52 protein-coding genes, 2 tRNA genes and 1 pseudogene (2 of these 55 cut by a window edge) are annotated in these 57,671 nt (G+C 57.2%); 18 read left to right on the top strand and 37 right to left on the bottom strand.

Features of this window, described 5'->3' with window-relative positions:
* Positions 1-1,243: the 3' portion of a methyl-accepting chemotaxis protein gene (locus tag C1N84_RS14515; RefSeq protein WP_394541650.1), read on the top strand. It extends 314 nt beyond the left edge of the window; 1,243 of the gene's 1,557 nt are visible here — the last part of the coding sequence; its start codon lies off the left edge, out of view; it ends in the stop codon at positions 1,241-1,243.
* A 99-nt stretch (positions 1,244-1,342) separates the two neighbouring features.
* On the opposite strand, the gene C1N84_RS14520 is transcribed toward C1N84_RS14515, so the two are convergent.
* Positions 1,343-2,632 (bottom strand): HAAAP family serine/threonine permease, encoded by a 1,290-nt coding sequence (locus C1N84_RS14520; protein WP_021507261.1) that lies wholly within the window; start codon positions 2,630-2,632, stop codon positions 1,343-1,345.
* Here C1N84_RS14520 and C1N84_RS14525 point away from each other — a divergent pair.
* Entirely contained in the window at positions 2,620-2,865 is a 246-nt protein-coding gene (locus C1N84_RS14525) for a hypothetical protein (protein WP_150361749.1), read from the top strand. The genes C1N84_RS14520 and C1N84_RS14525 overlap by 13 nt on opposite strands.
* Before the next feature lie 166 nt (positions 2,866-3,031).
* Here the strand turns inward: C1N84_RS14525 and C1N84_RS14530 are convergent, their stop codons facing one another.
* From C1N84_RS14530 to C1N84_RS14540, 3 genes are read right to left on the bottom strand one after another with little or no spacing between them, the layout of a single operon-like run.
* Positions 3,032-4,027, bottom strand: a complete 996-nt coding sequence (locus C1N84_RS14530) for a glycosyltransferase family 2 protein (RefSeq protein WP_021507262.1) — start codon at positions 4,025-4,027, stop codon at positions 3,032-3,034.
* Complete coding sequence (locus C1N84_RS14535) at positions 4,024-5,331, bottom strand: oligosaccharide flippase family protein (protein ID WP_264441598.1); 1,308 nt, start codon at positions 5,329-5,331, stop codon at positions 4,024-4,026. The genes C1N84_RS14530 and C1N84_RS14535 overlap by 4 nt, the downstream gene beginning before the upstream one ends.
* A gap of 16 nt (positions 5,332-5,347) precedes the next feature.
* Positions 5,348-6,325: a glycosyltransferase family 2 protein gene (locus C1N84_RS14540; RefSeq protein WP_264441599.1), complete on the bottom strand. Its 978-nt coding sequence runs from the start codon at positions 6,323-6,325 to the stop codon at positions 5,348-5,350.
* A 1,203-nt stretch (positions 6,326-7,528) separates the two neighbouring features.
* Here C1N84_RS14540 and C1N84_RS14545 point away from each other — a divergent pair.
* A complete protein-coding gene (locus C1N84_RS14545; protein ID WP_264441600.1) occupies positions 7,529-9,424 on the top strand; it encodes a flagellin N-terminal helical domain-containing protein in 1,896 nt (631 codons plus the stop codon).
* A gap of 12 nt (positions 9,425-9,436) precedes the next feature.
* On the opposite strand, the gene C1N84_RS14550 is transcribed toward C1N84_RS14545, so the two are convergent.
* Positions 9,437-10,351, bottom strand: coding sequence for a LysR family transcriptional regulator (locus C1N84_RS14550; protein WP_264441601.1), 915 nt, complete (start codon positions 10,349-10,351; stop codon positions 9,437-9,439).
* A 104-nt stretch (positions 10,352-10,455) separates the two neighbouring features.
* On the opposite strand from C1N84_RS14550, the gene C1N84_RS14555 reads away from it, so the two are divergent.
* Entirely contained in the window at positions 10,456-11,874 is a 1,419-nt protein-coding gene (locus C1N84_RS14555; protein ID WP_264441602.1) for an aldehyde dehydrogenase family protein, read from the top strand.
* Positions 11,875-12,488: 614 nt separating this feature from the next.
* On the opposite strand, the gene C1N84_RS14560 is transcribed toward C1N84_RS14555, so the two are convergent.
* The 11 genes from C1N84_RS14560 to proB form a co-directional block, all read right to left on the bottom strand.
* Positions 12,489-16,028 (bottom strand): SIR2 family NAD-dependent protein deacylase, encoded by a 3,540-nt coding sequence (locus tag C1N84_RS14560; RefSeq protein ID WP_264441603.1) that lies wholly within the window; start codon positions 16,026-16,028, stop codon positions 12,489-12,491.
* Between the two features lie 456 nt (positions 16,029-16,484).
* Positions 16,485-16,560: transfer RNA gene (locus C1N84_RS14565), tRNA-Thr, on the bottom strand.
* A 197-nt stretch (positions 16,561-16,757) separates the two neighbouring features.
* Positions 16,758-18,503, bottom strand: a complete 1,746-nt coding sequence (locus C1N84_RS14570) for an amylovoran biosynthesis protein AmsF (RefSeq protein ID WP_394541651.1) — start codon at positions 18,501-18,503, stop codon at positions 16,758-16,760.
* 50 nt (positions 18,504-18,553) lie between these two features.
* On the bottom strand, positions 18,554-18,757 hold the full coding sequence (locus C1N84_RS14575) for a hypothetical protein (RefSeq protein WP_264443801.1): 204 nt from the start codon (positions 18,755-18,757) through the stop codon (positions 18,554-18,556).
* On the bottom strand, positions 18,705-18,998 hold the full coding sequence (locus C1N84_RS14580) for a hypothetical protein (RefSeq protein WP_058769339.1): 294 nt from the start codon (positions 18,996-18,998) through the stop codon (positions 18,705-18,707). The genes C1N84_RS14575 and C1N84_RS14580 overlap by 53 nt, the downstream gene beginning before the upstream one ends.
* Positions 18,995-19,339 (bottom strand): DUF7940 domain-containing protein, encoded by a 345-nt coding sequence (locus C1N84_RS14585; protein WP_031279668.1) that lies wholly within the window; start codon positions 19,337-19,339, stop codon positions 18,995-18,997. Before C1N84_RS14585 ends, C1N84_RS14580 begins: the two co-directional genes overlap by 4 nt.
* Before the next feature lie 2 nt (positions 19,340-19,341).
* On the bottom strand, positions 19,342-19,809 hold the full coding sequence (locus C1N84_RS14590) for a lysozyme family protein (RefSeq protein ID WP_021507272.1): 468 nt from the start codon (positions 19,807-19,809) through the stop codon (positions 19,342-19,344).
* Positions 19,810-19,987: 178 nt separating this feature from the next.
* Positions 19,988-20,266: a transcriptional antitermination N peptide gene (locus C1N84_RS14595; RefSeq protein ID WP_021507273.1), complete on the bottom strand. Its 279-nt coding sequence runs from the start codon at positions 20,264-20,266 to the stop codon at positions 19,988-19,990.
* A 413-nt stretch (positions 20,267-20,679) separates the two neighbouring features.
* Positions 20,680-21,411 (bottom strand): S24 family peptidase, encoded by a 732-nt coding sequence (locus C1N84_RS14600; RefSeq protein WP_150361740.1) that lies wholly within the window; start codon positions 21,409-21,411, stop codon positions 20,680-20,682.
* Between the two features lie 353 nt (positions 21,412-21,764).
* Positions 21,765-23,018 (bottom strand): glutamate-5-semialdehyde dehydrogenase, encoded by a 1,254-nt coding sequence (proA, locus tag C1N84_RS14605; protein ID WP_264443751.1) that lies wholly within the window; start codon positions 23,016-23,018, stop codon positions 21,765-21,767.
* A gap of 10 nt (positions 23,019-23,028) precedes the next feature.
* Positions 23,029-24,132 (bottom strand): glutamate 5-kinase, encoded by a 1,104-nt coding sequence (proB, locus tag C1N84_RS14610; protein ID WP_159377483.1) that lies wholly within the window; start codon positions 24,130-24,132, stop codon positions 23,029-23,031.
* A 246-nt stretch (positions 24,133-24,378) separates the two neighbouring features.
* Between proB and ompC the strand changes: the two genes are divergently transcribed.
* Positions 24,379-25,461, top strand: a complete 1,083-nt coding sequence (gene ompC / locus C1N84_RS14615) for a porin OmpC (protein ID WP_021507277.1) — start codon at positions 24,379-24,381, stop codon at positions 25,459-25,461.
* A gap of 80 nt (positions 25,462-25,541) precedes the next feature.
* Here the strand turns inward: ompC and crl are convergent, their stop codons facing one another.
* The 3 genes from crl to gpt all read right to left on the bottom strand — a co-directional run bounded on the left by crl (position 25,542) and on the right by gpt (position 27,879).
* On the bottom strand, positions 25,542-25,943 hold the full coding sequence (crl, locus tag C1N84_RS14620) for a sigma factor-binding protein Crl (protein ID WP_021313042.1): 402 nt from the start codon (positions 25,941-25,943) through the stop codon (positions 25,542-25,544).
* 109 nt (positions 25,944-26,052) lie between these two features.
* Positions 26,053-27,300: an esterase FrsA gene (gene frsA / locus C1N84_RS14625; RefSeq protein ID WP_264441605.1), complete on the bottom strand. Its 1,248-nt coding sequence runs from the start codon at positions 27,298-27,300 to the stop codon at positions 26,053-26,055.
* Between the two features lie 120 nt (positions 27,301-27,420).
* On the bottom strand, positions 27,421-27,879 hold the full coding sequence (gpt, locus tag C1N84_RS14630) for a xanthine phosphoribosyltransferase (RefSeq protein WP_021507279.1): 459 nt from the start codon (positions 27,877-27,879) through the stop codon (positions 27,421-27,423).
* 254 nt (positions 27,880-28,133) lie between these two features.
* On the opposite strand from gpt, the gene pepD reads away from it, so the two are divergent.
* Complete coding sequence (gene pepD / locus C1N84_RS14635; RefSeq protein WP_150058529.1) at positions 28,134-29,594, top strand: beta-Ala-His dipeptidase; 1,461 nt, start codon at positions 28,134-28,136, stop codon at positions 29,592-29,594.
* Positions 29,595-29,701: 107 nt separating this feature from the next.
* Here pepD and dinB read toward each other — a convergent pair whose 3' ends face one another.
* Positions 29,702-30,757 carry a DNA polymerase IV gene (dinB, locus tag C1N84_RS14640; protein ID WP_021507281.1) on the bottom strand — a complete coding sequence of 352 codons (1,056 nt, stop codon included), beginning with the start codon at positions 30,755-30,757 and terminating at the stop codon, positions 29,702-29,704.
* Between the two features lie 244 nt (positions 30,758-31,001).
* On the opposite strand from dinB, the gene dpaA reads away from it, so the two are divergent.
* Positions 31,002-31,745: a peptidoglycan meso-diaminopimelic acid protein amidase gene (gene dpaA / locus C1N84_RS14645; RefSeq protein WP_021507282.1), complete on the top strand. Its 744-nt coding sequence runs from the start codon at positions 31,002-31,004 to the stop codon at positions 31,743-31,745.
* On the opposite strand, the gene C1N84_RS14650 is transcribed toward dpaA, so the two are convergent.
* Both C1N84_RS14650 and lpcA read right to left on the bottom strand, forming a co-directional pair.
* A complete protein-coding gene (locus tag C1N84_RS14650) occupies positions 31,716-32,483 on the bottom strand; it encodes a class II glutamine amidotransferase (RefSeq protein WP_021507283.1) in 768 nt (255 codons plus the stop codon). The genes dpaA and C1N84_RS14650 overlap by 30 nt on opposite strands.
* Before the next feature lie 48 nt (positions 32,484-32,531).
* Positions 32,532-33,110, bottom strand: coding sequence for a D-sedoheptulose 7-phosphate isomerase (lpcA, locus tag C1N84_RS14655; RefSeq protein WP_021507284.1), 579 nt, complete (start codon positions 33,108-33,110; stop codon positions 32,532-32,534).
* A gap of 229 nt (positions 33,111-33,339) precedes the next feature.
* Between lpcA and fadE the strand changes: the two genes are divergently transcribed.
* From fadE to C1N84_RS14680, 5 genes are all read left to right on the top strand, one after another.
* Complete coding sequence (gene fadE / locus C1N84_RS14660; protein ID WP_394541652.1) at positions 33,340-35,790, top strand: acyl-CoA dehydrogenase FadE; 2,451 nt, start codon at positions 33,340-33,342, stop codon at positions 35,788-35,790.
* A gap of 184 nt (positions 35,791-35,974) precedes the next feature.
* Positions 35,975-37,135 (top strand): pyridoxal phosphate-dependent aminotransferase, encoded by a 1,161-nt coding sequence (locus tag C1N84_RS14665; protein WP_394541653.1) that lies wholly within the window; start codon positions 35,975-35,977, stop codon positions 37,133-37,135.
* Positions 37,123-37,893: an amidohydrolase gene (locus C1N84_RS14670; protein WP_264441606.1), complete on the top strand. Its 771-nt coding sequence runs from the start codon at positions 37,123-37,125 to the stop codon at positions 37,891-37,893. The genes C1N84_RS14665 and C1N84_RS14670 overlap by 13 nt, the downstream gene beginning before the upstream one ends.
* 121 nt (positions 37,894-38,014) lie before the next feature.
* Positions 38,015-38,326: a type II toxin-antitoxin system HigB family toxin gene (locus tag C1N84_RS14675; protein ID WP_215480918.1), complete on the top strand. Its 312-nt coding sequence runs from the start codon at positions 38,015-38,017 to the stop codon at positions 38,324-38,326.
* Positions 38,323-38,739, top strand: coding sequence for a helix-turn-helix domain-containing protein (locus tag C1N84_RS14680; RefSeq protein WP_021313564.1), 417 nt, complete (start codon positions 38,323-38,325; stop codon positions 38,737-38,739). Before C1N84_RS14675 ends, C1N84_RS14680 begins: the two co-directional genes overlap by 4 nt.
* 41 nt (positions 38,740-38,780) lie before the next feature.
* Here C1N84_RS14680 and katG read toward each other — a convergent pair whose 3' ends face one another.
* From katG to hpxU, 10 genes are all read right to left on the bottom strand, one after another.
* Positions 38,781-40,979 carry a catalase/peroxidase HPI gene (katG, locus tag C1N84_RS14685; RefSeq protein WP_264441607.1) on the bottom strand — a complete coding sequence of 733 codons (2,199 nt, stop codon included), beginning with the start codon at positions 40,977-40,979 and terminating at the stop codon, positions 38,781-38,783.
* Between the two features lie 294 nt (positions 40,980-41,273).
* A complete protein-coding gene (uraH, locus tag C1N84_RS14690) occupies positions 41,274-41,609 on the bottom strand; it encodes a hydroxyisourate hydrolase (protein ID WP_021507290.1) in 336 nt (111 codons plus the stop codon).
* A complete protein-coding gene (gene uraD / locus C1N84_RS14695) occupies positions 41,606-42,100 on the bottom strand; it encodes a 2-oxo-4-hydroxy-4-carboxy-5-ureidoimidazoline decarboxylase (protein ID WP_264441608.1) in 495 nt (164 codons plus the stop codon). The genes uraH and uraD overlap by 4 nt, the downstream gene beginning before the upstream one ends.
* A gap of 12 nt (positions 42,101-42,112) precedes the next feature.
* The gene (gene hpxK, locus C1N84_RS14700; protein WP_132466329.1) at positions 42,113-43,372 is read right to left on the bottom strand and encodes an allantoate amidohydrolase; all 1,260 of its coding nucleotides are present in this window, start codon (positions 43,370-43,372) and stop codon (positions 42,113-42,115) included.
* Positions 43,369-44,604, bottom strand: coding sequence for a pyridoxal-phosphate-dependent aminotransferase family protein (locus C1N84_RS14705; RefSeq protein WP_264441609.1), 1,236 nt, complete (start codon positions 44,602-44,604; stop codon positions 43,369-43,371). The genes hpxK and C1N84_RS14705 overlap by 4 nt, the downstream gene beginning before the upstream one ends.
* A 21-nt stretch (positions 44,605-44,625) precedes the next feature.
* Positions 44,626-45,357 carry an amino acid ABC transporter ATP-binding protein gene (locus C1N84_RS14710; protein ID WP_021507294.1) on the bottom strand — a complete coding sequence of 244 codons (732 nt, stop codon included), beginning with the start codon at positions 45,355-45,357 and terminating at the stop codon, positions 44,626-44,628.
* Entirely contained in the window at positions 45,338-45,994 is a 657-nt protein-coding gene (locus C1N84_RS14715; protein ID WP_021507295.1) for an amino acid ABC transporter permease, read from the bottom strand. Before C1N84_RS14715 ends, C1N84_RS14710 begins: the two co-directional genes overlap by 20 nt.
* Positions 45,991-46,659, bottom strand: a complete 669-nt coding sequence (locus C1N84_RS14720; RefSeq protein WP_021507296.1) for an amino acid ABC transporter permease — start codon at positions 46,657-46,659, stop codon at positions 45,991-45,993. Before C1N84_RS14720 ends, C1N84_RS14715 begins: the two co-directional genes overlap by 4 nt.
* Positions 46,660-46,671: 12 nt before the next feature.
* Positions 46,672-47,457 carry a transporter substrate-binding domain-containing protein gene (locus C1N84_RS14725; RefSeq protein WP_031279673.1) on the bottom strand — a complete coding sequence of 262 codons (786 nt, stop codon included), beginning with the start codon at positions 47,455-47,457 and terminating at the stop codon, positions 46,672-46,674.
* A gap of 194 nt (positions 47,458-47,651) precedes the next feature.
* The gene (gene hpxU, locus C1N84_RS14730; RefSeq protein WP_021507298.1) at positions 47,652-48,491 is read right to left on the bottom strand and encodes a MurR/RpiR family transcriptional regulator HpxU; all 840 of its coding nucleotides are present in this window, start codon (positions 48,489-48,491) and stop codon (positions 47,652-47,654) included.
* Between the two features lie 192 nt (positions 48,492-48,683).
* Here hpxU and C1N84_RS14735 point away from each other — a divergent pair, with 192 nt between their 5' ends.
* Genes C1N84_RS14735 through hpxZ form a run of 4 tightly spaced genes read left to right on the top strand, consistent with a single transcriptional unit; the run spans position 48,684 to position 52,247 of the window.
* Positions 48,684-50,270 (top strand): gamma-glutamyltransferase family protein, encoded by a 1,587-nt coding sequence (locus tag C1N84_RS14735; RefSeq protein ID WP_264441610.1) that lies wholly within the window; start codon positions 48,684-48,686, stop codon positions 50,268-50,270.
* Positions 50,271-50,281: 11 nt separating this feature from the next.
* Positions 50,282-50,467, top strand: a complete 186-nt coding sequence (gene hpxX / locus C1N84_RS14740; protein ID WP_010616983.1) for an oxalurate catabolism protein HpxX — start codon at positions 50,282-50,284, stop codon at positions 50,465-50,467.
* On the top strand, positions 50,464-51,861 hold the full coding sequence (locus tag C1N84_RS14745) for an AtzE family amidohydrolase (protein WP_264441611.1): 1,398 nt from the start codon (positions 50,464-50,466) through the stop codon (positions 51,859-51,861). Before hpxX ends, C1N84_RS14745 begins: the two co-directional genes overlap by 4 nt.
* Positions 51,862-51,863: 2 nt before the next feature.
* Positions 51,864-52,247: an oxalurate catabolism protein HpxZ gene (gene hpxZ / locus C1N84_RS14750; RefSeq protein ID WP_260641381.1), complete on the top strand. Its 384-nt coding sequence runs from the start codon at positions 51,864-51,866 to the stop codon at positions 52,245-52,247.
* A gap of 74 nt (positions 52,248-52,321) precedes the next feature.
* Here hpxZ and puuE read toward each other — a convergent pair whose 3' ends face one another.
* The 3 genes from puuE to C1N84_RS14765 are packed head-to-tail and all read right to left on the bottom strand — an operon-like array spanning position 52,322 to position 54,761.
* On the bottom strand, positions 52,322-53,275 hold the full coding sequence (gene puuE / locus C1N84_RS14755; RefSeq protein ID WP_021507302.1) for an allantoinase PuuE: 954 nt from the start codon (positions 53,273-53,275) through the stop codon (positions 52,322-52,324).
* 35 nt (positions 53,276-53,310) lie between these two features.
* A complete protein-coding gene (gene hpxA, locus C1N84_RS14760; RefSeq protein WP_021507303.1) occupies positions 53,311-54,042 on the bottom strand; it encodes an allantoin racemase in 732 nt (243 codons plus the stop codon).
* Positions 54,039-54,761, bottom strand: coding sequence for a GntR family transcriptional regulator (locus C1N84_RS14765; RefSeq protein WP_058758029.1), 723 nt, complete (start codon positions 54,759-54,761; stop codon positions 54,039-54,041). Before C1N84_RS14765 ends, hpxA begins: the two co-directional genes overlap by 4 nt.
* A gap of 145 nt (positions 54,762-54,906) precedes the next feature.
* Here C1N84_RS14765 and C1N84_RS14770 point away from each other — a divergent pair, with 145 nt between their 5' ends.
* Complete coding sequence (locus C1N84_RS14770) at positions 54,907-56,400, top strand: NCS1 family nucleobase:cation symporter-1 (RefSeq protein ID WP_021507305.1); 1,494 nt, start codon at positions 54,907-54,909, stop codon at positions 56,398-56,400.
* 100 nt (positions 56,401-56,500) lie between these two features.
* Here the strand turns inward: C1N84_RS14770 and C1N84_RS14775 are convergent.
* Positions 56,501-56,577 (bottom strand) — tRNA-Asp (locus C1N84_RS14775).
* A 134-nt stretch (positions 56,578-56,711) separates the two neighbouring features.
* On the bottom strand, positions 56,712-57,443 hold the full coding sequence (dnaQ, locus tag C1N84_RS14780; RefSeq protein WP_058776026.1) for a DNA polymerase III subunit epsilon: 732 nt from the start codon (positions 57,441-57,443) through the stop codon (positions 56,712-56,714).
* Here dnaQ and rnhA point away from each other — a divergent pair.
* Positions 57,397-57,671, top strand: a pseudogene (gene rnhA, locus C1N84_RS14785) (ribonuclease HI); it runs 293 nt beyond the window's last position. The gene dnaQ and the pseudogene rnhA sit on opposite strands and share 47 nt — an antisense overlap.

Genomic DNA, 57,671 nt, shown 5'->3' on the forward strand with positions numbered 1-57,671 from the left:
AGCGATTCAGATTACCGCCGTGGGCAAGAAGAAAATTGCCAGCCTGCTGGCTGCCAGTCAGCAGTTTGAACAGCAGAAAAATGAGGTGCTGGATCTGGTGCGGGCCGGTAAAGCCGATGACGCCAGCTACTACGTACTGAAAAAAATTACCGCCGTGCAGAATGCCTACCTCGACCTGGCGGTGGCGTTTGCTGATTCCCAGTCCTCGCAGCTCCAGCAGGAAGGCGCCGGCATTATTGATGATGGCACCACGGCGATTGAAGTCACGCTGGTGTTCTCCGCGCTCGCCATTCTCGCTGCCGTGGTGATGGGCTGGCTGCTGACCCGTTCGATTGTGCATCCGCTGAATGAAGCGGTGACCATCGCCAGCAAAGTCGCTGCCGGCGATCTCAGCTCGCGCATTGAAATACGCAGCAAAGATGAAACCGGCGCGCTGATGCAGGCTCTGCAGGCGATGAACGATAACCTGCTGACCATTGTTTCCGACGTACGCGCCGGATCCGACACCATCGCTGTGGCGTCCAACCAGATCTCCAGCGGCAACATCGATCTCTCTTCGCGCACTGAACAGCAGGCCAGCTCGCTGGAAGAGACGGCGTCCGCGATGGAGCAGATGACCGCTACCGTGAAGCACAACGCCGACAATGCGCGCGAAGCCAACTCGCTGGTGGCGAAAACCTCCGGCGTCGCCAAAGAAGGCGGTGAAGTGATGGAGCAGGTGATTGTGAAGATGGAGGCGATTGCCCTCTCCTCGAAGAAGATTGTCGACATCATCAGCGTGATCGACTCTATCGCCTTCCAGACCAACATCCTGTCGCTCAACGCGGCGGTCGAAGCGGCGCGCGCCGGTGAACAGGGTCGCGGATTTGCCGTCGTCGCTACCGAAGTGCGTAACCTGGCGCAGCGTTCTGCCTCCGCGGCGAAAGAGATCAAAGTGCTGATTGAAGACTCGGTGGCGAAGGTGGATGAAGGCAGCCGTCTGGTAACGCACGCCGGTTCAACCATTGGTGACGTGGTCAGCAGCGTAAGCAGCGTGGCGGAGATCATGAGCGAAATCACCATCGCCAGCAGCGAACAGAGCAGCGGCATCAGTGAAATCAATCAGGCCATTACGCAGATGGAAGCGGTGACGCAGCAGAACGCCGCGCTGGTACAGGAAGCGTCCGCTGCGTCTCAGGCGCTGCAGGAGCAGGCCGATCGTCTGGCGCAGTCGATGAGCGTGTTTAAAACCGCTGCGGTTTAAAACAGACAGCCCCGTTCTGCATGCGTCAGACGGGGCCGTTCAGTGTCGCTGGCGTTGTCATGGCGGTGCGCATCGGGTCCGGCGCACCGCGTCCTGCTGTTAATTCATCAGCGAATAAGCGATGGATGAAATCGCCAGAATCCCCACCAGCACCACAAACAGGTTACTGATTTTGCCGCTGTACTGGCGCATCGCCGGGACTTTATGAATAGCGTACATCGGCATCAGGAACAGAATCATCGCAATCACCGGCCCGCCCAGCGTCTCAATCATGCCGAGAATGCTCGGGTTCAGAGTGGCAACCAGCCAGGTAGTCAGCAGCATAAACAGCGTGGTCAGGCGATTCATTTTCTGCGGCGTGATGGTTTTGCCGCGGCTGCGCAGCGACTTCGCCACCATGCCGTTGAAGCCTTCACGCGCGCCCAGATAGTGGCCGAGGAACGATTTGGTGATGGCCACGATGGCGACAATCGGCCCCATCCAGGCAATCATCGGCACGTTAAAGTGGTTCGCCAGATAGGAGAGAATGGTGATGTTCTGCGCCTTTGCTGCCTGTAAATCGGCGGGCGACAGGCTCAGCACGCAGCTGAACACAAAGAACATTACGGTCACTACCATCATCAGATGGGCGCTGGCGAGAATGCGTGAACACTTCTTCTCCGCGCCGGCACCGTACTCGGCGCGTTTCGCCACGGCAAAAGACGAGATAATCGGCGAATGATTAAAGGAGAACACCATCACCGGAATCGCCAGCCACAGCGTCATCCAGATACTGCTGTCGCTGCCGCTTTGCGCAAACGATAAGGTCTCCAGCGCCGCGCCGTGCCAGTGCGGCACAAGATACGCAGCCAGCAACATCAGCACTGCCACAAACGGAAACACCAGCACGCTCATCGCTTTGACAATCATCTGCTCGCCGAAGCGCACCACCGTCATCATGCCAGCGATCAAAATCAGCGACAGCAGCGCACGCGGCGGCGATACCAGCCCGAGCTGGTGCACAATAAAGCTGTCCACGGTATTGGTGATCGCTACGCTGTACATCAGCAGGATCGGGTAGATGGCAAAGAAGTAGAGCAGCGTGATGATCTTACCGGCGCCGACACCGAAATGCTCTTCCACTACGTCCGTGATATCCGCACCGGGATTTTTGCCGGAGAGCACAAAGCGCGTCAGCGCACGGTGCGCAAAGAAGGTCATCGGGAAGGCGAGAATCGCCATGATGAGTAACGGAATCAGCCCGCCCGCGCCGGCGTTAATCGGCAGAAACAGCACCCCTGCGCCAATCGCGGTGCCGTACAGGCCCAGCATCCACACCGTATCACTCTTGCGCCAGCCGGTTGCTGCCGCCTCCACCGTACCGAGGGTACCGGTTTGTGAGTTATCCATCTGTCTCTCCAAAATTGTCTCAAATGCAGCCGGAACGACGGCTAAAAATTCGCGGCGGCCTGCAGCGTGCGGTCGCTTCACAAAACGCGCCTATGCTACCCGTTTTTGCCCGGCGTGGATTGCCGCAACGCAAGACATGCATCACAAAGGCGGTAAAAATGCGCGAGATGGCGATAAAAACAACAATAACGCACGAAACACGCACGCAATCGATTGCCTGGGGCGCTATTTGACCTGAGAAGCGTCTGGAGTGCAAGACACAGCGCGAAGTGGACGTGAACGGGAGAATGAAGTGCGGGGATGTTGCCAGCAGCAGAGCGCTGAGGAGGAAACTCCCCCGGCAGCTAGCCTCGGGCAACGCAGCACGTCGCCAGAGGATAACGCCGGGAGAATTGAAAATCAGAACGCCCGCATTCTGTAGAGGGCATAAAGGAAATAGTACGCTGTGATAGTATTCAAATTCATAATCATGTACTTCAGTTTTTCATTTTTATTCAGCAGCGTAAAAATACCTTTAGAATATTTTCCGCGCTTGATTTGATTAATTTCCTGCGCAATATCAGCAGGTGAAAACGAGGCGTGATACATAGCGGTGACAATCTGCATATCCAGTGCCAGCACGCGTTTCGAGATTGCTTTTAAAAAATGGTCGAGATTACCCGACGCGTACTTTTCCACAATCGAATCGTACAAATCGGTAAGCGACTGTTTACGCACTTTCAGTTCGCTGTACTGCACTTTACGTTTCGACAGCGATCCCGCCACATCCTCATAATGATAAGCCGCGCCTGGGGTAATGAGAAAATTACTGACGCAGCTGAAAAACTTCAGGTTAAACAGCAGGTCCTCACTCATCGAGACGCCTTCCATGAAGCGCAGATGAAGATCGTCAATAATCTGGCGGCGATAACATTTATTATGCAGATAGCCAATGTTGTCACTCATCTCCAGCTCGCCCAGCACGTAAGGAATATCCTGCTGGCTGAAGAATCCCGCCTGCGAGACTTTGCCGATACGGTTGTCGTTGAGATTGCCAACCATTAAGTCCACCGATTCGGCCGGCCAGGCATTGAGATTGAGTTTGAAACTCATCAGGAAGTTATCGTCAACCCAGTCATCCGCATCGAGAAACAGGACATATTCCCCGCTGGCCTGCTGCAGCCCGCTATTGCGTGCCGCACTGACGCCTGCGTTAATTTGATTAAGCACCGTAACCTGCGGATAGTGAGCAAACTCCTGCAAAATCCGGGCACTGTTATCGCGACTGCCATCGTTGACAACAATTATTTCATAGCTACTGAAGGTTTGATTTAATACGCTTTGCAGCGTACGCCGGATAGTGTTTTGCGCGTTATAAACGGGAATGATAATACTAAATAGCGTTTTTTCATTCATGATAAACTCTCTTTACTGTCTGAGGTTTTGATAGTGCTAAAGAGCTGCCATAGTTTCCTGGGGTTGAAAAAGATCAGATGAATACGCATGACCGGCTGTGCCGGGAAAAAGTAATTCAGCAGGGAGAAGGATAAAAACTCGGTTAATACCACGCTCATGGCGGCACCGGTTAAACCGAAATGTGGCACCAGCAGCAGCGACGACAGCACGCAAATCACTAATACCGCGAAGGTTTTTTTCACCAGATAGCGATAGCCGTTATATTTAATGATGAAACGATCCATGACGCTGCTCAGCACCGCGCACATCGCACCGAGGCTGAGTAATAACGTCGGCGCGACCGCATCAAGATATTGCTCACCGTAGAAGTCACGAATAAACCAGCCCGACAGCAGCCAGATCGCCACAATTACCGCAGCGGAAACGCCAATCACCAGCAGATGCAGTTTCTGCGCTTTGACGATCGCCTGCTGGTCATTCCGCTCGGCAAAAAATGCCGGATAAAACGACGCCAGCAGCGCGCTGGGTAAAAATACCCAGGCGGTCGACAACGTCAGCGCCACGGAAAAAATGCCCGCCTCTTTCACGCCGAGAAAATAAGAGACGCTGATTTGATTCACGCGGGTATACAGCGCAACGGCAATCGCAGAGAAGATCAGCGACATGCCGGAAACCAGCATGTAGCGCGAATACTTTTTCACGTGGCGCAGCGCCGGAAGCGGTGCACGCCGCTCATACAGCAGAAACAGCGTTAACTTGATGGTGAAAGGAATAAAGGTGGCGAGCACAATCGGAATCGCCAGCCAGGCCGGTTCCAGCTGGTAATAGGAGATCAGAAAGCGCACCGTCAGGCTGATCGCCAGACCGATGACGTTGGCAATCACATTGAGACGCGCGTTGAGCCTCGCTTCGTTGTAAATATTGACCAGGTCAATGGATGAGAACAGGCAGGCAATGGCTGCCGCGCAGATAAAGACCAGCGCGTCGGCGCTCCACTCCTCTTCCATAATCGCCATGCCGACAATCGACAGCACGCAATACAGCACCAGTACCAGCAGGAAGGTCGCCATCATCAGGCGCAGGCCGGAATGATGATTCTGCGCGATGCGTTTCAGCAAAATCACATCGCTGCCCATCAGTGCGATGGTCTGAATAAACTGAAATACCAGCATGGCGATGGAGATAATGCCAAAGGTGGTGGGCCCGACGTATTTCGCCACGTAGGAGGTGACAAAGATCAGGCCGAATACCGCAATCAGCTTTTCGGCAATCATCCACATGGAGTTTTTTAATTTGTTTTTCACAACGCCTCCGGTGCGATTATTTCTCTGCCAGCCGGCGCAGCCGTGAAACCAGGCGCGGGCTAATGAAAAACAGCGCAAAGTACAGGCTCCACGGATTAAGTAGCGGTCCGGCGGTGCACCAGCTGCGGAAACTGCGGCGATAGAGCGTGATGTATTCATCAATGAAGGCGCGGCTCAGGCTGTCGCTGTGCAGCCCTTTGTGGATGTAAGACGCCGTGACTTTTAAATAGAGGTGGTAATAGCAGCGATAATGCTGGCTCGATAAAAACGCCTTCATGCCGCTGAACGAGCGGGCAAAAGAGAAATGTTTTTCCCGCAGCGCCGAACGCGTGGCGGAGTGCGTGGATTTGACGTAGTGATAAACCACCCGCTGCGTCATCACTACCTGGCGATCCTGCTGCAGATGCAGGTAGTTCATGACAAACAGCAGGTCTTCGAAATTGGCGATCTCTTCGTTGAACCGCAGCCGGTGCTGACGAATGACATCGCCGCGAAACACCTTGTCGCAGATACCGTGGCGCGGATGGTAATAGAGCAGTTCGTTAATCGCCGCCGATACCGACAGCACGTACGCCTGTTCACGGTTGGCGGGAAAATCCAGCGGTGCGCCGTCCGGGTTGAAATGTTGTGACTCGCCCACCACCATCGCCGTTTCATCACTCATCAGCCGCACATACGTCGAGAAGGCCTGGGGCGGCAGGAAGTCATCGGCGTCTAAAAAACACAGCAGCCGGCCGCGCGAGGCGCGAATGCCCCGGTTGCGCGCCGCCGAGACGCCCGCGTTGGCCTGGCTGATAAGGTGGAACTGCGGATAACCGGCGTAGCGCTGCAGGATCGCCAGCGAGTCATCGCTGGAGCCGTCATTAATAAAAATGGCCTCAAAGCGAACCTCATCCTGCTGCAGCAGGCTGTCGATGCATCTTTCCAGATAAGCTGCGGCGTTATACACCGGCACAATGACGCTAATCAGCACGTCGTTAACGGGAGTTTGCATATGACCTCAAAACATAATTTATTGGGGGTTGAACCCGCCGTGACAAAATAAAAATCGATACTGAACCGTTAATGCTTAACGTTTAACGGCCTATGCTTTCATCTGGCTTAACATTAATACACCGCTGTTTTCAGAGTTTCCTCAGCAAAATATGACCGCCGGAATAAGACTATTTTTCGCTGGGGCCAGATAAGAATTTCGCTATATATTCAGGTCAGGTTTATCTGGCGATTTAAAGGGTAAAAACCGCAGGCTACCGCCCCTGGCTTACAGCGACCAGCGTGCTGGAGTTCTCTTTGGTGCATTTTCAGGCGTAAAGAAGGGGCGCTGCACTCCGCAGAGTTCAGTTATTTATCAGCCAGTTAGCCCCAACACTTCCTGCACAGCAACGTATTTATTGCGTTGCTGTCGGGTAAAACATTTATCAGATAGAGGTTTATTCGTTATCCTGATCGGCGCTACCTCTCCAGCTATTTTTTGCCGCATCAGGAGAACGGGAACTGCCGACCGCGGTTGAAAAGGTGCATCTTTCGACGGGCCTTCGCAACGAGCGTCACGACATTAACGATATTTGCTGTATGCCCTGCACTTTTATTACGCCGCGATGTGTGTTGCGCGGCGCGGGGTGCAAGTGGCGTTAATTCAGTCCGGCTATCGCAGCCGGACTGCAAATGGCACAAGGCCAAAAATTGCGATCTGATTCAAAACTTTTACCGCATTCTTACCAGGCGCAGTTATAAGGTCAATGCCTTCCAGACCAAAACGGAATTTACTCACCCGCCCCGCCACAATATTTCGCGCTGACTGATTAGCATGGATAAAGCGCAACCGCGGCGATTGATAAGGGCGGCGCGCGCTGCTGACCAGGAATAAGAGCAGGGAAACCGGCGGATAAGTCCAGTAGCGTCCCAAGCGGTTGTTATTGCAATGGGTTACGCCCTCGCCGTCCCGCTTAAGCAGTAATATCCTTTATTCATTGTGCTGACCTGCTATTTTTAGTAGTCGTCAAGCGCTGCCTCTATAAATTAGCGTCGTGCGAAAAAATACAGATCCTTACCGCACCACAAACTCAACTTAGCGCGATTTCATGCTGCTTATTTTAACAATCAGCGCTTCGCTGACATGACTTAGGCCAAATATTTTTTTAAAGAAAGCCGGTAAATGCCGATAACGCTATCAGTGTATTTATCAGTGAGCCCGGAAATGATCAGCCTGCAAACCAATCTGTCTGCCCTCAACGCCAGCAAGCAATCTGCCAGAAGTGGCGCGGCGCTGGGCGATGCGATCCGCCATTTATCGTCGGGTATGCGCATCACCAGCGCGCGTGACGATGCGGCAGGTCAGGCGATTGGTAACCGTTTTAGCAGCCAGCAGAACGGCCTGACGGTGGCGCAGCGTAATACCGGTGACGGCCTGTCACTGGTCAAAACCGCGGAAAGCGCGCTGGATGAGATCAATAACCGCCTGCAGCGGATTCGCCAGCTGGCGGTTCAGGGATTAAACAGCACCAATTCGCAGAGCGACTCAGACGCCATTCAGGCGGAGATTAACCTCAATCTGAAAGAGATTGACCGGCTCAACACCAGCAGCAGCTTTAACGGCATCAGGCTGCTGGATGGCAGCGCCGGTAAGCTGGGATTCCAGGTTGGCGCTAATGACAACGAGAAAATCAGTCTCGACCTGTCGGCACCCGGCTTCAGCGTGGAGGCGCTGGGACTTAAGGATTTGGTAATCAGCGGCATCAGCGGCAAAGTGACCAATGTCACCACCCTCACCGGCCTCGCCACCAATATGGCGTTCAGCAACCCGGCGATTACCGTGAATTATGTGCCCTCCAGCGGCTCACCGCAGCTGGTGCGCAGCAGTGGTGATAACCGCCAGTACGTGCAGAGCAGCGACGCCGACGGCAAGCCGGTCTATTATCTGGCCGCCGTCAGTGCGCGCTGGGACACCGCCACGGCTGCCGGTAACGTCTCGATTAGCCGCAGCAATCCGGCGCCGCTGTACAGCAACGTCAGCAGCATTGCGTCGCGCACCATCCCGGCGGTTAATTATCAGGACAGCAGTGGCAGCGCGCTGAGCACCACGCCAGCAGCCACGTTAACGCAGGATAATGGCCAGTATTATATTGAGCAGAACAACAGCTGGTATCCGGCCACGCTAAGCTTTGGCAGCAGCGGCGCAGTAACGGCACGCATGACCGGCGGTGCCGCCAAAACCGACAGCGATTTCGCGACCCTGCCGACCACGGTGACCGACACGCCGGCGATCGACACCAGCACCGCCAGCCTTAGCTTCAGCGATGCCAGCGGCAATGCAGTGAGTAATGGCCGTCTGCTGCGCAGCGGCGGGCAGTATGTAATGGAAGTGGATAACGGCGGCGGCAACTACCAGTATTACAACGCCGCCGTCAGCGCGACCTCGGATGGCACCAGTAACGCCCTGAGCATCGTCGCGACCAGCGCCAGCAGCATTAACAGCTTCAGTGCGGTAAACAGCGTGACCGGCACCTCTTACATCACGCTCGATCCGGCCAATGTGGATGTGCGCTATACCGATGTCGATGGCAACAGCAGTAATGATGTGCTGAAACTCGACGCCGACGGCAATTACTACATGGATGTGCCGAACGGCAATCTGGATAAAACCGCCACCTTCGTCCGCAGTGACAGCAGCGGCAACCTGATGCTGAAAACCCTGCAGGGCGTGGGTGACGTGCAGATTTACTTCCAGGCGGCTTTGTCGTCAGTGACCGATGCCTCCACCAACTTTACGACGCTGCGCGTGGCCGAGACCGGTTCAGAGATCCGCCTGAAACATCCGGACGATCCGCTTGCCACGCTGGATCGCGCCATCGGGCAAATCGACAGTCAGCGCACCCGCCTGGGCGCCGTTGCTAACCGGCTACTCTCGGCGCAAACGCTGCAGGGCAACGCGACCGCCGCCATTGCGGCATCGCGCTCCCGTATTGAGGATGCGGATTACGCTACGGAAGTCTCCAGCCTGTCGCGTCAGCAAATTCTGCAGCAGGCCAGCAGCGCCCTGCTGGCGCAGGCTAATCAGCTGCCGCAGCAGGTGCTGAAGTTACTGAACGCCTGATCAAGGACGTCATCAGGCTTCAGATGAGGCAGAAGCATCACGCTGCTCACGCACAAATTCGCTGAGCGCCCGCAGCGCCGGCGGCACCAGACGGTGTCCCGGATAGTAGAGGCAGAGCGCACCGAGGGGCACCTGCCAGCCGGGCAGCAGATGCACCAGTCGGCCCACCTGCACATCCGCCGCAACCTGTTGTTCCGTCATGCAGGCAATGCCCAGACCCGCCAGCGCCGCCAGGTGGATGGCGCTCATGTCGCTGGCCGCCATACGCGGCTCGCCCTGCAGCCGATAACGCTGCTGCTGCTGGCTCAGCTCCCAGCGGTAAACGCTGCCGTCCGCCATGCGCATACACAGGGTTTGATGCTGATCGAGCGCCTCTGGCGTCTGCGGTGTGCCCGCGTGTGCGAGGTAGGCTGGCGCGGCCACCACAATCATGCGCATTTCCGGCGTCAGCCTGACGGCAATCATATCGCCCGGCACATCTTCTGCCAGCCGAATGCCAGCATCGAAGCCGTCGGCCACGATATCCACCCGCTCTTTCTGGCTGTAAATATCGACGCGAATGCGCGGATAGCGCTGCAGGAACGGCAGCAATATCGATGCGTACCACAGCGCACTGCTCTCCGGCGGCACGTTGAGACGCAGCATGCCGGCCGGATCGCCCGGATCGCTGCCGGCTTCCTCAGCCGCGCTGCGGATCATCGCCAGCGCTGGCACAATTTTCTCGCTGAAACGCCGTCCGGCATCGGTCAGCGCGACGCTGCGCGTGGTGCGGTTGAAGAGCCGCACGCCCAGCCGTTTCTCCAGCGCGGCAACCGCATTGGTCACCGCCGAAGGCGACATCTCCAGCTCGCTGGCCGCCGCTTTAAAGGTGCCGCGCCGCGCGACCGCCAGCACAATTTCCAGTTCAGTCAGACCTGTCCGGTTCATCAATTATTCCGTTTCGCGCAATACCCTTTGCAGGCGGAGGCGGATTATCGCCGCCGGTGGTGCGTGCTACTTTGCCGCCACGCAACATGCAAAGGAGCATAGCCATGCACATGATTGAACACATCTATATCAACGGCCAGTTTGTCACTCCTGACGGCGATGAATGGCTGGATATTATCAAACCTGCCGACGGCAGCGTAATCGGTAAAGCGCGTCTGGCCAATGCGCAGGATGCTGAACGCGCAATTGCGGCAGCCGCGGCGGCGTTTCCCGCCTTCTCCGCGACCACGGTGGCACAGCGCATCACCCTGCTGGAACAGATGTACCATGCGGTTAACCGTGCCGAAAGCGAGCTGCGCGCGGCGATCCTTGAGGAGTACGGCGCGCCCACCGCACGCTCCGAGTGGATGAGCCGCTATCCGGCTGACGTAATTCTGCAGGTAATTGAAGAGCTGAAACGCTATCCGTTTGTACAACAGGCAGGCCGTGCGCAGGTGCAGATGCTGCCGCTCGGCGTTGCCGGCCTGATCACGCCATGGAACAGCAACGCGGGCTTTATCTGCCACAAACTGGCAACCGCGATGGCCGCAGGCTGTACCGCCGTGATCAAACCCAGCGAGTTCAGCCTGTTGCAGACCCAGGTGATCACCAGGGCGCTGCACACCGCCGGTTTGCCTGCGGGGGTGTTTAATATCGTCACCGGACGCGGTGCCAGCGTCGGTGAAGCCCTGAGCCGCAGTCCGCAGGTGGCGAAAATCTCCTTCACCGGCTCGACCGCCACCGGCAAAGCGATTTTGCGCAGCGCCGCTGACACCTTTAAACGCGTCACGCTGGAGCTGGGCGGTAAATCACCGACGCTGATTTTGCCGGATGCCGATGCCGCGCAGGCGGCCGGGCTGGCGGTTCAGGCTGGCTTTATCAACAGCGGCCAGGCCTGTATTGCCGGCACGCGCATTCTGGTGCCGGAGCAGCGCAAGGCCGAGTTCGAACAGGCGCTGACGGCGGCGGTCGCTGCGGAGGTCTCCGGCGATCCGGCTGACGCGCGCACCACCATCGGACCGATGGTCAACGAGAAACAGTGGCAGCGCGTGCAGCACTATATCGCGCTCGGCGAGCAACAGGGTGCGCGCCTGCTGACCGGCGGCAGCGGCCGCCCGGACGGACTGCACCACGGCTGGTATATCCGCCCGACGCTGTTCAGCGATGTCACCAATGAAATGCCGCTGGCGCGCGAAGAGATTTTTGGCCCGGTGCTGAGCATCCTGACCTACCGCGATGAAGCCGAAGCCATCGCCATGGCCAACGACAGCGATTACGGCCTGTCGGCACTGGTGATCGGTGCGGATGAACAGCATGCACGCCAGGTGGGAGAGCAGCTGATCGCCGGCCGCGTGATGATCAACACGCTGGCACACGAACCGCGCGCGCCGTTCGGCGGTTTCCGCCACTCCGGCATCGGCCGGGAAATGGGTCAGGCGGGTATCAGCGCGTTTCTGGAACCAAGGGCGCTGATTGCTGAGTAAGGATGAGGTGAGCGCTGCAGTGAATAGCACTGCGGCGCAGGGTGTGTCATCGTGTTTTTTAGTGTATGCACATCATTATGTGAAAGTGAATTAAGATAATTTTTAAGATTCGATAATGAAGAAAAAACATATAAAAACACAGATTGAAATCATAAAAACCAATCACACTCTTATGAAGAGTTTATTGTCAATCCATTAAACTATAGGTCCCAAGCCCACTTCGCTCATCCCTAAAAATTAAAAATACAAACATTCAATCCAACAATAAATTATTATACATGCAAATGATTAATATTCCGCCCTTTATAGACTGCAATGTTAATAAACTATTACACCCAACAAAACATCATATCCAAAATATAATCACTCATTACCATTGTTAAAAGACAAGCAACTGCATTTTTTAAAGAAAAAATTTACATTCTAAAATTCATTTGGAAACTCATCGCCAAAATATAATAACTTGTAAAAAACCAAGATCAGAAGATTAAACTCTTTAAAAAATTAGCAAACCATGAATTACACCCCCTTCCAAACCAATAAATCCAAATAGTCTTAAGGCTGAACAATTTTATTCAGCCACAAATATAAAAAATTATATTGCCCTCAATTAATTATTTTGCCATATGTGCATATCTGACTTCAGGCAACGCGTCCTCCATTGATTCATCTATTATACGTTTCAACTCTACATGCTGAGAATCGCTGCGATGCAAAATATCGCTCGCAAGTTTTACACATGCGGCGCGAACAAATGAGACACTAACTGATTCTCTACTGTGAGGGATAACATTACTATACGATGCGTTGTCAAAAATAAGGGGTAATGAATCAATTAACGATGCAATGCTGTCAGTATCCAAAAAATCTTTAAGGTACATTTGATTTGCTGTCCATATCAAAGCTTGAAGTCCAGTCATCCGACCTGACTCGATAATCATTATTAAACGAGTGATCAGTTTATCGATTATGGGTAACTGTGTTTGCTCTCGCCAAGCCAGCAAAGCATATGAAGCGTGTGCTATGGAATTTGGGTCGCTCGATTGTAATTCCTTACGTATTATTTTTTCAAGAATTGATGGAGTAACAGAGCCCTCACAAATAAAGCGAGGAAGGGCAACAAGCACAACAGGGAGATGGTATTCTCTACCGAAATCATATAGTTTATGAAAATTACATTCAGTAAGCGCTGATTTGGGAAGAGATGGCACCACAGATTTGGACAAAGCATTACCAACCATACGTGTAATTTGTTCATCACTTTGTTGTGAGAACCCCAAAATATCATTTTCTTTTACTTGCGGTCGCCACAGCATCATCTTATTGAAAAGATCAGTTGCCTGAACCGAATTAGGTAATTCTTTAGAGCCTTCACTCAGAGCAACATAAATAATATTAGCAAGACGAGATAATTCAATAAGATTTTCTCTATCCACATCGAATAGATATTCCCTGAGATGAGTTTTGACTGCAATTGGATCCGGGGATGGAATCTTTAAGAGTACGTAAGGATACAAACCTGTTATCGGTAGCATTTGGATATCAAGCTTATCGCCCCAAACTTTTTTCTGGATTTTAATCAGTTCATCTTGTGTTAAAAAACCACTAGAAATTAATGGAAGCAAGCGCTCTAGCGCAGGACCACTTATAGGAGAGTTAAACTCAATCTGATCAATAATCGCATCTATCCGACGATCAATTTCCGGATTTTGCAATCTCTTACCAGGTGAATGAATAATCGGGTTTATCCATTCACGCGAATTATTGATATCGATTTCAGACGCAAGTGGAACACCTAATGCATCAGAAAGAACACTGTAATGCTCGCTTTCAGGAATACTTTTAAGAGAAAAATCAAATAGATGCCTCAGCGCATCATTAAGCCACATATGCCGAAATTCAGGATTATTACAGAGTGAACAAGCCAGACGAAAATGATTTATTGCCTGCTCAGGGGTAGCACGCACGGAAATACGAGCCAAAACCTCAATAAACACACGTAACCGGGTTAAAACATGACCACGATCACAGCCCGTATCTCTAATTAATTTTTCACTCCAGAAATCAATGGCTGGTGCACATCGGTTCAGTAAGGTATCTGCATCATGTTGTGGCAAGCATGCCATTCCAATCCTCGAAAACACGGTATTTATCACCTCACAATCATCGCTATTAGCAGTGCGTACAGCAAGTGTAAGCCGCTGAAGATGACTTAAATCCTCCATTTCTGTCAATCTACCCGCTATATCCGTTAATAATCCTGTGAACTTCCAGCGCAATGGAATCCCTGCGGCTGCACAAAGCCCCTCAAGCAATGGCAGTGGATGCAATTCATAACTGATCGCCACTCGATTTGTGTTATCCTTGTAAATTCCGGCCTCAAACGAAGGTTCTATAGCCCTTTGTTTCTTCTGTTCCTCCACTGACTTATTAATACGCTTACGAATATATTCAATATGTTCCCAAGGAGAACATTTCTTTTGCTCATAATCTCCATAATCATTTTTAGCAGACCAAGGATCTGTGCCACGGAGTAACCACTTTGCCCATGCTAACTGAGAGAGTATAAACATCGAGTTTTGGTTATGCCGATACTGCCCTAAAAGGTCACGATGTGCATCTGCAATGTACTTTTCCCCTTGCTCGAATTTACCTAGTTCGGCAAGTAATGCGGCTTTTCTCAGTTTCCAGATTGCGCTAATGCCCTCGATCTCATCAGTCTGTTTTTCTAATGCTGAATAATCAAATGCATCACGTGAAATGAGAGCTTGGTAATAGATCAGCTCATTACGACTCTCAGGCCAGAATTTAATACCGTTCTCAAGGATCATAAGGGTGGCTTTAATAAATTTTTCACTTTCTTCAGAAGCCATCCATCTGGTGCTTTTAAGTAGAAAAAGCGCAATCTCAAGTTGCTGCTTTTTACCGAGCGAGCAAGGAAATGTAGGATCACAAACCTTCAGTAACTCCTCAGCCATCCAAGGGGGTGGTATTTCAAATGTTTTTTCAAGGCGCCAAACTATTTCATATAAGAGTGATTCCCGAGAGCTTGCTGACATCAGAGGTAAATGCTCCTGACGTGGCAAAGGGTGACTAATCTGCGCTTCAAGTTCCCTACGTATAAGCAGTGGGCAAATTAACCAACCGGGATAAGTCTCCCGATCTTGACTCAGCAATGTGAGTTGCTCTTCCATCATTCTCGCGCCATATGCTAGATCCTTTATTTTACGACGCTCATCTTCATTCATGCTTACTGGACGTAATGAGGTTGGCTGCCATTCCCAAGTAGGAGCAGGTTTACTCTCCTCAAGAAATTGGAGAAAAATTTTTGTTACTTCAAGATGTTTGGTATCGTGATCGTCAAATTCTGAAACGAGATCACTAAGATCGATTGGCGAAACGTTGATCGATTCAAGATATTTTCGCTTTGGGCCTTTCAGATTTAGTGCCCCAACAAGGTATATACGCCGGGAATTTGTGGTTAGGTTATCTCTTACCCACCCTGCCCACTGTAAAAAATTAGGGTCTTCACCAGAGAAACCCAGTAAGCAAAGCTCATTTTCGATAAAAACCTGTCGAGCGAAATTAACGAAAGCTGCGTATGATTGGGGATATCGTCTATAATCTTCTTGAGTAAAAATTAGTTCATTAGTAATATCGATTGTACCGTGAAGTTTTACTATGCGTGGAGATCTGCTGCTGGAGAGGTCCCCTTGTTTATTCACAATGCTATATACGCGGCTGTGAAGCTCAATCGAGGCGCGTTCAAGAAGTGTATCCCAATTAGTCGTTAACACTTCAGACCAAGGCAAATTTAGGAGGTTGTGATGGAGTTGGCTTGGGGACCAAGCGACATCGTTTACCTCCTTCTTAATCAAATCATGGAGTGACTGCTTACCAAAAAAAGCGCAGTATTCTTCCGCCAGACGAAGCGGATCACTGCTCCACGATTTTAATTCAGTGCTCAATGTTTGTGAAAAATCACTCCATAATGGTAGTTTCTTTCGTGTGTCACCCGTCGTAGCCGCACTCCTGCTAAAGCCTGCGCCAACCATTACCGCTGCGCCATGATAGGTATTGTCTTGCTGCCATAATGAAGATGCCAGTTTTTTTAATGCCGGATAGTCTGGTAAAGAGGTTATATTTTTATCCACTTTTTTCAGCTCACATTTATTTAAAAGATGAAATAGTCAATCTTAACCTATTATTCATACAATAAAATTAAAAATCAGAATAAATTCTTTATCCTAAATCAATAATCATTGTATATTCATAAAAATTTACTTGCTTATTTTTATTATTACTTCTTACGTATGCGTTCAAGATCCATTTTAGAAGAATAGTACAGTACTGCCGGTACTAATTGTTAAAATCGCGACAGGTTTAACTGAAATCTCTAGATCATTTTAGATAGCCTGGGAGAAGCGACCGTATGCTGCGAACCTCATTTAGAAGAATACAGGAAATGGTGCAGCGACACGCTCATTTATCAGCGAGTCATCTGACAAAGCATGCAAGGAAACTGGATTCTATTTGGGAGGCTATGGCACTAATATGGCACAAGAAGGAAATGTGGTGTACCTGAAAGCATAGTAAGCCATTGATTTAACTGGTGCCGGAAACAGGAGTCGAACCTGCGACCTTCGCATTACGAATGCGCTGCTCTACCAACTGAGCTATACCGGCATTGAGGCGGGAACTACGGGGAGTAAACATAGAAAAATCGGGGGGATGAGTCAAGATGGTGCCGGTTAAGTGCTGCGTTTTTCAGCATCAGCCGCGCTGGCCTTACGATTTTGACGCGGAAAAGCCGCGGCGAACAGCGCCCTCTCGCGCCAGGCACAAAAAAGGCGAGGCTGCAGCCTCGCCAAAAGGTGCTGGCCTCAATCGTAATAAGGAAGCTTACGATCGACACCGTTGATATTGACCAGCACAAAGCCCGTCGGCGTGGTTTTATTGGTCGGCGTACCTGCTGCCGTCGCGACGGTAAGCACGCCTTTCTCGTTAGCCCCAATACCCGCGACGCCATTGTGCAGGCCAAAGCGCGCCGCCGGTTTGAGGGTGCCCATTTTGGTGGTATCCGTCACCACCGAGAAGTCAGGCTGGAACAGCGAGCAGGAGCCGGCTTCAAAACGCGTCGGCCCGGTGGTCTTCAGGTTAATCAGCGTGTCGCCGCTGTTGGCGCGCAGCTTCACCCACACCACGGCATACGTGGTGCCGACGCGGCTGTAGCGAATATCCAGCACCGCCGGCTGCCCCATATGGCAGGCGTCAGCCCATACCGTTTCCAGCCGCTGCAGGTTAATCCACGTTTTCCCGGTGCCCGCCAGATTGACCGGCGAGGCGGCCGTTCCGGTTGGCTGGGTGGCGTCGGCTTTACCAATCAGCTCCATCACCCACTGCTGATTCGCCGTCGGGAAGAACAGCTGGCCGAGGCGATACCAGTTATCAGTGTCGGTATTGTTGGTGACTTTGTGGCCGCTGTAGTAGCCCGCGCGGAATGAGCCGGTGATCAGCGTGCCGTGATGCTCTTCACGGCGATAGCCGTAGTCAAAGGTCGACAGCCAGCGCGTGCCGGCCATATCGTTCGAGATCTTCGCTCCGGACTGCAGGCCAATCTGGCGCATGATGACGCGCGCATTATTGAGATTGAACGGCGTGCCGCAATCCTCAATGTTCAGCGTATCAATGCTCCAGGCACCGTCCGACAGATAGCCCGGATTACGCGTGTGCTCAATCCACACGTTACGCATGATGCCCTGCGTCACGCGCGGCATGTACAGCGTGGCGTCGCCATAGCCGGTCTGGAAGTTACAGTTGCAGATCTCGATAGCCGTTGAGTGGTCCCACTTGCCGTTTGGCGAGTTCGACCAGCCAATGTCAAACACCCGGCCATAGGTCCACAGCGTGTAGATCTGGTCAAATTTACTGTCGAGCGTATCCAGCGCTTTAATCACCGTGCCGCCGCTGTTTTGCGCGCGGAAACAGTAAATATTTAACGTGGTGCCTTCGATGCAGGTGTTTTCGAAGAACGGCTGCACGTTGGTACACATCTCGGCGGTAATGGTACCTTTGTTGGTGGTGACGTCGGCCGATGCCTGACCGTGCCAGGTGATGCCTTTGATCGCGGTCCGCCGTGCCTTCACTTTGAACACCGTGTTGGCACTTTTGTCGGAGATGATGGTGGTGCGCGGCAGCGAACCCAGCTCCACGTCATCCCCCTGCAGACCAAAAAAGGCGATCTCGGTAGCGCTGATGTCGATCGGGTTAATCAGGAATTTACCGCCCGGGAAACGCACCGGCAGGTCACGGATATTACCGCTGTAGCCCTGCGTCCACGCCAGCATGCGGTTAAAGGCGTCGGTATCGTTAGCGTAACCGTCCCCTTTCGCGCCGAAGTGGTAGACGTTGACGTCGGCCGGATCGTTGATCACGCGTTTCCAGTAAAAGCCATTGCCGACCGCCAGCGTACCGCCGTCATCGGCGGCCGTGGTGGTGCCGATAAAGCCGGTGAAATCACCGCCGCCACGGAAGGTGGAGTCCGGGTTATAGCGGCGCAGGAACGCCAGATCGCCGTTTTTGGCCGGCACAGTGGTACGCAGTTCAGCAAAAGAGTTAACTTCGATCATCTTAGCCTCCTCGGCATTTCAGGTTTGCAATACAAAGCGAGAGAACAGCGTCAGTGCGCCGCCAGGCGGCAGTGCTGGTCCCAGAGATCGTTGTGATTGTTGATGGCGCGCACGGTGCGAATGTCCATGCGTTCGGCGTCACTGCCGTGGGTGTAAATCGGGGAAAATAACGAACAGGCGGAGTCGATAACGACGGGTGCCTCAGGGTTGGTGGTATTTCGACTGCTGCAGCTTGTCACGAGCAGCAGCGTCATCAAGATTACCGTTACGGGTTTCCACACGTCTGGCCTCCTCACGCAGCTGTTGCTGCTGCTGATTAACTTCAACCGCCTGCGCGGCGGTCTTTTCGGCCTGCGCAACATCAGCTTTCGCCTGCTGCTGCACCTTGCCGATTTTTTTACCGCCGGCGTAGCTGGCAATCAGCGCGGCAATCACGCCGCCAATCGCCGCCAGCCAGTGCCAGCTGCCGGCAAGCTGAGAAAGAAGAAAGCTCATGGTTTGTCCTCCAGCGTTTTTCTCTGCTCCACCAGGTTCTTCTGACGCACGAACTGCGCCAGTACGCCCATCGCCACCATGAAGGCACCGATCAGGCCGAGATAGTTGTGCGGCAGGATCTCTTTGATATCCGCCGGCAGCGCGTTCCATGCATCCAGCGCTGACGAGGGAAACGACTGCACCCAGGCGCTGAGCATTGAACCCAGCGACGCCAGCCACACCGACCAGGTTTTAAACAACAGGCGCGCGTGTTTAACAAACTCCAGCGTGGTGAAGCGCTGCAGCAACAGCAGCAGGATGATGGCCGCCAGCACGGCGATAACGAACAACAGCCAGCGCATGTTCATAACAGCCCCCGATAGATGTCGTAGGTGCCCGTGCGCATCACTTCGGCATGACGCCGGGCGCGCCCCGCAGTTTGCCGCGCCCACAGGCTGTCGAGCATGGCGTTCGCCGCCGCGTCGAAATCGCGTTGCGTCACCGCGGTGAGCATGCCGCGAAACAGCGCCAGACCGTCGACGCCCATCTGGTAGGCCATGCTGATCAGCACATCGCTGCGCGCTTCATTGCATTGACTCAGTGCCTGCTGCACCAACGCGCGCTGCTGCATCTCCTGCACCTTGCCCTCAACGATGCACTGCTTCCACACGTCACCAACGCGGCGCGGCACGCGGAAGATATAGTGGCTGAGCGACGCGCCTTTCGGCCCGATGCGAATACCGCCCGCAACGGTGGGAAACCCCTGCGTGTCGAGGTAAGGCGCTTCGCGGTATCCCTCTTCGAAATTCAAAATGGCAATGATTTGGCTCATAACGGTTCCTCTTTGACGGGCGCAACGGCATGAAAAGCTGCGCAAATAACCACAACACATAAACCTCGCTGATCGGTTGCGCCGGGCGACAGGCAGCCGTTAAGCGCAACGCTCAAGCGCAACTAAACAGTGAGGAAAGGTGAAACGTTCCGTTCAGAACTGGGAAAACAGCAGAGAATTAACGCACGGCGTACAAATGAACATGGGGCAAACAGCAGTTATCAAAGCTGGGGTTGTCGTTGCAGGGCCGCGTGGGCGCCAGTACTGCGCGGTCTACCCGGGAGCGGATTTCCCGCTGGCAGATGCGCTCGGCGGTGCGCAGGGTGATCTCATCACACTCCAGGCCCAGGGCACTGTCGATGCTGCGCTTCAGGCGGCTGAGCGGCTGACGCCGCCGGTGGCGACGGGTGCGCGCGTTACCGCTAAAGACTGATTTGCCATATTGAATAATCGCCATAACTCCTCCTGTGAATGAGTCTTTGGCGATGGGGTGGTGAGCACGGCGATTCGGCACAGACCGGGACGTCCGTGGCCCCTCTGCAATCACCCGCAACTGGCTTGCCCGGCCGTAAAAAACGGCCAGGTATAAGCAGAGGAGAGTGAAAGCAGAGGACAACTGACGACGCTGCTAAGTGCGTATCCACCCCATCCCAAAATTCACTGACTTTGGGTGGGTTGTCTCGCGCTTGTGCAGCGCCTCAATTGTTTAAGAGCGGGCTCATCCGGGAGCAGAGATGTCGTCCATCTATGGTCAAATTATTAACAGGTTCTAATGCATTGGCAAACACTGACAGTTAATTTTTTATTTACCGACAGTTAAATTTTTGATTTCAGCCGGATTATTTTTTTTGCCGGTTAACGCACTGCTGCTCAGCCCAGAATCTGATAGTGACGCGCCTGGCTCATGATGACGCGGGCAATCACCTGCAGCGACGCCGCTTCGTCCAGCGTCAGATACCAGGTCTCGTAGCGTTTGTTGTCGGAGATCACCGCCACCTTCTTGTGCTGTAACTGCAGCCGCTTGAGGTAGAGCTGGTTGTCGAGATTGAACAGATAGATGCCGTCACCGTCGAAGCGGTGCACGCTGATATCGACGAACAGCTGATCGCGCGGTGCAAAAGTACCGGCCATGGAGTCACTGTTCAGGGCAATCAGCCGGATATTTTCGGCCGGGCGGCCGTTAAACAGCACGCGCGCCTCATCCAGACCGTATTCAATTGCCTGAATGGTCTCGACCAGTTCGTCGCGCGCGACAATACCCTGTGCGCTGCGTTGCCCGATATCCAGGCTTTCGACGCGGAACATGTGCTGCGGATCGATCAGGCGCTGACGGGCAAGCGCCACATCCGGTTTTTCCATGCCGAACTGCAGCCACTCCACGCGCACGCCTAACAGCTGGCTGAGCGCCAGCAGATTACTGTCATCCGGAATAGATTGCGCGTTAAACCATTTCCAGACCCCTGGAGTTGAGATCCTGCATCCCCGTTGTTGCAGTGCCTGAGCGACCTGTTTGTTCCGTCCATGTCCGACAATTCCCGCGCTCTCGCATGCGGCAATCAGCCTGGCAGTAAAAGCTTGTCTGGTACTCTCTTTTTTAACCATCAGTTAATAGTCTGCCATCAGTAAAAGACTGAATGTTATTTTCATTTTTGCTACCAGTTCATTTTATATTACCGCTAGTTTACTACCCAACCGCTTTTATCAATAAAGCTGGACGATCATTATCCTCTTCGCCCTGGTGGAAACCAGTAATGAATCTCTGACAGCTTGTTCTGACAGGGGTTTTCAGGATTGTTCTGTAACGCTGAGACCAGCACCCACAGCAAAAAATGGGCGAAAAGCCGCAGGCGCGCCACAGATGACAGGAATAAAAGGAAAAGCTCTGGAAATAACTGGATCGAAAGCGATCAAAAAGGGCACCGCGTCAGGTGCCCATTATGATACCGAAGAGAAAACTAACGGCGCAGGGTATCGTCGCCCCAGCCAATCCATTTGTAGGTGGTGAGCGCTTCGAGGCCCATCGGACCGCGCGCATGCAGTTTCTGCGTACTGACCGCCACTTCAGCGCCGAGACCGAACTGGCCGCCGTCGGTAAAGCGGGTGCTGGCGTTGACGTATACCGCCGATGAGTCGACCTGATTCACGAAGCGATTGGCGTTGCCAATGCTGCGCGTCAGAATGCCGTCGGAGTGCTGGGTGCCGTGCGCGCGGATGTGCGCAACCGCTTCATCGAGGTCCGCCACCAGCTTGACGTTCAGGTCGTTCGACAGCCACTCATCGTCGTATTGGTGCATCTGCACCGCCACCACGCTGGCCGGGCCCTGCTGCAGCCGCGCCAGCACGTTTTCATCGGCGTGCAGCGCAATGTTCTCCTGCGCCATGCGCTGCAGAAACGCCGGAATGAAGCGTTCGGCCTGATCGCGATGAATCAGCAGAGTTTCCAGCGAGTTACAGGCGCTGGGACGCTGCTTCTTGGCGTTAACAATCACCTGCAGCGCGGCGTCCGTCTCCATGGTTTCGTCGAGATAGAGATGGCACACGCCGATACCGCCGGTGATCACCGGAATGGTGGAATTTTCGCGACACAGCTTGTGCAGCCCGGCGCCGCCACGCGGGATCAACATGTCAACGTAGCGATCCAGCTTCAGCAGCTGATTCACCAGTTCGCGATCCGGATTCTCAATCGCCTGCACCGCTGCTGCCGGTAAACCATGCTCGATGAGCGCGTTCTGGATCACCCGCACCGTGGCGGCGTTGGTGCGGTAAGTCTCTTTGCCGCCGCGCAGAATCGCCGCGTTGCCGGTTTTCAGACACAGTGACGCCACATCGACCGTGACGTTCGGGCGCGCTTCGTAGATCACCCCGATCACGCCGAGCGGCACGCGACGTCGTTCAATGCGCAGGCCGCTGTCGAGCAGCCCGCCATCGATCAGCTGGCCAACCGGATCGGCCAGACGGCACACCTGGCGCACATCATCCGCGATGCCTTTCAGGCGCTGCGGGTTAAGCGTCAGACGATCGAGCAGCGCCGCACTCATGCCGTTAGTGCGCGCATCGGCCAGATCCTGCTGGTTAGCCGCCAGAATGTCGGCGCTTTCCGCTTCCAGCCGATCGGCGATGGTCAGCAGCACCTGATTTTTTTGTTCGGTGGAGAGCTCCGCCAGTTTGTACGACGCTTCACGCGCCGCTTTACCCATCTGTTCTAACATCATCCGCTCCTTAACTGACGATCATATCGTCGCGGTGCACCGCAACCGGGCCATATTCGTAACCGAGGATCTCACCGATCTCCTGACTGTGATGACCGGCGATCATGCGCATCGCATCGCTGTTGTAGCGCGTGACGCCGTGGGCGATATCGCGCCCCTGCAGGTTACGAATGCGGATCACTTCGCCGCGCGAGAAATTGCCCTGCACGTCACGGACGCCTTTCGGCAGCAGCGAACTGCCGCGCTCCAGCATCGCCGCCAGCGCGCCGTCGTCTATGGTGATCTCGCCCGCTGGTGGCGCGCCGAAGATCCAGCGCTTGCGGTTTTCCAGCGGTGACTGCTGCGCGTGGAAGCGCGTCCCCACCGGTTTGCCGTGCAGCACATCCCCGATTACATCCGGGCGGCTGCCGGCCGCAATGATCACGTCAATGCCGGCGCGGCAGGCGACATCCGCCGCCTGCAGTTTGGTGGCCATGCCGCCGGTGCCGAGACCGGAGACGCTGCCGCCAGCCAGCGTGCGCAGCGCATCATCAATCTGATGCACATCGCTGATCAGTTCTGCCTCGGGATTGGTGCGCGGATCGGCGGTAAACAGGCCAGGCTGATCGGTCAGCAGCAGCAGTTTATCGGCACCGCCGAGCATCGCCGCCAGCGCGGACAGGTTGTCATTATCGCCAACCTTGATTTCTGCGGTTGCCACCGCGTCGTTCTCGTTAATGACCGGCACGATATGGTTGTCGAGCAGCGCGCGCAGCATATCGCGCGCGTAGAGGAAGCGTTCACGGTCTTCCATGTCGGCGCGCGTCAGCAGCATCTGCCCGATATGGATACCGTAGATGGAGAACAGCTGCTCCCACAGCTGGATTAAACGACTCTGCCCCACCGCAGCCAGCAGCTGCTTTGAGGCGATGGTCGGTGGCAGTTCCGGGTAACCAAGGTGTTCGCGACCGGCGGCAATCGCGCCTGAGGTGACGATGATAATGCGATGACCGGCGGCGTGCAGTTGTGCACACTGCCGAACCAGCTCCACCATATGCGCCCGGTTCAGCCGGCGCGATCCGCCGGTGAGGACGCTGGTACCCAATTTGACCACCAGGGTCTGACTGCCACTCATGTTTTTCCTGCCATGTAAGAAAAAAATCTGCGAAGGGACGTTTTAACAGGAGTCAGCAAGGAAGCCAACAGCGGCAAGGGGAAAAGCACAAAAAACGCCTGACAAGCGGGTAGACCAAAAGTTCGCGATTAACAAGAAATCAGAAAAAATGTCATAAAACCTTCATTGCCAGTCGGTAAAACGTCCCGTGTTTTACAAACCTTTTCACGGGTACAACAAATTTTACTCATTGGGATTGATAGCAAAATGAAGAAAAGCACACTGGCACTCATCGTTTCCGCGCTGGCTCTGGCCTCAACCGCACAAGCCGCAGAAGTTTATAACAAAGACGGTAACAAACTGGATCTGTACGGTCGTGTGAAAGGCATGCACTACTTCAGCGACAACGCAGCCGCTGACGGCGACAAAACTTACATCCGTCTGGGCTTCAAAGGGCAGACGCAGATTAACGACCTGATGACCGGCTACGGTCAGTGGGAATATCAGTTCCAGGGTAACCGCGCGGAAACCAACACCGACGCTAACATCGGTAACAAAACCCGTCTGGGCTTTGCCGGTCTGAAGTTTGGTAACTACGGCTCTGTTGATTACGGTCGTAACTACGGCGTGGTTTACGATGTGCTGGCATGGACCGACGTGCTGCCAGAATTCGGTGGCGACAGCGCCTACACCGACACCTACATGCTGGGCCGTACTTCTGGCGTCGCCACTTACCGCAACAGCAATTTCTTCGGTCTGGTGGATGGCCTGCGTTTCGCGGTGCAGTATCAGGGCAAGAACGATTCCACCAGCGCCAACGGCCGTTCAGAGATTCCTAAGCAGAACGGCGACGGTTACGGTGCGTCACTGGGTTACACCCTCGGCGATAGCGGTGTCAGCCTGATGAGTGCGATCTCCTCTGCTGACCGTACCAACTCGCAGGACGTGGCGACCCGTCTGGGCCGTGGTGACAAAGCGGAAGCCTGGGGCGCGGGCATCAAATATGACGCGAACAGCATTTACCTGGCATCGACCTACTCTGAAACCCGTAACATGACGCCAATCACGGGCGGCGTGGCGAATAAAACGCAGAACTTTGAAGTGGTTGCGCAGTATCAGTTCGACTTCGGTCTGCGTCCATCGCTGGGCTACGTGCAGAGCAAAGGCAAAGACATTGAAGGCATTGGCGATGCGGACATCGTGAAATATGTCGACGTGGCGATGACGTACTACTTCAACAAAAACATGTCGGCCATGGTTGACTACAAAATCAACCAGCTGGATGACAACAACCCGCTGGGCATCAACAGCGATGACGTGGTGGCGGTCGGTCTGACCTACCAGTTCTAAGCGTCAGCATTACCCTGTCTGTGTCTGTAAAAAAGAGCCGGCTCATCACCGGCTCTTTCTTATTCAGGTCTGACTCAGGTTCAGGCGCTGAGTTTAACCGGCTCTTCTTTGAACCCCGCCGCGGGCCTGAGATCAAGCTTAAACTCATGCAGCGTGGCTTTCAGGCGCTCGTGGAAATTACGCAGCGTGCTCTCCACTTTCTCATTGTTCTCTTTGCCCTTGATGGCGGCCACGCTCCAGTCGCCGTCTTTATCAAACAGGCCGAAGTGGTATTCGTAGGTGAAGTGATCTTCATAGGCGTTCAGCGTCATCCACCAGCCCCAGAACTCGCGGCTTTCCGGCGCCGGTTTGACGTTGACGCACGCCGCCAGGCAATCAAAGAAGAAACGCGTCTCTTCACACTGTCCTTCACGGATGTACGGCCCCAATTCGGTGAAGCGCTTAAGCAGGCGACTACGGGGGTGACCACTCGGTAACGTCATGCTAACTCTCTCCCTCAAATAAACCGTATAAAACGCAGCGCGGCGGCAAAACGTCACCGCACGTATTTTCCCGAAGATAAGTTGTAGCAGAGTCTGCGTATTTCGCCAGTTAGCGCTGCAACTGTTTTGCCAGCCAGTCGCAAATTTGATTGAGCGCCTTGTCAAAGCTGGCAAAGACTGGCGTGGCGGGAATCGCCAGCGCCTTGCCCTGCGCCGAGGAGTTGACGATCAGCTGCGCCTCCTCTTCCGGGCTGAACAGATCGTTGGGCCAGTAAGCGGCCAGCATCGGCACCGGCGTCCGGCGGCCCAGCAGGCCCTGCACTTTGAGCGAATAGCGGTTGAGCTCGATGCGCAGATTGCTGTCGGAGGTCGACGACATGCCCAGCCGGCTGGCCAGCATGTCCATATACATATCCGGCAGTTGCTGCTGGCGCTGCGCATCGACAAACACGTGATGCACCATCGGCCCGAGCGACGCCACCGCGCGCAGACGCGGCACCTCAAGGTAAGCCAGCCGCGTCGCCACGTTGGCGCCAAAGCGGTAACCGAACAGCGCCAAGCGCGTATGGTCAATCCACGGCACATTGCTCAGCTCGCGCAGCACCTGCTGATGCAACTGGCTGGTGTCCTGATTGAGCGTCCATTTGCTGCTGAAACCCACCGACGGCATATCCAGCGTCAGCATGGCGATGCCGCGCGGTGCCAGATAATCATGAAACAGCCGGTAATGGTCGCTCTGCAGCGAGTCGAGACCGCCGCACAGCAGCACGGTGGGATACGGCGCGCTGGCCTGCGCCGGCATATGCAGGAAGCCGGTGACCGGACTGCCGCCGCTGATGGGAAAGGTCAGGGATTTCAGCTCGCCGGGCAGGCGCTGGGTGGCTTCTTCATAAGCGCGATTCGCCAGCACCTGCGCCTGATCCGCCAGTTCATCGCCTTTAATGTAGGGATACGCGGCCAGGCTGTAGAGACTGGCGGCATGCAGCCACTGCTGGCCGGCCTCATCGTGATCGGCGTTCTGCATCGCGCGCTGCTGCCACTGCGCCGCCTGCTTCGACCACTCATAGTTCCAGTTGCCGCCGCGATAGCCAATCACCGTGTCCAGCAGCGTTTCGTCGGTGTGTTCAAACTTACTGACGGCAATGCGCGCCAGCACTTCGCTGATCTCCTGCGGCGCCAGGCCGCGCCACGTCCACAGCAGCTTATTCAGCATGCGATACCAGCCGCGCTGGGTATCGCCTTCCAGGGCATTGTGCACCTGCGCCGTCGGGTGGTGCTGGCGCTGCACCAGCGAGGAGGTTTCCGGGTGTTTGAAGCGGGGTTTGAACAGTTCTTCGCTGAGATTTTTCTCGGCCATCTTAAGCTTCTCCTGCGGCAGTCGCATAGATGGCTAAGAGTGTACTGCACCCGCCGCACGGGCGCGAGGCGCAGAAAGCACAACGCCCGGCATAACCGGGCGTTGTTTGCGTTGCATCAATCAGCTTTTTACAATCGGCGGAATGTACACCACGCCCATGTCCCACGGCTGCTCGATCCAGGTGTTCTGCGGAATATCGACAATGTAGTCGTCCACCAGCGCGCGGCCAGCCGGCTTGGCGAAGATGGTGCAGAAACGCGCTTTTGGATACATATCACGAATCGCCTGCGCGGTACCGCCGGTATCCACCAGATCGTCGATGACCACAAAACCTTCACCGTCGCCTTCTGCGCGCTTCAGCACTTTCATTTCACGCTGGTGATCGTGATCGTAGCTGGAGATGCACACGGTATCGACGTAGCGAATCCCCAGTTCACGCGCCAGCAGCGATGCCGGAACCAGACCACCGCGGCTGACCGCGATGATGCCTTTCCACTGTTCCACAGGAAGCAGGCGCTGGGCCAGTTTACGGGCATGAATCTGCAGCATGTCCCAGGTAACGACGTATTTTTCGCTCATAAAAGGAATCCCGGCCAATGAGATTGGCTTAAAAATATGCAAGGGGGAAAAGGTTGCGCGAGATTATAAGGATCTGACGCGTTAAAAACCAGCACCCGTCACATCGGTTGCAGGTTTTTAGCGCGCCCGATGGCGCACCCGGCAGGAAACAGTGATATTCTCTGGCCCATCACGTCAGATGTGCTGACGGCGATCTTTCACTGGAAACCCGCGTGCGAGCGGTATGTCCGCCGCGCTGACACAGGAGACGCGTTGTGTCTGAATTGTCTCAACTTTCCCCGCAGCCGCTGTGGGATATCTTCGCAAAAATCTGCTCGATTCCGCACCCTTCTTACCATGAAGAAGCGCTGGCCGAATACGTTGTTGGCTGGGCTAAAGAGCAAGGTTTCTGGGTTGAACGCGATCAGGTCGGCAATATCCTGATTCGTAAACCTGCTACCGCAGGCATGGAAAACCGTACTCCGGTGGCGCTGCAGGCGCACCTCGATATGGTGCCGCAGAAGAACAATGACACGGTACACGACTTCACCAAAGACCCGATTCAGCCGTACGTTGATGGCGAGTGGGTGAAAGCGCGCGGCACCACGCTGGGTGCGGATAACGGTATCGGTATGGCCTCTGCGCTGGCGGTGCTGGCTGACAACAGCCTGACTCACGGTCCGCTGGAAGTGCTGCTGACCATGACCGAAGAGTCGGGCATGGACGGTGCCTTCGGTCTGCAACCAAACTGGCTGCAGGCGGACATCCTGATCAACACCGACTCGGAAGAGGAAGGTGAGATCTACATGGGCTGCGCCGGGGGTATCGACTTTATCACTACCCTGCCGCTGAGCCGCGAGGCCGTGCCTGCCGGTTACGAAACCCTGAAGCTGACGCTGAAAGGTTTGAAAGGCGGCCACTCCGGCGCGGACATTCATCTTGGTCTCGGCAACGCCAACAAGCTGCTGGCGCGCTTCCTTGCCGTGCACGCGGCTGAGCTGGATATCCGTCTGATTGAGTTCACCGGCGGTACGCTGCGCAATGCGATTCCGCGCGAGGCGTTCGCTACGCTGGCCATCGACAGCCATAAAGTGGATGCGCTGAAGTCTGCTGCCGCCCATTTCCAGGCCACGCTGCAGAATGAGCTGGGCAGTAAAGAGAAGAACGTCGCCGTGCTGAGTGAGCCGCTGGCGCATCAGGGCCAGGCGCTGACCGCAGACAGCCGCGATCGCTTCATCAACCTGCTGAACAGCACGCCAAACGGTGTGATTCGCAACTCGGACGTGGCGAAAGGCGTGGTGGAAACCTCGCTTAACGTCGGCGTGGTCACCATGGAGCAGGACAGCGCCGAGATCATCTGCCTGATTCGCTCGCTGATCGACACCGGTAAAGACTGGGTAGTCGAAACCCTGACCTCGCTTGGTGCGCTGGCCGGGGCGAAAACCGCGCCGAAAGGCGGTTACCCGGGCTGGCAGCCGGATGCCGACTCGCCCATCATGGCGCTGACGCGTAAAACCTATGAAGCGCTGTTTGGTAAGACGCCAAACATTCAGGTGATTCACGCCGGTCTGGAGTGCGGTCTGTTCAAAAAACCGTATCCAGACATGGACATGGTGTCGATTGGGCCAACCATCACCGGTCCGCATTCGCCGGACGAGCAGGTGCACATCGACAGCGTCGGTCTGTACTGGAAACTGCTGACCGCGCTGCTGAATGTAGTACCGGAAAAAGCGTAACGCCGTTGCGATAAAAAAATCCTGCCCCCGGGCAGGATTTTTATTTACGGTAACGGTGCCGCGTCAGGCGACCGCGCTGTAGCGCTCTTCCAGCGGCAGCTCAGCCATTACAACCCCAGCACCAGCTGGCGCTCCAGCTGCGGATTTACCAGCGTGACGTGCAGCCCCACCAGCCGCACACCGCGTCCGGCGCGGCGTTCGTCCCAGGCCTGACGCGCCACGGCGATCATGTCGTCTTTATTCAACACCGGCCAGACATGCTCCTGGGTGGTGAGCTGGAAATCGTTGAACTTCAGCTTTACGCCCTGGCGTGCAATCTGCTTATCCGGGCGGATCGCGCTGAGACGGCGATCGAGCTCGGCGTAGAGAAAATCAATAATCTCCAGGCATTGCTCCCAGTGATGGATGTCCTCGCCCAGCGTACGCTCAACGCCCAGTGATTTGCGCTCGCGCTCCACCACCACGTCGCGATCGTCGATGCCGTTGCTGCGCTCCCACAGCACGCGGCCAAATTTTCCAAAGCGCTTCAGCAGTTGCGCCAGATCGGCCTGCTGTACGTCAGCGCAGGTGCGCAGCCCCATCTCTTCGAGCTTTTTGGTGGCCACTTTGCCAACGCCGGGAATCTTGCTCAGCGGCAGCGTCAGCAGAAAGTCCGGCATCGCCTGCGGCGTAATTACATACTGGCCATCTGGCTTGTTCATGTCTGAGGCGATTTTGGCGAGGAACTTGATCGGCGCAATGCCGGCGGACGCGGTCAGGCCGGTTTCGCGCAGGATATCGGCGCGAATCGCCTGCGCCATCAGCGTGGCCGATCCCTGGCAGTATTCACTGTCGGTGACATCCAGGTAGGCTTCATCCAGCGACAATGGCTCAATCAGTGGCGTATAGCGGGTAAAGATGGCGCGAATCTGCTGCGAGGCTTCTTTATAGGCGTCAAAGCGGCCGGGCAGCAGTTTCAGATGGGGACAGAGGCGCAGCGCCGTGGCGGTCGGCATCGCGCTGCGCACGCCGTATTTCCGCGCCGGATAGTTGGCGGTGCTGATTACGCCGCGCTGCACGCGGCTGCCGCCGATGGCAATCGGGATATCACGTAATGAAGGATCGTCGCGCATTTCCACTGCCGCGAAAAAGCAGTCCATATCGACATGAATGATTTTGCGCATACGCCCCTCCGGATACTGGATAAGTATACAGCAGAGAAAAACAACGGCAATATTTGTGGCGCGTGCGATTAAAGTTTACAAATTTGTGGTCGTATTCCCTTTAGGATTGCACCATTTTCTCGGACTCCGGCTTGATTAAACGCCAGACAATGATAATGTTGCGCTGCGGTAGCGGATATTTCCGATAATGCAATACAGTGACGCACTGCGTCAGCGTTCCTCTTCACTTCAAGGTACACACAGAATGGGCAGAATCGCATTATTGTTTGCGATGATTCTTATGCCGCTCCTGAGCTGGGCAATGACGCCTGAGCCAATGCAGCCGCTGGCTCCGGTGAGCAAAGAGTTAAAGAAACAATTACTGGGTACACCGGTATTTATTCAGATCTTCAAGGAAGAGCGTACGCTGGAACTGTACGGCAAAATCGGTAATGAATATCGTCTGCTGGACAGCTATCGCATCTGTAACTTCTCCGGCGGCCTCGGGCCGAAACGTCGTCAGGGCGATTTTAAAAGTCCGGAAGGCTTTTATAACGTGAAGATGAATCAGCTTAAGCCGGACAGCCGTTTTTATCGCGCCATCAATACCGGATTTCCGAATCAGTACGATCGCGCCAAAGGCTATAACGGTAACTATCTGATGATTCACGGCGATTGCGTGTCCGTGGGCTGCTATGCCATGACCAACGCGTCGATGGATGAGATCTTCACTTACGTGAACGCCGCGCTGCGTAACGGTCAGCAGGATGTGCAGGTTAACATCTTCCCGTTCCGCATGACCGACAGCAACATGCAGCGTCATCGTTACTCGACTTACATCAGCTTCTGGCGTGAACTGCAGCCGGGCTATGCTTACTTCGCCAAATACCACGTGCCGCCAACGGTCAACGTGACGGCAACCGGTCAGTATGCGGTGAACAACACGCCGGTCATGACCACGCCGGAAGCGGCGTCGAAATCATTCCTGGCGCTCACCCAGGTAAAATAATGCCCACTCACCTGGCACGATGCGGTGCCAGGTTTCATTACCGGTCAGCGGCTGCGTCGCAATCACCGTCACCACGTCTTTCGGCGTGGTCTGCTGCAGAAAATCAATCTCCACATCCTGATCGAGCAGCTTCGCTTTGCCAAACGGCGCGCGGCGCGTAATCCAGTACAGATTGGTTGAGCAGAAGGCCATCAGATAGCGTCCGTCAGACAGCAGCATATTGAACACGCCCTTCTGGCGCAGTTCCGTCGCCAGTTCCGCCACATAGCGAAACACCGCCGGCCAGTTGCCCGGCGTGCGCGGATAGCGCTCAGCCAGCTTATGCAGAATCCAGCAAAACGCCTTTTCGCTGTCGGTTTCGCCTACCGGACGGAAATGCCCGGTCTCCAGCTGGCGATAGCCCTTTAGCTGGCCGTTATGCGCGTAAGTCCAGTTGCGGCCCCACAGTTCGCGGGTAAACGGATGGGTATTTTCCAGTGATACCTGGCCGCGATTGGCCTGACGAATATGCGCCACCACCGAATGCGACTTGATCGGATACTCCTGCACCAGGCGGGCAATCGGCGAGTTGTAGCTCGGCAGCGGATCTTTAAAGGTGCGGCAGCCTTTATCTTCGTAAAAGGTGATACCCCAGCCATCTTTGTGCGGCCCGGTTGCACCGCCACGCTGCACCAGACCGGTAAAACTGAAACAGATATCCGTGGGGACATTGGCGCTCATCCCGAGCAATTCGCACATAGCAACCGCCTTATCAGAACCTCCCGCGGGCGCGGGAGGAGCACGTCATCACTTAACCATCTCTTTTTCGATTAACAGCATCAGGATATGGATCACTTTGATGTGAATCTCCTGAATGCGATCGGCATAACCAAAGTGCGGCACGCGAATTTCGATATCGGCCGTACCGGCCATTTTGCCACCGTCTTTGCCGGTCAGGGTAATCACTTTCATGCCTTTGGCGCGCGCGGCTTCTACGGCTTTGATGATGTTGGCCGAGTTACCCGAAGTGGACAGCCCCAGCAGCACATCGCCCTCGCGCCCGACCGCCTCGATGTAGCGGGAGAACACATAGTCGTAGCCAAAATCGTTGCTGACGCAGGAGAGATGGCTGACATCCGAAATGGCGATGGCCGGATAGCCAGGACGATTTTCGCGGTAGCGCCCGGTCAGCTCCTCAGCGAAGTGCATGGCATCGCAGTGCGAGCCGCCGTTGCCGCAGGAGAGCACTTTGCCACCGGCTTTGAAGCTGTCGGCCAGCAGCACGGCTGCGCGCTGAATGGCGTGAATGTTGGCTTCATCACTCAGGAACTTATTGAGCGTATCGGCGGCTTCATTGAGTTCTGAGCGAATAATGTCCTGATACATAGGGATGTCCTTTAGAGGAAAATTGACCCAGCAAGTTTAACGGAATGGGCCAGAGCCGCAAAGCGCCCGCAGCAGGGAAAAGCGCGACGCCGCGCTGGCGTCCAATTGCCGGCGCGATTTTGTGAGTTCGGTTGTAATTGCGGTGTAAACAAATTGATAAATTTCGTGTGCTGCTCTAAACCTTATCACTAACAGGTCAGACCTCTTACAACTTACGGAGCGGTTCATTATGTTGCTTGCCTCGATCATCGCGACGCTGGTGTTAATTAGCGCCCTCTTCTACCATCAGGTTTCACTGCGGCTCAGCAGTGCGATTGTGCTGCTGTGGACCGCGGCACTGGCCGCCACCGGCCTGTGGACGCCGTGGCTGCTGCTGCCGCTGGCCATTATTCTGCTGCCTTTCAACCTGCCGGCGATGCGCCGCAGCATGTTCTCTAAGCCGGCTCTGCACAGCTTCCAGAAGGTGATGCCGCCGATGTCGCGCACCGAAAAAGAGGCGATCGACGCCGGTACCACCTGGTGGGAAGGCGATCTGTTTCGCGGCAAACCGGACTGGCAGAAACTGCACAACTACCCGCAGCCGCGCCTGACCGAAGAGGAACAGGCGTTTCTGGATGGCCCGGTAGAAGAAGCCTGCCGCATGGCTAACGACTTCGAAATCACCCATGAAATGGCCGATCTGCCGCCGGAGCTGTGGGCTTACCTCAAGCAGCACCGCTTCTTTGCCATGATCATCAAAAAAGAGTACGGCGGTCTGGAGTTTTCCGCTTACGCGCAGGCGCGTGTGCTGCAAAAACTGGCAGGCGTGTCCGGGATCCTGGCGATCACCGTCGGCGTGCCGAACTCGCTGGGCCCGGGTGAACTGCTGCAGCATTACGGCACCGATGAGCAGAAAGATCACTACCTGCCACGCCTCGCGCGCGGCGATGAAATCCCCTGCTTTGCGCTGACCAGCCCGGAAGCGGGCTCCGACGCCGGCGCCATTCCGGATACCGGCGTGGTGTGCATGGGCGACTGGCAGGGCCAGCAGGTGCTGGGCATGCGCCTGACCTGGAACAAACGCTACATTACCCTGGCGCCGATTGCCACCGTACTCGGCCTCGCCTTTAAGCTCTCCGACCCGGATCATCTGCTGGGCGAAACCGAAGAGCTGGGCATTACCTGTGCGCTGATCCCGACCCATACGCCAGGCGTTGAAATTGGCAGACGTCACTTCCCGCTGAACGTGCCGTTCCAGAACGGGCCGACGCGCGGCAAAGATATCTTTGTGCCGATCGATTACATCATCGGCGGTCCGGCCATGGCCGGTCAGGGCTGGCGCATGCTGGTTGAGTGCCTGTCGGTAGGACGCGGCATTACTCTGCCGTCTAACGCGACCGGCAGCCTGAAAAGCCTGGCGCTGGCGACCGGTGCCTACGCGCACATTCGCCGCCAGTTCAAAGTCTCTATCGGTAAAATGGAAGGGATTGAGGAGCCGCTGGCGCGCATCGCCGGTAACGCTTACGTGATGGACGCGGCGGCGACGCTGATCACCAGCGGCATTATGCTGGGCGAAAAACCGGCGGTGCTGTCAGCGATTGTCAAATACCACTGCACCCATCGCGGCCAGCGCGCCATCATTGATGCAATGGATATCGCCGGCGGTAAAGGCATCATGCTTGGCGAGAATAATTTCCTGGCGCGAGCCTATCAGGGTGCCCCGATCGCCATCACCGTTGAGGGCGCGAACATCCTGACGCGCAGCATGATTATTTTTGGCCAGGGCGCAATCCGCTGCCATCCGTGGGTGCTGGAAGAGATGAATGCCGCCGCGAAGAACGATCTCGTCGCCTTTGACCGCGCGCTGTTCAGCCATATCGGCCACGTCGGCAGCAATAAAGTGCGCAGCCTGTGGCTTGGCCTGACCGGCGGCCGCACCAGCGCTACGCCAACCCGTGACGCAACCCGCCGCTACTATCAGCAGCTGAACCGCCTGAGCGCCAACCTTGCGCTGCTGTCGGATGTGTCGATGGCGGTGCTGGGCGGTAGCCTGAAACGTCGCGAACGTATTTCGGCACGCCTCGGCGATGTGCTGAGCCAGATGTATCTGGCATCCGCCACGCTGAAACGCTATGACGATGAAGGCCGCAACGAGGCGGATCTGCCGCTGGTGCACTGGGGCGTGCAGGATGCGCTGCATCAGGCGGAAGTGGCGATGGACGATCTGCTGCGCAACTTCCCGAATCGCCTGGTTGCGGGTGCGCTGCGGCTGGTGATTTTCGCCGGCGGGAAACACTGCCCGGCACCGTCCGATAAACTGGATCATAAACTGGCCAAAATGCTGCAGCTGCCGTCCGCAACCCGCACCCGTCTGGGCCGCGGCCAGTATCTGACGCCGAGTGAGCACAACCCGGCCGGTCAGCTGGAGCAGGCGCTGCAGGATGTGATGGCGGCAGAAGTGATTCACGATCGTCTGTGTCAGCAGCAGAAAAAACACTTCTCCTTCACCCGGCTGGATGCGCTGGCCCAGCGCGCGCTGAAAGAAGGCTGGATTGACGAGAGTGAAGCGAAGGTGCTGACGCGGGCCGAAGCCAGCCGGCTGAAGGCCATCAACGTGGATGATTTTGCGCCCGAGGCGCTGGCGGTGGCGAAACCGGACAACAAACCCAAACCGAGCGCCCGCCCCAGCGAAGCGGCGTAACCGTAAAAAGCCTCCAGCCGGAGGCTTTTTTTATGGCCTGCGGCAGCGGATAAGCGCACTCAGCATCTGTGCCAGCCACGTTTAGACGTCTAAGCGTCTCGATTGCCAAGTGTTAACATCCTGTTTATAGTGGCTGCAGCATAAGGTTACTCCGCAACGACATTCGCGCTTAAGGCACCCGATAATGACGCAGCCCAACCTGATCCCCGAGAGCAAACTACCGGCGCTCGGCACCACCATTTTTACCCAAATGAGCGCCCTCGCCGCCCAGCACAACGCCATCAACCTGTCACAGGGCTTTCCCGATTTTGACGGCCCGCGCTATTTGCAGCAGCGCCTGGCACATCACGTCAGCGAAGGCGCTAACCAGTACGCGCCGATGATTGGCACCCTGCCGCTGCGCGAGGCGATCGCCGATAAAACCGCAGACATGTACGGTCATCGGCCGGATATCAACAGCGACATCACCGTGACGGCGGGCGCAACCGAAGCGCTGTATGCCGCGATCACCGCGCTGGTGCGACCGGGCGACGAGGTGATTTGCTTCGATCCCAGCTACGACAGCTATGCGCCAGCGGTTCAGCTGGCTGGCGGCGTGCTGAAACGCATCGCGCTGCAGCCGCCCGCTTTTCAGGTCGACTGGCAGGCCTTCAGCAGCCTGCTCAACGCGCGCACCCGGCTGGTGATCGTCAACACACCGCATAATCCGTCCGCCACCGTGTGGCACGCCAGCGACTACGCCGCGCTGTGGCAGGCGATCGCCGGACAGGAAATTTATGTGCTCAGCGATGAAGTCTATGAGCACATCTGTTTTGACGAACATGGCCATGCCAGCGTGCTGGCGCATGCCGACCTGCGTCAGCGCGCCATCGCGGTCTCCTCCTTCGGCAAAACCTTTCATATGACCGGCTGGAAAGTGGGTTATTGCATCGCTCCGGCGGCGGTCAGCGCCGAAATCCGCAAAGTGCATCAGTATCTCACTTTTTCAGTGAATACCCCGGCGCAGCTGGCGATTGCCGATATGCTGCGCCAGCAGCCGGAACACATTGATGAGCTGCCGTCCTTCTACCGCGCCCGGCGTGACCGCCTGACGCAGGCGCTGGCCGCCAGCCGGTTTAAGGTGCTGCCCTGTGCCGGCACCTATTTCCTGCTGGTGGATTACAGCGCCATTTCCGATTTGGATGATGTCAGTTTCTGCCAGTGGTTAACCCGCGAAGTGGGCGTGGCGGCGATTCCGCTGTCGGTGTTCTGCGCGGACCCTTTCCCGCACAAGCTCATTCGCCTGTGCTTTGCTAAACAGGAAGCGACGCTCGACGCCGCTGCGGAGCGTTTATGTCAGCTTTAAAACTTACCGTATTACAGGAAACCCTGAGCTGGATGGATGGCGCGGCCAACCTGCGTCATTTTGATGAGGTGCTGCAGGGCTTGACGGGCCGCGATGTCATCCTGCTGCCGGAGATGTTTACCACCGGCTTCGCCATGGAGGCGGCGGCCAGTTCGCTGCCGCAGGAACAGGTAGTGGCGTGGCTGCACGGTCATGCCAAAGCCCTGAATGCTCTGGTCGGCGGCAGCGCGGCGATTAAGGGCGACCAGGGCGCGGTTAACCGTTTCCTGCTGGTGGAGCCCGACGGCACGCTGCACCAGTACGACAAACGCCATCTGTTCCGCATGGCCAGTGAGCACCAGCACTATGTGCCCGGTGAAACGCGCGAGGTGTTCAACTGGCGCGGCTGGCGTATTCTGCCGCAGATTTGCTACGACCTGCGCTTCCCGGTGTTTTCGCGCAACCAGAATGATTACGATCTGGCGCTGTACGTCGCCAACTGGCCGGCACCGCGCGCGCTGCACTGGCAGGCGCTGCTGCTGGCGCGCGCCATTGAGAATCAAGCCTATGTAGCCGGGTGTAACCGCGTCGGCAGTGACGGCAATCAGCATCAATACAGCGGCGACAGCCGGATCATCTCGCCGCAGGGTGAGATCCTCGCGGCCGCTGAACCCTTCGCCCGCGCGCGCCTCGACGCCGAGTTGTCACTGGAGGCGCTGCAGGACTATCGCGAGCGCTTCCCGGCCTGGCGCGACGCCGATGAATATACGCTGAAGTAATCTTTTAGCCGCATCCCTGCGATGCGGCTTCCACATCTCCTCCTGCCCTGTTGTTTCCTGTGTGGAAACATTCTATGTTGTGCGTTACAATGTTTCCACCCTGGAACAGTTCGAGGGAATGATGCACATTATCTCAAGGAAAGTGTTTAACGAAGCGACACAGAGATTTCCTAATGATGCCGCAGCACTGGATGCCACTTACCGACTATTAAGCGGCCATGATTTTGCCGATCCGCAGGCGTTAAAAGCCTGGTTTCCCAGCCTGGATCGCATGAAGTATCGGGCAAAATGGTGGGTAATTAATGTCGGCGGCAACAATCTCCGGCTGATGTTCTTTGCGGATTTTGTGGCAAAAAGAGTCTTCGTAAAGCATATCGTGACGCATGCTGAGTATGACAAGCTGGTTAAGCATTACCGGGAGAACAAAGAATGATTAGCGAAGCGATTCAGGCCTCCAACAATCTGATTAAAGCCGTGCCGCTGCTGGGCGGAAGTCAGTCCAGAGCCGATTATGAACAGGCGCTTGAACTGGTGGAATACCTGGTTGAGCATCAGCCGGGGCATCCGCTGATCGAGATGCTGGCCGTTAAAGTCGCGAAGTATGAAGAAACCGCAGCGGAATTTGCCGCGTTTAATGCACGCACTCAGGCGCTACCGGGTGGCGTGGCGCTGCTGCGGGTGCTGATGGACCAGCACGGTCTGAATCAATCCTCTTTCGTTGCAGAAATCGGTCAGCGTTCGTATGTGAATCGCATTCTGAAAGGCGAGCGCAGATTAACGGACAAGCACAAGGCGGCTCTGGCGCGACGCTTTAATCTGCCGTTTGAGGCATTTCGTGAGGCATAAGCAGGAATGAGCCGCAGCGCATGACGCTGCGGCTCAGGGGATTACAGATCGAACCGGTCGAGGTTCATCACTTTGGTCCAGGCGGCCACGAAGTCGTTAACGAACTTCTGCTTCGCATCGCTGCTGGCGTAAACTTCCGCCAGCGCGCGCAGGATGGCGTTAGAACCAAACACCAGATCGGCGCGGGTGGCGCTGTACTTCACTTCTCCGCTCTGACGATCGCGGCCTTCGAACAGCTCAGCGCTCTCATCGGTGGCGCGCCATGCGGTGCGCATATCCAGCAGATTGATGAAGAAGTCGTTGCTCAGCACGCCCACGCGATCGGTAAACACGCCGTGCGCGCTGCCGTCGAAGTTGGTGCCCAGCACGCGCAGACCACCCAGCAGTACCGTCAGCTCTGGCGCGCTCAGCGTCAGCTGTTGCGCTTTGTCCAGCAGCAGGGTTTCGGTGGAAGAACCGCCCTGTACGCGGCGATAGTTACGGAAACCATCGGCCAGCGGCTGCAGTACGTTGAATGACTCGACATCCGTCTGGTCCTGACGCGCATCCACGCGGCCCGGCGTGAACGGCACCTGCACCGCGACACCTGCCGATGCTGCCGCCTGCTCAATCCCGACGCTGCCCGCCAGCACAATCACATCCGCCAGCGACGCTTTACCTGACTCCTGCTGAATCTTCTGCAGCACCGGCAGCACATCGCGGGTGACACTGGCGTTGACCGCCCAGCCGTTCTGCGGCGCCAGCGCCAGACGGGCACCGTTCGCGCCGCCGCGTTTATCGCCGCCACGGAAGGTGGAAGCAGACGCCCAGGCCGCAGAGACCAGCTGGCTGACGCTCAGACCCGAAGCGGCAATTTTCGCTTTCAGATCGGTGATGTCATCCGGCGTCGGCTGATGCGTGGCCTGCGGTAACGGATCCTGCCACAGCAGATCTTCCTTCGGCACTTCCGGACCGATGTAACGCGCTTTTGGCCCCATATCGCGGTGCGTCAGTTTGAACCAGGCACGGGCGAAGGCTTCGTTGAACGCCTGCGGATCATTGAGGAAACGACGCGAAATCTTCCCGAACTCCGGATCGAAGCGCAGCGTCAGGTCGGTGACCAGCATGGTCGGCTTGCGTTTTTTCTCTGGATCGAACGGATCCGGGATAATCGCTTCGGCATCAACCGCTTCGAACTGAATCGCGCCCGCCGGGCTGTGCGTTTGTACCCACTCATATTTGAACAGGTTCTCGAAGAAGTAGTTGCTCCACTGCGTTGGGGTTTGCGTCCATACCACTTCCAGACCGGAAGTAATGGCATCAGCACCAGCACCGCTGCCGTAGCTGCTGTGCCAGCCCAGACCCTGCGCTTCCAGCGGCGAAGCTTCCGGATCGACGCCCACGTGGCTGGCCGCAGCGGCACCGTGCGTTTTACCCAGCGTGTGACCGCCGGCAATCAGCGCGACGATCTCTTCATCGTTCATGCCCATGTTGCCAAAGGTAGCGCGAATCGCCGGGGCCGCCGAGCGCGGATCGCCGCTGGCTTCCGGACCTTCCGGGTTCACGTAGATCAGGCCCATTTCCGTCGCACCGAGCGGCGCGTTTGCCAGGCTTTCCGGATGGCGGTGCGCCAGCCATTCGGTCTCATGTCCCCAGTCCACGTCCATGTCCGGTTCCCAGACATCTTCACGACCGGCACCAAAGCCAAAGGTACGGAAGCCGGCGTTTTCCAGCGACACGTTACCGGCAAGAATGTAGAGATCGGCCCAGGAGATTTTCTGGCCATACTTCTGTTTTACCGGCCACAGCAGACGACGTGCTTTGTCGAGGCTGACGTTATCCGGCCAGGAGTTGAGCGGCGCAAAGCGCTGCTGGCCACGTCCGGAGCCGCCGCGACCGTCGATGGTGCGGTAGGTGCCGGCGCTGTGCCATGCCATACGGATAAACAAACCGATGTAGCTGCCCCAGTCGGCAGGCCACCAGGATTGCGAGTCGGTCAGCAGCGCACGAATATCGGCTTTCAGCGCGGCGTAATCCAGCTTGCTGAACTCTTCACGGTAGTTGAAAGTGTCACTGAGGGGGTTAGAACGGCTGGAATGCTGGTTTAACAGATCGACGCGCAGCATGTTTGGCCACCAGTCGCGGTTAGTAGTCCCGCTTCCGGCGCCACGCGCTAAAACGCTTTTCTCTTCCGATGCTCCATGATGAAAGGGGCATTTTCCTGAGGCGGCTGCATTATCATTATTTTCGGGCGTGCTCATTTCTCGGCTCCATTGGCTTCACGTTGTCCGGTTAAGATAACCGCACCGTGTTGCAGAATATATTTGGATGGACCGAAGGTTTTGATAGTTACTGGCTTTCAAGCGCGAGGTTTGTGATAGAGAGCACGAATTTCAGCGGGCCTGAGAGGGTATGAAGCCGGTACTGCAAGTCGCACAAGATTCGTAGCGGCGCGATTCATCGCGCAATAAATTGCGCCGCTACCAAAACGCAACCGTTGTTAAGCGGATTTACAATTTAACAGACAAGCATTGCGCCATTTATGGCGACCTGGATTAACTCCCGCGGTAGGTCGACCACGACCACGGGGAAATGAGGAACGGCAGGTGATAATGGCTGCCGGCGGAGCCAATCACAAAATCAATCTGCGCGCTGACGTACAGCGCATCACGCCCGTCGGCGGCGAAATAGTCACCGATCTCCGCGGTTAAGCGATAGTGGCCCGGCGCCAGCGGTTCAGGCGTAAGATCTTTGATGCGCCCGTCGCTGTCGGTTTCGCCCTCGGCCACTGGCAGCCATCCCTCAGGGCTGTTCTGCTCCAGCGACATCGCGACGCCAATCGCCGGTTTGCCCAGCGCGGTGTCGAGAATATGGGTGGTGATGGTGCTCATGTAATGCTCTCCTTAAGCCGTAACAGGGTAATTTCCCGCAGCTGCGCCAGCGCTTCCTGCTGCTCAGTCTCTTCATCATTGTTGAGCCTGCGCTGCAATTCCGCCAGCATCTGTTCACCGCTGCGCCCTTTGGCGCGAATCAGAAATACCCGGCCGAAGTGCTGCTCATAGCGCTCATTACCGGCCAGCATCGCCAGTTGCAGCGCGCCGTTAGCCTGCTGCATCGCCGCCTGTTCCTGCTGCGACAGCGCGGCCTCTTTACCCGCGCCCTGCGCTTTTTCGCCGATGCGCGGATGGGCGCTCAGCGCCTGCTGCAAGGCGTCGCCCTGCCACGCCAGCGCCAGCTGTTGCGCCGTGGTGTACAGCGCCGTCAGGCTGGCGAACGGCCGCGCCGCCACCAGCGCCTGCTGCCAGGCGGGAATCGCCACGCAGTGGGCAATCGCCGCCTGCGCCTGCGCGACGCTCGCCTGATTAAAATCGTTCAGATCCATTTCGCGGCTCCTTTAGCTGCGCGCCAGATCGCACACCGCCTGCAGATAGGCCTGCACGCCGAGCGCCACATCGGCCACCTGCACCGATTCCGCCGGATGATGGCTGATACCGCGATGGTTGCGCACAAACAGCATGCCCACCGGCCAGCGCTCCGCCATAGCGATCGCGTCGTGACCGGCTCCGCTCGGCAGCGCCAGACTACGCCCCTGCACGGTTTCTACCGCATGGCTCAGCGCCTGCTGCAGCCGCGTATCACAGGCGGTGGCCGCGATGCGATAGTACTCATTAGCGCTGAAGCTGAGCCCGCGCCGCAGCGCGATGGCTTCCGCCTGGGTCAGCAGGCTGGAGAGCAGACGTTCCAGCGGTTCATCCTGCGGTCCGCGCACGTCCAGCGACAGCTGCACCTCGCCGGGGATAACGTTAACGGCGCCCGGCAGACAGCTCAGCGTGCCCACTGTGGCCACCAGCTGCGGATCCTGATCCTGCGTGGCCTGTTCCACAAACACCATCCACTCTGCCGCTGCTGCCAGCGCGTCTTTGCGGTGCGTCATCGGCACCGTGCCGGCATGACCGGCCTCCCCGACAAAGCGGCAGTTAAGACGGCGCGCGCCGTTAATCGCCGTCACCACACCAAGCGCCAAATCGTCCTGTTCCAGACACGGTCCCTGCTCAATGTGCAGTTCGAGATAAGCCACAATGTCGCTCACCTCACGTGCCGCCTGCGGGATCAGCGCCGCGTCCAGGCCGAGGTCCTGCATCGCCTGCGCCACCGTAATACCGTTACCGTCCGGATGTGACACCCAGCTCTCCGGCCAGCTGCCGGTGAGGCCGCGGCTGCCAAGCAGCGTGATGCCAAAGCGCGTGCCCTCTTCATCGCCGAAGCCGACAATTTCAATCGCCAGCGGCAGGCGCTGCTGATGGTCGTGCAGCCACTGCACGGTTTCGATGGCGCTGAGCACGCCCAGCATACCGTCGTAGCGTCCGGCGTTGCGCACGGTATCGAGGTGCGAGCCGAGCAGCAGCGCCGGTGCGCCCGGCTCCGCCGCTTCATAGCGACCGCAGATATTGCCGACCGCATCCTGCCAGGTATGCATACCTGCCGCCTGCATCCACTCAGCAACGCGCGCGTTGGCGCGCACCTGCTCCGGCGACAGATAGACACGGGTCAGTCCCTCTTCGCTTTCACTGATTGCTGCCAGCGCGTCACAGCGCGCCATCACCCGCGCCGCCGCTGACTGCGCCTCACCGGCGCTCATCAGGCTATGACTCATGCGTGGCTCCCGTAGTGGTCCCAGGCAGCCTGCAGCGCCGCCCCCTGAGTGGTGCGGAAACCGACGTGATTCAGCACGGACTCCAGCGCGCTAAGCGTCAGCATCACGCAATCTTTGCGCGCGTTGTAGCCCATGGTGCCGATGCGCCACACTTTGCCGTGCAGTGGACCGAACGAGGTGCCAATCTCAATGCCGAAATCGTCCAGCATCAATTTGCGTACCTGGTCGCCGTTGATGCCCTGCGGGATCACCACGCCAAGCACGTTATTCATCTTGTGTGTGAGATCGCCAAAGGTTTCCAGCCCCATGCCCTGAATACCTTTCAGCAGCGCATCACCGTGCAGCTTGTGACGCGCGATGCCGTTATCCAGCCCTTCCTGCAGGATCAGACGGGCACATTCGCGTGCGCCAAACAGCGCCGAGGTGGCTTCGGTATGGTGGTTGAGCCGCTCCGGTCCCCAGTAATCCATGATCATGCCGAGATCGAAGTAGTTGGAGTAGATCATCTCGTCGTCGCCATCCTGATGTGCGTCGGTACGGATGCCCTGCTCCACGCACTTACGCTGGCGGATCACCGCTTCCATTTGCGGGCTGAGGGTGATCGGCGAGGTACCGGACGGACCGCCGAGGCATTTCTGCATGCCGGCAGAGACCGCATCCAGCCCCCAGGCATCGGTTTCCAGCGGGTTGCCGCCCAGCGATGCGGTGGCATCGGTGTACAACAGCACGCCGTACTGGCGACAAATCGCACCGAGCTGCTCCAGCGGTTGCAGCATAGTAGTCGAGGTATCGCCCTGCACCGTCAGCAGCAGGCGCGGTTTGACTTTTTTGATCGCATCTTCGATCTGATCCGGGGTAAATACCTCGCCCCACGGCACCTCGATGGTATGGACTTCCGCGCGGCAGCGACGGGCGATTTCGCACAGCAGATGACCGAAGCGGCCGAACACCGGCACCAGCACTTTATCGCCCGGACGAATCGCCGACAGCAGGATGGCTTCGATACCGGCGCGTGAGGTGCCATCAATCAGCAGGGTCCAGCGGTTTTCAGTGCGGAATACGCCACGGTACAGCGCCATCACCTCGTTCATATAGTGCGTCATCGCCGGATCATACTGCCCAAGCAGCTGGCTCGACATGGCGCGCAGCACGCGCGGATCGGCGTTGATCGGGCCCGGTCCCATCAGCAGACGCTGTGGCGGATTGATTTGCGAGAACTGGCTGATATCCATGAGGGGTTCCTTATTGTTCGGTTACAGACGCACGGTCGAAATAAACTGCTTCAGCTCGGCGGTTTGTGGATTCGCAAACAGCGTTTTGCTGTCGCCCTGCTCCCACACGCGTCCCTGATGCATAAACACCACGCGGTCGCCCACGTCGCGGGCGAAGTTCATTTCATGGGTGACGAGAATCAGCGTCATGCCTTCGGCGGCCAGCTGCTCCAGCACTTTCAGTACTTCACCCACCAGCTCCGGATCGAGCGCCGAGGTGATTTCGTCACAGAGTAAAACTTTTGGCTGCATCGCCAGCGCGCGGGCAATCGCCACGCGCTGCTGCTGACCGCCCGACAGGTTAGCCGGGTAGTAATTGAGGCGTTCGCCGAGCCCGACTTTTTCCAGCATCTGCGTGGCCAGCGTGCGGCACTCCGCCTCGCTCTTTTTCAGCACGCGGCGCGGTGCCAGCATCACGTTTTCCAGCGCGGTCATGTGCGGAAACAGGTTGAAGTTCTGAAACACCATGCCCACCGAGCGGCTGATTTCACGCGCCTGCGATTCACGATCGGTAATCGTCATGCCGCCCAGTTTAATACTGCCTTCCTGATAGCCTTCCAGCCCGTTCATGCAGCGCAGCAGGGTACTTTTGCCAGATCCGCTGCGACCAATGATGGAAATCACTTCGCCGTTGTCGATATCCAGATCGACCCCTTTCAGTACGTGGTTATCACCGTAGTACTTCTGGACCTGATTAATGGTGATGAGCGGCATTGAATTTTTTCTCCAGGTACTGGCTGTAACGCGACAGCGGATAACACATCAGGAAGTAACCGAGCGCCACCAGGCCAAACACCTTGAAGGGCTGATACGTCACATTGTTGAGAATGGTGCCGGCTTTGGTCAGCTCGACAAAGCCGATAATCGACGCCAGCGCGGTGCCCTTGATCACCTGCACGGCAAAGCCAACAGTCGGCGCGATGGCGATGCGGATCGCCTGCGGTGCCACCACGCGATACAGCGTCTGGCCAAAGTTCAGGCCGAGGCAGCGCGACGCTTCCCACTGCCCTTTTGGCAGCGCGCGAATGCTGCCGTACCAGATATCCAGTAAAAACGCGCTGGTATACAGCGTCAGTGCCAGCGACGCCGCGGTCCAGGGCGCGACGTCGATGCCGAACAGGCCGACGCCGAAGAAGGCGAGAAACAGCTGCATCAGCAGTGGCGTACCCTGAAACAGCTCGGTGTAGCAGCGGATCAGGCGGGTGAGCCAGCGACGCTGCAGCAGACGCAGAAACAGCAGCGGCAGTGTCACCAGCGTGCCGCCGAAAAAGGCCACCAGCGACAGCAAAATCGTCCAGCGCGCCGCCAGCAGCAGGTTGCGCAGGATGTCCCAGTCAGTAAACGTTGTCATGCCGGCTGCGCTCCAAACCATTTGCGACCCAGCGCCAGCAGCAGCTGACGCATGGCAATCGACAACGCCAGATAGATCAGCGTGGTCACCAGATAAACTTCAAAACTCAAAAAGGTGCGCGACTGAATCAGGTTGGCGGCAAACGTCAGCTCTTCATACGAGACCTGCGACACCACCGACGAGCCGAGCATCACAATGATGCACTGGCTGACCAGCGCCGGATAAATGCGCTGCAGCGAGGGCGGCAGCACCACGCGGATGAAGGTTTGCGTGCGGCTCAGCCCGAGCACGCGCCCCGCTTCCCACTGCCCGCGCGGCGTGACCTGGATACCGGCACGGATGATTTCAGTGCTGTAAGCGCCAAGGTTAATCAGCATCGCCAGCAGCGCCGCTTCACCGGCCGTCAGTTTCAGCCCGAGATTAGGCAGACCAAACACGATAAAAAACAGCTGTACCACGAACGGCGTGTTGCGAATCAGCTCGACGTAGATGCCCCACAGGCGGCTGGCCCAGCCCGGTTTGCCGCTGCGCAGCGCCGCGCCGAGAATACCCAGTCCGACACCGCCCACCGTCGCCAGCACCGTAAGCTGCACCGTGACCCACAGTCCGGCCAGCAGCTCTGGCCAGTGCGGCCAGAGATCTGCAAAGTTAAGTTGCCCAATCATTGGCCGTTCCTGTTATGCGCCGAGGTTGGCAGGCAGCGGCGCTTTCAGCCACTCTTCCGACAGCTTGTTCAGCGTGCCGTCTTTAATACCCTGCTCAATCAGTGCGTTCACTTTCTCTTTCAGCGCTGGCTCATTCTTTTTCAGGCCGATAAAGCACGGTGAATCTTTCAGCATAAACTGCGGCACCGGGGCTTTTTCCGCGTTCTGCCGCGCAATCGCCGCGACCACCAGGTTTCCGGTAGCGACATACTGCACCTGACCGGAGAGATAGGCGGACAGCGTAGTGTTGTTATCTTCGTAGCGCTTCACCTGAGCATCTTTCGGGGCGACATCGCTCAGCACCATGTCCTCTACCGCACCGCGCGTCACGCCAATCGATTTACCGCTCAGCGCCGCCGCATCTTTCAGCGTCTCGCCTTTCGGGCCGAACACGCCGAGGAAGAACGGTGCGTAGGCGCGGCTGAAGTCGATCACTTTTTCGCGCTCGGCGTTTTTGCCCATGCTGGAGATCACCAGGTCGACCTTGTCGGTCTGCAGATACGGCACGCGGTTGGCGCTGGTCACCGGCACCAGCTGCAACTTCAGTTTCATCTGCTTCGCGAGGTATTTCGCCATGTCGATGTCATAGCCCTGCGGCTGCAGATCGGTACCAACCGAGCCAAACGGCGGGAAGTCCTGCGGCACCGCCACGCGAATCACGCCACGCTTCTGGATATCCTGCAGCTGATCGGCCATGGCGCTGCCTGCCTGCGCCAGCAGCAATGCTGCTCCTGCTACTGCCAGTAATACTTTGTTCATTATGCACCCCGGTGAGTTAATGGTGAAACAAAAGATTCTTGGTAAATTGATTTGCAACTAATGTGCCAACCACAACGGGCAGCAAACGCAGCGGCTAAGCGGAGGATTTAAGGCGGTTGTGGGCGCATCATAACGGGGATCACCCCGTTAGCAGACGCGATCAAAAAAGGTGCAAAGCACCAAAACGGTGCCCTTTAGCGGTGTTCCAGCTCGTCAAGCTGCTGGTAAAGATCGGCAATCTGATGGATGCGCTGACGCCCCTGCGACAGCATTTCGTGCAGCAGCGCGTTGGCCAGCAGGTTGATCAGGCTCATTGCCGAGGCGTAGCTGTCAAAGGCAGAAACGCTGTCGAGCGGTGCGCACAGCTGCCAGCGCGCCAGGGTCAGAATGCCCTGCGCCTGCGGTTCGCACAGCACCAGTACCGGGATGCCGCTCTGCTGCAGCTGCTGCATCAGTGGACGGATGATGCGTGGCCGACGGCGAAACGCCATCACCACCACCACATCTTCCGGCGTCATGTCCACCAGCTCTTCGCCCAGCGTCTGGCCTGGCTGCGGCAACACCTGCACCTGAGCGCGCGCCTGCAGCAGCTGCTGACGCAGATGCAGCGCCACCGGATACGCGTTGCGCATCCCAATGATAAACACCCGCCGTGCGGCGCCCAGCGCGGCAATCACCTCGCTAAACTGCCGGGCGTCAATGCTGTTGACCCACTGCGTCAGGTTCGCCATCTCCTGCTTGTAATGACGCGACAGCAGCGTGTTGCCCTGCACCGCGTCGCGGTTATCGGTCAGCGGCATTCCGCTCTGGCGCAGGGTGCGCAGCTCATCACGCATGTCTTTGTATTTTTCATAGCCGAGGCGTTTGAACAGCCGGCTTACCGTGGCCTTTGATACGCCGCTGAGCCGCGCCAGCTCAGCGCTGTTATAGCTAATCAGATCATCAAAATGGTCAAACACAAAGTCAGCAATGCGCTGCTCCTGCGGCGACAGTTGCGGATAGTGACTGCGAAGGCGTTCATCGAGCTGTTTCATCATCGGTCCTGTAACTTTCGTTTCATCACAAGCTAGCATAAATCGATCCAGGCTGGCGTAACACCAAAACTGGAACGGCTCTTGCTTTACCATTGCTACAGACTGGTAGCGGCGCAATTTGTTGCGCTTGTTTTCCCTATCCAGCGCGCCAAATCGCGCCGCTACAAAAGAATAATCCGGGAACAGTTCATTATGATTCAAAGCAATATGGCCCCGATGGGCATGGCGGTGACGCCGCATCACCTTGCCAGTGAAAGCGCACTGGCGGTACTGCGTGAAGGCGGCAACGCGCTGGAAGCGATGGTGGCGGCCGCGGCGACCATCGCGGTGGTCTATCCGCACATGAATGGCCTTGGCGGCGACGGCTTCTGGCTGGTGGTGCCACCCGGCGGTGATCCGGTTGCCATCGATGCCAGCGGTGCTGCCGGCTCGCTGGCGCACCCCGACTTCTATCACGGTGAGAGCCATATTCCGCATCGCGGCCCTAAAGCGGCACTGACGGTTGCCGGCACCGTCAGCGGCTGGCAGGAAGCGCTGACGCTGGCGCACGAACTGGGCGCGACGCCGCTGCCGCTGAGCCGTTTGCTGCGCGATGCGATTCGCTATGCGGCCGATGGCATTCCGGTCACCGCCTCGCAGGCGGCAGCGACGGCGGCAAAACAGCATGAGCTGCAACATCAGCCCGGTTTTGCCGCCACCTTTCTGCCTGATGGCGCACCGCCCACCGCCGGCAGTCGTTTTACCCAGCCGGCGCTGGCGCAGACGCTGAGCGTGCTGAGCGAGCAAGGGCTGGAGAGCTTTTATCGCGGTGAGCTGGCGCACCATCTGGCGCGCGAAATGGGCGCGCTCGGCATGCCGATTACGCTGGACGATTTACACCGGCAGCGTGCCCGGCGCTGCACGCCGCTGCACCTCGCGCACAGCGAAGGCGATATCTGGAACATGACGCCGCCAACGCAGGGGCTGGTATCGCTGGCGATCCTCGGGATCACCGATCGTCTGGCGATGGCCGACGCCAGTGAAGCACAGACGGTGCACCGCATCGTTGAAGCCACCAAACAGGCCTTTGCCCTGCGTGATCAACACATCACCGATCCGCGTCACATGGCGATTGATGTGCAGTCGCTGCTGAATGCCGATCATCTCGGCACGCTGGCCGCGCAGGTGCAGGACGATCGCGCCGCGCCCTGGGGCACCGGACGCGGACCGGGCGATACCGTGTGGATGGGGGTGATGGACAGCAGCGGCCTGGCGGTCTCCTTTATCCAGAGCATTTACCACGAATTTGGCAGCGGCGTCGTGCTGCCCGGCACCGGTATTACCTGGCAAAACCGTGGCGCGGCGTTCAGCCTGCAGCCGGATCACCTGCTGACGCTGGCACCGGGCAAACAGCCGTTCCATACGCTCAATCCAGCGGCGGCACGCCTGAAAGATGGCCGCACGCTGGTGTACGGCTCGATGGGCGGTGATGGCCAGCCGCAAACCCAGGCGGCGATCTTTACCCGCTATGTCATTCAGGGCCAGCCGCTGCAGCAGGCGGTCAGCGCACCGCGCTGGCTGCTTGGCCGCACCTGGGGCCAATCCTCGGACTCCCTCAAGCTGGAGGCGCGCATCGCGCCTGAAACCGTGCAGCAACTGCGCGCGCTCGGTCATGAAGTCGAACTGCTGGCTGAATACAGTGAAGTGGTGGGCCACGCCGGCGCCATCGTCAGACACAACAATGGCATGCTGGAAGGCGCGTTTGATCCGCGCAGCAACGGCAGCGCTGCCGGTTTTTAACGGAGAAAATCATGAGTGCACAACCGGACTGGGCAACCTATATCGCCCAAATGGAGCAGATTCTGGCGCTGGAGCTGGACGACACGCGCCGCGCCGAGCTGCTAACGCAGTTTAACCGTATCGCCGCGATGGCGCAGCCGCTGATGGCGCTGCCGCTGGATGATCGCCTGGAAGTAGCGGGAGTATTTCATCCATGACGCTGGCAGCCTTATCGATAAGCCAGCTGCAGCAGGCACTGGCGCAGGGCGATCTCAGCGCGCGCGACATCGCACAACAGACGCTGGCTGCCATTGAACAGCATAACCCGGCCATTAACGCCTGGACCGCCGTCACCGCGCAGCGCATGCTGCGGGAAGCCGATCGGCTGGATCAGCAGCGTCAGCGCGGCGAGCCGCTGCCGGCGCTGGCTGGCATTCCCTATGCGGTAAAAAACCTGTTTGACGTCGCCGGTCACAGCACGCTTGCCGGTGCCAGCCTGTTCAGCGAGCGGCCGGTGGCACAGCAGGATGCGTGGGCGGTCTCTAAGCTGCAGCAGAGCGGCGCGCTGCTCTCCGGCATGCTGAATATGGACGCCTACGCTTACGGCTTTACCACCGAGAACACCCATTATGGTGCCACCCGCAACCCGCGCGATCTGTCGCGCGTGGCCGGCGGCTCATCTGGCGGTTCCGCGGCAGCCGTCGCTGCCGGGCTGGTGCACTTTTCACTCGGCACCGACACCAACGGATCGATTCGCGTGCCTGCTTCGCTGTGCGGCATTTTCGGCCTGAAACCTACCTTTGGTCGTCTGTCGCGCAGCGGCAGCCACCCGTTTGTCGCCAGCCTCGACCACATCGGTCCGTTTGCCCGCTCGGTGGAAGATTTGAGTCTGGTCTACGATGCGCTGCAAGGCGGCGACGCCAGCGATGCGTTTCAGGCGGCGCGCCCTGCGGAACCGGTCAGTGACAGGCTCTCTGCAGGCAGCGAAAAGCTGCGCAGCGCGGTGCTGGGCGGCTTTTTTGCTGACTGGTGCAGCGATGAGGCGCGCGCGGCGGTGGCGGTAGCGGCCAGCGCGCTCGGCGCGACAGAAGAAGTGACGCTGCCCCAGGCCGAACTGGCGCGCTCGGCCGCGTTTATCATGACCGCCGCGGAAGGCGGCAATCACTATCTGCCAGCGCTGCGCACCCAGCCAGAACGCTTTGAGCCGAATTCACGCGAACGCCTGCTGGCGGGCACGATGCTGCCCGCCGCGTGGTATGTGCAGGCCCAGCGTTTCCGCCGTCACTTCCAGCAGCAGGTGCTGCCGCTGTTCGACCATTACGACGTGCTGATCGCCCCGGCGACGCCCTGTACCGCCACCACCATCGGCCAGGAAACCATTCACATCAACGGTCAGGATTTGCCGACACGCGCCAGCATGGGCATGCTGACGCAGCCGATTTCGTTCCTCGGCCTGCCGGTGTGTAGCGTACCGCTGCTCACTGCCAGCGGCTTACCGATTGGCCTGCAACTGATTGCCGCGCCGTTTAACGAACAGCTGGCGCTGCGCGCCGCCTGGACACTGCAGCAGCAGGGTGTGACGCTGCCACAAACCTCTTTTATGGATGCCTGAAGATGACACCTGAACATATCGATCGTCCGGCGATACTGGCTGAAGTCACCGCCGCGTTTTACCGCTACGAGCAGGCGCTGGTGAGCAATGATGTCGCCGTGCTGGACGAGTTGTTCTGGCACGATGCGCGTACGGTGCGACTCGGTGCCGGAGAGAATCTGTACGGGATTGAGGAGATTCGCGCCTTTCGCGCGGCGCGTCCGTCAAAGGGGCTCGATCGCACCCTGCGCAATACGGTCATCACCACTTTTGGCGATGACTATGCGGTATGCAGCACCGAGTTCACCCGCGAGGGCGTGGAGAAGACTGGCCGTCAGCAGCAGACCTGGGTACGGCTGCCGTGCGGCTGGCGCATCGTGGCGGCGCAGGTGAGTTTGATGAGCTGACGCAGGCGCGAGTGTTGCCCTCTCCTGGCAAGAGAGGGCAAAAACGACCTGACATCCGTGAAAGGTAAGGCCGCTCAGGCAGCCGGATGCGTCTTCATCCAGTGATCGGCAATCTGCTGACGCGTGCACACCCACACCTTGTCGTGCTGCTGGATATGGTCGAGGAAACGCTGCAGCGCGCGGAATTTCCCCGGACGCCCCAGCAGACGGCAGTGCATGCCAATCGACATCATCTTCGGCGCCGTCGCGCCCTCTTCATACAGCACATCAAAGGTATCGCGCAGATAGGTATAGAACTGCTCGGCGGTGTTGAATCCCTGCGGCGTGGCGAAGCGCATGTCGTTGCACTCCAGCGTGTAGGGAATGATCAGATGCGGCTTCACCGTGCCGTCCTGACAGGTGACCTGCGTCCAGAACGGCAGATCGTCACCGTAGTAATCGCTGTCGTAGCTGAAGCCGCCCTGCTCGACCACCAGCCGCCGCGTATTGGGGCTGTCGCGCCCGGTATACCAGCCGGTGGGCGCTTTACCGAATAACTCGGTGAGCACGTCCACTGCCTGCTGCATGTGCTGACGCTCGGTTTTGGCATCCATCCCCTGATAGTGAATCCAGCGCCAGCCGTGGCTGACCACATCGTAATCGGCGGCTTTGATGGCCTCGACAATCTGCGGGTGCCGCGCCAGTGCCATCGCGACGCCAAAGATGGTCAGCGGCAGGCCGCGCTGCTGAAACTCCTGATGGATGCGCCAGAAACCGGCACGCGAGCCGTACTCATACAGGGAATCCATCGACATGTGGCGATCGGCATAGCTGGCGGCACCGATGATGTCGGAGAGAAACTGCTCAGAGCCCGCGTCACCGTGCAGCACATTGTTTTCAGCGCCCTCTTCATAATTGAGCACGAACTGCACCGCCACCCGCGCCTCACCCGGCCACTGCGCGTGCGGCGGCTGGCCCGCATAGCCAATCAGATCGCGCGGATAATTTTTGTTGAAGCTGTACTCTTTCTTTTCAGATACATCACTCATTCTGCAAGTTCCTGTCATCAGTCCTCAACCAGCCCTTAGTTTAGGTGCTGAAATGCCGCGCTGAGCGGTTTTTTAATCGGGTAAGCCAGATCGCCGTGTTTGCTGGTACCAAAGCCCAGCGCCAGTAATGACTCGACCATTTTCACCGCCGCACTGACGCCATCAATCACCGGCAGGCCCAGTTCTTTAGTCAGATCCTGCGCCAGCGACGCCATGCCGCCGCAGCCCAGCACAATCGCCCCGCTGCCATCTTCACGTTTCGCCTGCAGGCAGCGCTCGCGCACTTTCTCCTGCGCGACGCCGCTGCCGTCCTCAAGCGCCAGCACCGGCAGATCAATAGCGTGCAGCGCGGCACAGTGATGGCTGAATCCGTACTGCTGCAGCAGATGGCGGGCGATCACCAGCGTGCGCGGCAGCGTGGTGACAATCGAAAAGCGCGTCGCCACCAGCGTCGCGGTGTGCATCGCCGCTTCGGCAATGCCAATTACCGGTCCGCTCGCCAGTTCGCGCGCCGCCAGCAGTCCCGGATCGCCAAAGCAGGCGATGATATGGCCGCTGACGCCCTGCTCTTTGCCGCGTTTTACCTGTTCCAGCACGCCCACCGCGGCAATCGCTTCATCAAAGTGTCCTTCAATGGAGGGCACGCCCTCGCTCGGGCACACCGCCACAATCTCCGTGCCAGGTGCGGCCACGGCGCGTGCCGCTGCGCCGATGGTCGCCGTCATGGCGGCGCTGGTATTCGGGTTGATCACCTGGATCAGGCTCATGATGCCGCTCCTTTATGACCGGCAAATAACCGGGTGAAATCAGGCAGGGTTTCGCCGCTGCGTTCAAAGTGCAGGCTGGCGACGATATGTTCGAAGTGATGTTGCAGCGCCGTGGTTAACGCCGGCAGATCGTTTTGCCGCAGCAGATCCACCAGCCGATCGTGATGATCGCAACGACAGCCGCGCTGCCACGGTGCACCGTAAGCGGCGATCACCAGTGAGGAGCGCTGCGTCAGGCGCGTCACCATGTCAGTCAGCACCTGGTTGCCGGAAATCGCCTGCAGCTGGATATGAAAAGCCGCAGACAGACGGATGGCGGCGGCCCCGTCGTGCTGCTGGTGCGCCTGCTGCTCGTCGGCAATTAAGCCACTTAGCGCGGCGAGATGCGGCGGCTGCAGATGCGCCAGCACCGCCGGCAGATTGGCGCACTCCAGCAGGCTGCGCGTGGCGAAGATGTCGCGCGCTTCCTCCACGCCCGGCGTCGCCACCTGTGCACCACGTCTGGGCGACAGGGTGATCATTTGCACCGCCGCGAGGCGCTGCAGCACCTTACGAATGCCGGTACGGCTGACGCCAAACACCTCCGACAGCGCCTCTTCCGGCAATTTGCTGCCCGGCGGCAGCTGGTGCTCCACGATGGCGTTCAGCAACGCCTGATAGATAGGTTCGTCTCTGTCATTCAGATCGGCAGCCGTTTTCTGGCCTGTTTCACTCTTCATTACCTGCTCCGGCAAGTGACTGTGCACAGCACATCGTATACGTGAAATTCATTTTTTGTATACAAGAAATCAATTCTGGCCTGGATACTGCAATACCGTTTCACGCTGTCATTATTTTTCCATGAAGTTAAGAGGAGCAGGTTTCATGCCAAATCATTCTGAAGTGACCTCTGCGGTGGCCTCTGAAGCCAACGCCCATTACAGCCCGCGTCTGTGTAACGACGACCTGGCGCCGACCCGCAACCAGAGCTGGTCGTGGTACAACATTTTTTCGTTCTGGATGTCGGACGTGCACAGCATGGGGGGCTATGTGGTGGCGGCCAGCTTCTTCACCCTCGGTCTGGCCAGCTGGCAGGTGCTGCTGTGTCTGCTGGTGGGAATTTGCATCGTGCAGCTGTGCGCCAACCTGGTGGCGAAGCCGAGCCAGATGGCCGGCGTGCCTTATGCGGTGATTTCGCGTCAGGCATTTGGCGTGTTCGGGGCCAACATCCCGGCGGTGATTCGCGGGCTGATCGCCTTCGCCTGGTACGGCATTCAGACCTATCTGGCGGCGAATGCGCTGATGCTGGTGCTGCTGAAGTTCTACCCGTCGTTAAGCAGCATGACGCAGAGCAGCTGGCTCGGCCTGTCGCAGCTTGGCTGGTGCTGTTTCGGCGTCATGTGGCTGCTGCAGGCGATGGTGTTCTGGCACGGCATGAGCGCGATTAAACGCTTTATTGATATCGCCGGTCCGGCGGTCTACGTGGTGATGGTGGCGCTGGCGGGCTGGATTGTATACAAAACCGGTTTTGACGGTATCTCCTTTACCCTCGCCAGTAAATCACTGAGCGCGGGCGAGCAAACCTGGCAGATGATTACCGCGACCGCGCTGGTGGTCTCTTATTTCTCCGGTCCGCTGCTCAACTTTGGTGACTTCTCGCGCTACGGCAAAAGCATGGGTGAGATTCGCCGCGGCAACCGCTGGGGCCTGCCGTTCAACTTCCTGCTGTTTTCGATTGTGACCGTGGTCATTGTCTCGGGTACTCAGTCGCTGTTTGGCAAAATGATCACCGACCCGATTGAAACCGTGAGCATGGTAGGCAACGATGTGGCGGTCGCTATCGGGCTGCTGACCATGATTACTGCCACCATCGGCATCAATATCGTGGCGAACTTCGTTTCACCAGCGTTTGATTTCTCTAACTGCTCACCGCAGAAGATCAGCTTCCGCGCCGGTGGCATGATCGCCGCCGTGGGTTCAGTGCTGTTGACGCCGTGGAATCTGTTCCAGTCGCCGGAGCTGATTCACTACACGCTGGATGTGCTGGGATCGTTTATCGGGCCGCTGTTTGGCATCCTGATCGCCGATTTCTACCTGATCAAACGCAGCAAGGTGTACGTTGATGACCTGTTCAACGATACGCCAAAAGGCCGCTACTGGTATCGCGGCGGTTTCAATCCGAAAGCGATTGCTGCACTGCTGCCTTCCGTTGGCATTTGTCTGGTGATTAGCTTTATTCCGTCCCTGCACGCAGTGGCAAACTTCAGCTGGTTCATCGGCGTGGCGCTGGGCGCTGGCTGCTACCGCTGGCTGGCGCGCGCTGAACGTGAGGTGCCGCAAGCCACCTATCGTGCGGAAGTGGCGGTACAGAAGGATTAATGTGCTGGTGGTCGCCATGAATGGCGACCGTACGCCAGATGGGTATGATTTAGAAAAGCAAAAAGCCGATGCATTGCTGCATCGGCTTCTTTAAAGAGATTGGCGGAACGGACGGGGCTCGAACCCGCGACCCCCTGCGTGACAGGCAGGTATTCTAACCAACTGAACTACCGCTCCGCGCTTTGTTCCCCGTCGGGAACGAGGCGCATATTAATGGCAGCCTCATCCCTCGTCAACGCTTTTTGCAGGGGAATCTCTCGTTTGCCGGTTTTTTCAGCTTAACGACGCTTTTCCACGCAAAATCAGCGGTTTCAGGCACGCCACAGGCAGCTGCCGCCCTTCTTTTGCACCAGATCGAGCCGGCTCTCATGCGCCATTATCTCTTCATCGCTGGCGCTAACCACGCGCAGGCCTGCGCCCGGACGAACGATGCGCTGAATGTGCTCGCCTGCCACCTGATTGCTCTGCTCGCCTTCCATCGAAAACGCCAGCGAGGTCTGGCCGCCGGTCATGGTGAGGAACACTTCGGCCAAAATCTCGGCATCAAGCAAAGCGCCGTGCAGCGTACGTTTGCTGTTGTCGATCTCGAAACGGTTACACAGCGCATCCAGGCTGTTGCGTTTGCCCGGGAACATTTTACGCGCCATCGCCAGGCTATCGGTGATCTGACAGAAGGTTTCTGTCTTGCCGATGTCGCGCTGCAGCATGGCAAATTCGTAATCCATAAAGCCGATGTCGAACGAAGCGTTATGGATCACCAGCTCCGCGCCGCGAATGTAATCCAGGAATTCGTCGGCGATTTGCGCAAAGGTCGGTTTATCGGCTAGGAATTCATCGGCAATACCGTGTACGCCGAACGCTTCCGGATCCACCAGCCGATCGGGCTTGAGATACATATGAAAGTTGTTGCCGGTCAGGCGACGGTTGATCACCTCAACCGCACCGATTTCAATGATGCGATGTCCTTCGTAATGCACCCCGATCATGTTCATGCCGGTGGTTTCGGTATCGAGGACGATCTGGCGGTTATTTGCAGTGCTCATAGGACTCGTTTTATGTCAGACTTGGCGTTTTGTCAGAAGGAAGTCTACCAGAGATGCGCAAACAGGTAGAAATATTCACCGATGGATCCTGCCTGGGCAATCCCGGTCCCGGCGGCTACGGCGCCATTCTTCGCTACCGCCAGCACGAGAAATTATTCAGCGCCGGCTACCGCCTTACTACCAATAATCGCATGGAGCTGATGGCGGCCATTGTGGCACTGGAAGCGC

This window comes from Pantoea sp. SGAir0418 (assembly GCF_043529865.1).

Bases quoted from the DNA above. Each gene is read 5' to 3' on its own strand.
- uraD (WP_264441608.1), bottom strand. From the start codon at position 42,100: ATGGATCTGAACGATTTTAATCAGGCGAGCGTCGCGCAGGCGCAGGCG.
- lpcA (WP_021507284.1), bottom strand. From the start codon at position 33,110: ATGTATCAGGACATTATTCGCTCAGAACTCAATGAAGCCGCCGATACG.
- C1N84_RS14735 (WP_264441610.1), top strand. From the start codon at position 48,684: ATGATTCAAAGCAATATGGCCCCGATGGGCATGGCGGTGACGCCGCAT.
- dpaA (WP_021507282.1), top strand. From the start codon at position 31,002: ATGGGCAGAATCGCATTATTGTTTGCGATGATTCTTATGCCGCTCCTG.
- uraH (WP_021507290.1), bottom strand. From the start codon at position 41,609: ATGAGCACCATCACCACCCATATTCTCGACACCGCGCTGGGCAAACCG.
- proB (WP_159377483.1), bottom strand. From the start codon at position 24,132: ATGAGTGGCAGTCAGACCCTGGTGGTCAAATTGGGTACCAGCGTCCTC.
- C1N84_RS14590 (WP_021507272.1), bottom strand. From the start codon at position 19,809: ATGAGCCAAATCATTGCCATTTTGAATTTCGAAGAGGGATACCGCGAA.
- C1N84_RS14575 (WP_264443801.1), bottom strand. From the start codon at position 18,757: ATGACGCTGCTGCTCGTGACAAGCTGCAGCAGTCGAAATACCACCAAC.
- C1N84_RS14680 (WP_021313564.1), top strand. From the start codon at position 38,323: ATGATTAGCGAAGCGATTCAGGCCTCCAACAATCTGATTAAAGCCGTG.
- C1N84_RS14675 (WP_215480918.1), top strand. From the start codon at position 38,015: ATGCACATTATCTCAAGGAAAGTGTTTAACGAAGCGACACAGAGATTT.
- gpt (WP_021507279.1), bottom strand. From the start codon at position 27,879: ATGAGCGAAAAATACGTCGTTACCTGGGACATGCTGCAGATTCATGCC.
- C1N84_RS14715 (WP_021507295.1), bottom strand. From the start codon at position 45,994: ATGACAACGTTTACTGACTGGGACATCCTGCGCAACCTGCTGCTGGCG.
- dnaQ (WP_058776026.1), bottom strand. From the start codon at position 57,443: ATGAGCACTGCAAATAACCGCCAGATCGTCCTCGATACCGAAACCACC.
- ompC (WP_021507277.1), top strand. From the start codon at position 24,379: ATGAAGAAAAGCACACTGGCACTCATCGTTTCCGCGCTGGCTCTGGCC.
- hpxU (WP_021507298.1), bottom strand. From the start codon at position 48,491: ATGAAACAGCTCGATGAACGCCTTCGCAGTCACTATCCGCAACTGTCG.
- C1N84_RS14705 (WP_264441609.1), bottom strand. From the start codon at position 44,604: ATGGATATCAGCCAGTTCTCGCAAATCAATCCGCCACAGCGTCTGCTG.
- C1N84_RS14545 (WP_264441600.1), top strand. From the start codon at position 7,529: ATGATCAGCCTGCAAACCAATCTGTCTGCCCTCAACGCCAGCAAGCAA.
- C1N84_RS14585 (WP_031279668.1), bottom strand. From the start codon at position 19,339: ATGCGCTGGCTGTTGTTCGTTATCGCCGTGCTGGCGGCCATCATCCTG.
- crl (WP_021313042.1), bottom strand. From the start codon at position 25,943: ATGACGTTACCGAGTGGTCACCCCCGTAGTCGCCTGCTTAAGCGCTTC.
- puuE (WP_021507302.1), bottom strand. From the start codon at position 53,275: ATGAGTGATGTATCTGAAAAGAAAGAGTACAGCTTCAACAAAAATTAT.
- C1N84_RS14595 (WP_021507273.1), bottom strand. From the start codon at position 20,266: ATGGCGATTATTCAATATGGCAAATCAGTCTTTAGCGGTAACGCGCGC.
- katG (WP_264441607.1), bottom strand. From the start codon at position 40,979: ATGAGCACGCCCGAAAATAATGATAATGCAGCCGCCTCAGGAAAATGC.
- C1N84_RS14710 (WP_021507294.1), bottom strand. From the start codon at position 45,357: ATGCCGCTCATCACCATTAATCAGGTCCAGAAGTACTACGGTGATAAC.
- C1N84_RS14745 (WP_264441611.1), top strand. From the start codon at position 50,464: ATGACGCTGGCAGCCTTATCGATAAGCCAGCTGCAGCAGGCACTGGCG.
- fadE (WP_394541652.1), top strand. From the start codon at position 33,340: ATGTTGCTTGCCTCGATCATCGCGACGCTGGTGTTAATTAGCGCCCTC.
- proA (WP_264443751.1), bottom strand. From the start codon at position 23,018: ATGTTAGAACAGATGGGTAAAGCGGCGCGTGAAGCGTCGTACAAACTG.
- C1N84_RS14765 (WP_058758029.1), bottom strand. From the start codon at position 54,761: ATGAAGAGTGAAACAGGCCAGAAAACGGCTGCCGATCTGAATGACAGA.
- C1N84_RS14550 (WP_264441601.1), bottom strand. From the start codon at position 10,351: ATGAACCGGACAGGTCTGACTGAACTGGAAATTGTGCTGGCGGTCGCG.
- hpxX (WP_010616983.1), top strand. From the start codon at position 50,282: ATGAGTGCACAACCGGACTGGGCAACCTATATCGCCCAAATGGAGCAG.
- C1N84_RS14600 (WP_150361740.1), bottom strand. From the start codon at position 21,411: ATGGTTAAAAAAGAGAGTACCAGACAAGCTTTTACTGCCAGGCTGATT.
- C1N84_RS14725 (WP_031279673.1), bottom strand. From the start codon at position 47,457: ATGAACAAAGTATTACTGGCAGTAGCAGGAGCAGCATTGCTGCTGGCG.
- C1N84_RS14555 (WP_264441602.1), top strand. From the start codon at position 10,456: ATGCACATGATTGAACACATCTATATCAACGGCCAGTTTGTCACTCCT.
- C1N84_RS14520 (WP_021507261.1), bottom strand. From the start codon at position 2,632: ATGGATAACTCACAAACCGGTACCCTCGGTACGGTGGAGGCGGCAGCA.
- C1N84_RS14540 (WP_264441599.1), bottom strand. From the start codon at position 6,325: ATGCAAACTCCCGTTAACGACGTGCTGATTAGCGTCATTGTGCCGGTG.
- hpxZ (WP_260641381.1), top strand. From the start codon at position 51,864: ATGACACCTGAACATATCGATCGTCCGGCGATACTGGCTGAAGTCACC.
- C1N84_RS14770 (WP_021507305.1), top strand. From the start codon at position 54,907: ATGCCAAATCATTCTGAAGTGACCTCTGCGGTGGCCTCTGAAGCCAAC.
- C1N84_RS14670 (WP_264441606.1), top strand. From the start codon at position 37,123: ATGTCAGCTTTAAAACTTACCGTATTACAGGAAACCCTGAGCTGGATG.
- hpxK (WP_132466329.1), bottom strand. From the start codon at position 43,372: ATGAGTCATAGCCTGATGAGCGCCGGTGAGGCGCAGTCAGCGGCGGCG.
- C1N84_RS14530 (WP_021507262.1), bottom strand. From the start codon at position 4,027: ATGAATGAAAAAACGCTATTTAGTATTATCATTCCCGTTTATAACGCG.
- hpxA (WP_021507303.1), bottom strand. From the start codon at position 54,042: ATGAGCCTGATCCAGGTGATCAACCCGAATACCAGCGCCGCCATGACG.
- C1N84_RS14665 (WP_394541653.1), top strand. From the start codon at position 35,975: ATGACGCAGCCCAACCTGATCCCCGAGAGCAAACTACCGGCGCTCGGC.
- C1N84_RS14650 (WP_021507283.1), bottom strand. From the start codon at position 32,483: ATGTGCGAATTGCTCGGGATGAGCGCCAATGTCCCCACGGATATCTGT.
- C1N84_RS14720 (WP_021507296.1), bottom strand. From the start codon at position 46,659: ATGATTGGGCAACTTAACTTTGCAGATCTCTGGCCGCACTGGCCAGAG.
- dinB (WP_021507281.1), bottom strand. From the start codon at position 30,757: ATGCGCAAAATCATTCATGTCGATATGGACTGCTTTTTCGCGGCAGTG.
- C1N84_RS14580 (WP_058769339.1), bottom strand. From the start codon at position 18,998: ATGAGCTTTCTTCTTTCTCAGCTTGCCGGCAGCTGGCACTGGCTGGCG.
- frsA (WP_264441605.1), bottom strand. From the start codon at position 27,300: ATGGCCGAGAAAAATCTCAGCGAAGAACTGTTCAAACCCCGCTTCAAA.
- C1N84_RS14570 (WP_394541651.1), bottom strand. From the start codon at position 18,503: ATGATCGAAGTTAACTCTTTTGCTGAACTGCGTACCACTGTGCCGGCC.